General features: G+C 69.3%; 53 protein-coding genes (1 of these 53 only partly in view). 27 read left to right on the top strand and 26 right to left on the bottom strand.

The window, feature by feature from the left end; all coding sequences use genetic code 11:
- Positions 1-29 precede the first annotated feature (29 nt).
- Positions 30-602, top strand: a complete 573-nt coding sequence (gene mobC, locus ACGFZQ_RS43005) for a plasmid mobilization relaxosome protein MobC (RefSeq protein ID WP_393845015.1) — start codon at positions 30-32, stop codon at positions 600-602.
- Positions 599-2,311 (top strand): relaxase/mobilization nuclease domain-containing protein, encoded by a 1,713-nt coding sequence (locus ACGFZQ_RS43000; protein ID WP_393845014.1) that lies wholly within the window; start codon positions 599-601, stop codon positions 2,309-2,311. Before mobC ends, ACGFZQ_RS43000 begins: the two co-directional genes overlap by 4 nt.
- Before the next feature lie 102 nt (positions 2,312-2,413).
- Here ACGFZQ_RS43000 and ACGFZQ_RS42995 read toward each other — a convergent pair whose 3' ends face one another.
- The 4 genes from ACGFZQ_RS42995 to ACGFZQ_RS42980 form a co-directional block, all read right to left on the bottom strand.
- Entirely contained in the window at positions 2,414-2,992 is a 579-nt protein-coding gene (locus ACGFZQ_RS42995) for an HAD domain-containing protein (RefSeq protein ID WP_393845013.1), read from the bottom strand.
- A gap of 30 nt (positions 2,993-3,022) precedes the next feature.
- Positions 3,023-3,715 carry a class I SAM-dependent methyltransferase gene (locus tag ACGFZQ_RS42990; protein WP_393845012.1) on the bottom strand — a complete coding sequence of 231 codons (693 nt, stop codon included), beginning with the start codon at positions 3,713-3,715 and terminating at the stop codon, positions 3,023-3,025.
- Positions 3,716-4,627, bottom strand: coding sequence for an aminoglycoside phosphotransferase family protein (locus ACGFZQ_RS42985; protein WP_393845011.1), 912 nt, complete (start codon positions 4,625-4,627; stop codon positions 3,716-3,718).
- 75 nt (positions 4,628-4,702) lie between these two features.
- Positions 4,703-5,452, bottom strand: coding sequence for a hypothetical protein (locus ACGFZQ_RS42980; protein WP_393845010.1), 750 nt, complete (start codon positions 5,450-5,452; stop codon positions 4,703-4,705).
- Positions 5,453-5,676: 224 nt separating this feature from the next.
- Here ACGFZQ_RS42980 and ACGFZQ_RS42975 point away from each other — a divergent pair, with 224 nt between their 5' ends.
- From ACGFZQ_RS42975 to ACGFZQ_RS42950, 6 genes are all read left to right on the top strand, one after another.
- A complete protein-coding gene (locus ACGFZQ_RS42975; RefSeq protein WP_393845009.1) occupies positions 5,677-7,032 on the top strand; it encodes a tetratricopeptide repeat protein in 1,356 nt (451 codons plus the stop codon).
- 35 nt (positions 7,033-7,067) lie between these two features.
- Positions 7,068-7,568, top strand: coding sequence for an NUDIX domain-containing protein (locus tag ACGFZQ_RS42970; RefSeq protein WP_393845008.1), 501 nt, complete (start codon positions 7,068-7,070; stop codon positions 7,566-7,568).
- Positions 7,569-7,999: 431 nt separating this feature from the next.
- Positions 8,000-9,343 carry a hypothetical protein gene (locus ACGFZQ_RS42965; protein WP_393845007.1) on the top strand — a complete coding sequence of 448 codons (1,344 nt, stop codon included), beginning with the start codon at positions 8,000-8,002 and terminating at the stop codon, positions 9,341-9,343.
- A gap of 1 nt (position 9,344) precedes the next feature.
- On the top strand, positions 9,345-11,888 hold the full coding sequence (locus ACGFZQ_RS42960) for an ATP-binding protein (protein WP_393845006.1): 2,544 nt from the start codon (positions 9,345-9,347) through the stop codon (positions 11,886-11,888).
- Between the two features lie 184 nt (positions 11,889-12,072).
- Positions 12,073-13,818 carry a hypothetical protein gene (locus ACGFZQ_RS42955; protein WP_393845005.1) on the top strand — a complete coding sequence of 582 codons (1,746 nt, stop codon included), beginning with the start codon at positions 12,073-12,075 and terminating at the stop codon, positions 13,816-13,818.
- Between the two features lie 657 nt (positions 13,819-14,475).
- Positions 14,476-15,228, top strand: a complete 753-nt coding sequence (locus tag ACGFZQ_RS42950) for a hypothetical protein (protein ID WP_393845004.1) — start codon at positions 14,476-14,478, stop codon at positions 15,226-15,228.
- A 599-nt stretch (positions 15,229-15,827) separates the two neighbouring features.
- On the opposite strand, the gene ACGFZQ_RS42945 is transcribed toward ACGFZQ_RS42950, so the two are convergent.
- The 4 genes from ACGFZQ_RS42945 to ACGFZQ_RS42930 all read right to left on the bottom strand — a co-directional run bounded on the left by ACGFZQ_RS42945 (position 15,828) and on the right by ACGFZQ_RS42930 (position 19,017).
- A complete protein-coding gene (locus ACGFZQ_RS42945) occupies positions 15,828-16,202 on the bottom strand; it encodes a VOC family protein (protein WP_393845003.1) in 375 nt (124 codons plus the stop codon).
- 430 nt (positions 16,203-16,632) lie between these two features.
- The gene (locus ACGFZQ_RS42940) at positions 16,633-16,956 is read right to left on the bottom strand and encodes a VOC family protein (RefSeq protein WP_393845002.1); all 324 of its coding nucleotides are present in this window, start codon (positions 16,954-16,956) and stop codon (positions 16,633-16,635) included.
- A 171-nt stretch (positions 16,957-17,127) separates the two neighbouring features.
- Positions 17,128-18,087: a D-2-hydroxyacid dehydrogenase family protein gene (locus ACGFZQ_RS42935; RefSeq protein WP_393845001.1), complete on the bottom strand. Its 960-nt coding sequence runs from the start codon at positions 18,085-18,087 to the stop codon at positions 17,128-17,130.
- A 129-nt stretch (positions 18,088-18,216) separates the two neighbouring features.
- Positions 18,217-19,017 carry a hypothetical protein gene (locus ACGFZQ_RS42930; RefSeq protein ID WP_393845000.1) on the bottom strand — a complete coding sequence of 267 codons (801 nt, stop codon included), beginning with the start codon at positions 19,015-19,017 and terminating at the stop codon, positions 18,217-18,219.
- A 468-nt stretch (positions 19,018-19,485) separates the two neighbouring features.
- On the opposite strand from ACGFZQ_RS42930, the gene ACGFZQ_RS42925 reads away from it, so the two are divergent.
- Entirely contained in the window at positions 19,486-20,379 is an 894-nt protein-coding gene (locus tag ACGFZQ_RS42925) for a glycosyltransferase family 2 protein (RefSeq protein WP_393844999.1), read from the top strand.
- 412 nt (positions 20,380-20,791) lie between these two features.
- Complete coding sequence (locus tag ACGFZQ_RS42920; protein WP_393844998.1) at positions 20,792-24,007, top strand: BTAD domain-containing putative transcriptional regulator; 3,216 nt, start codon at positions 20,792-20,794, stop codon at positions 24,005-24,007.
- Here the strand turns inward: ACGFZQ_RS42920 and ACGFZQ_RS42915 are convergent, their stop codons facing one another.
- Positions 24,008-25,696 carry a bifunctional 3'-5' exonuclease/DNA polymerase gene (locus tag ACGFZQ_RS42915; RefSeq protein ID WP_393844997.1) on the bottom strand — a complete coding sequence of 563 codons (1,689 nt, stop codon included), beginning with the start codon at positions 25,694-25,696 and terminating at the stop codon, positions 24,008-24,010.
- 67 nt (positions 25,697-25,763) lie between these two features.
- The gene (locus ACGFZQ_RS42910) at positions 25,764-26,534 is read right to left on the bottom strand and encodes a Clp protease N-terminal domain-containing protein (RefSeq protein WP_393844996.1); all 771 of its coding nucleotides are present in this window, start codon (positions 26,532-26,534) and stop codon (positions 25,764-25,766) included.
- Positions 26,535-26,660: 126 nt separating this feature from the next.
- On the opposite strand from ACGFZQ_RS42910, the gene ACGFZQ_RS42905 reads away from it, so the two are divergent.
- Positions 26,661-27,791 (top strand): DUF2786 domain-containing protein, encoded by a 1,131-nt coding sequence (locus ACGFZQ_RS42905; RefSeq protein WP_393844995.1) that lies wholly within the window; start codon positions 26,661-26,663, stop codon positions 27,789-27,791.
- Between the two features lie 67 nt (positions 27,792-27,858).
- Here the strand turns inward: ACGFZQ_RS42905 and ACGFZQ_RS42900 are convergent, their stop codons facing one another.
- From ACGFZQ_RS42900 to rpmB, 4 genes are all read right to left on the bottom strand, one after another.
- Positions 27,859-28,374: a DUF4232 domain-containing protein gene (locus ACGFZQ_RS42900; protein WP_393844994.1), complete on the bottom strand. Its 516-nt coding sequence runs from the start codon at positions 28,372-28,374 to the stop codon at positions 27,859-27,861.
- Positions 28,375-28,546: 172 nt separating this feature from the next.
- Positions 28,547-29,191 carry a hypothetical protein gene (locus ACGFZQ_RS42895; RefSeq protein WP_393844993.1) on the bottom strand — a complete coding sequence of 215 codons (645 nt, stop codon included), beginning with the start codon at positions 29,189-29,191 and terminating at the stop codon, positions 28,547-28,549.
- A gap of 69 nt (positions 29,192-29,260) precedes the next feature.
- Entirely contained in the window at positions 29,261-29,566 is a 306-nt protein-coding gene (rpsN, locus tag ACGFZQ_RS42890) for a 30S ribosomal protein S14 (protein ID WP_393844992.1), read from the bottom strand.
- Between the two features lie 18 nt (positions 29,567-29,584).
- Positions 29,585-29,821, bottom strand: a complete 237-nt coding sequence (rpmB, locus tag ACGFZQ_RS42885) for a 50S ribosomal protein L28 (protein WP_382533999.1) — start codon at positions 29,819-29,821, stop codon at positions 29,585-29,587.
- A gap of 64 nt (positions 29,822-29,885) precedes the next feature.
- Here rpmB and rpmG point away from each other — a divergent pair, with 64 nt between their 5' ends.
- The 5 genes from rpmG to ACGFZQ_RS42860 all read left to right on the top strand — a co-directional run bounded on the left by rpmG (position 29,886) and on the right by ACGFZQ_RS42860 (position 32,453).
- Positions 29,886-30,050, top strand: coding sequence for a 50S ribosomal protein L33 (gene rpmG / locus ACGFZQ_RS42880; RefSeq protein ID WP_393844991.1), 165 nt, complete (start codon positions 29,886-29,888; stop codon positions 30,048-30,050).
- A 9-nt stretch (positions 30,051-30,059) separates the two neighbouring features.
- Complete coding sequence (locus ACGFZQ_RS42875; RefSeq protein WP_351747185.1) at positions 30,060-30,311, top strand: type B 50S ribosomal protein L31; 252 nt, start codon at positions 30,060-30,062, stop codon at positions 30,309-30,311.
- Positions 30,311-31,522 carry a CobW family GTP-binding protein gene (locus ACGFZQ_RS42870; RefSeq protein ID WP_393844990.1) on the top strand — a complete coding sequence of 404 codons (1,212 nt, stop codon included), beginning with the start codon at positions 30,311-30,313 and terminating at the stop codon, positions 31,520-31,522. The genes ACGFZQ_RS42875 and ACGFZQ_RS42870 overlap by 1 nt, the downstream gene beginning before the upstream one ends.
- Positions 31,523-31,608: 86 nt before the next feature.
- Positions 31,609-32,130, top strand: coding sequence for an SRPBCC domain-containing protein (locus ACGFZQ_RS42865; RefSeq protein ID WP_393844989.1), 522 nt, complete (start codon positions 31,609-31,611; stop codon positions 32,128-32,130).
- Positions 32,131-32,183: 53 nt separating this feature from the next.
- The gene (locus ACGFZQ_RS42860; RefSeq protein ID WP_351712088.1) at positions 32,184-32,453 is read left to right on the top strand and encodes a DUF397 domain-containing protein; all 270 of its coding nucleotides are present in this window, start codon (positions 32,184-32,186) and stop codon (positions 32,451-32,453) included.
- 90 nt (positions 32,454-32,543) lie between these two features.
- On the opposite strand, the gene ACGFZQ_RS42855 is transcribed toward ACGFZQ_RS42860, so the two are convergent.
- Complete coding sequence (locus ACGFZQ_RS42855; RefSeq protein WP_393844988.1) at positions 32,544-33,044, bottom strand: ATP-binding protein; 501 nt, start codon at positions 33,042-33,044, stop codon at positions 32,544-32,546.
- A 333-nt stretch (positions 33,045-33,377) separates the two neighbouring features.
- On the opposite strand from ACGFZQ_RS42855, the gene ACGFZQ_RS42850 reads away from it, so the two are divergent.
- The 3 genes from ACGFZQ_RS42850 (at position 33,378) to ACGFZQ_RS42840 (ending at position 36,478) form a co-directional block, all read left to right on the top strand.
- Complete coding sequence (locus ACGFZQ_RS42850; protein ID WP_351747270.1) at positions 33,378-34,202, top strand: helix-turn-helix transcriptional regulator; 825 nt, start codon at positions 33,378-33,380, stop codon at positions 34,200-34,202.
- Between the two features lie 166 nt (positions 34,203-34,368).
- Positions 34,369-35,829, top strand: coding sequence for an aldehyde dehydrogenase family protein (locus tag ACGFZQ_RS42845; RefSeq protein WP_351747178.1), 1,461 nt, complete (start codon positions 34,369-34,371; stop codon positions 35,827-35,829).
- Positions 35,830-35,938: 109 nt separating this feature from the next.
- The gene (locus ACGFZQ_RS42840) at positions 35,939-36,478 is read left to right on the top strand and encodes a DinB family protein (protein ID WP_393844987.1); all 540 of its coding nucleotides are present in this window, start codon (positions 35,939-35,941) and stop codon (positions 36,476-36,478) included.
- A gap of 3 nt (positions 36,479-36,481) precedes the next feature.
- On the opposite strand, the gene ACGFZQ_RS42835 is transcribed toward ACGFZQ_RS42840, so the two are convergent.
- Positions 36,482-37,891, bottom strand: a complete 1,410-nt coding sequence (locus tag ACGFZQ_RS42835) for a glutamate decarboxylase (RefSeq protein WP_393844986.1) — start codon at positions 37,889-37,891, stop codon at positions 36,482-36,484.
- A 47-nt stretch (positions 37,892-37,938) separates the two neighbouring features.
- The gene (locus ACGFZQ_RS42830) at positions 37,939-39,225 is read right to left on the bottom strand and encodes an ion channel protein (protein WP_393844985.1); all 1,287 of its coding nucleotides are present in this window, start codon (positions 39,223-39,225) and stop codon (positions 37,939-37,941) included.
- A 129-nt stretch (positions 39,226-39,354) separates the two neighbouring features.
- On the opposite strand from ACGFZQ_RS42830, the gene ACGFZQ_RS42825 reads away from it, so the two are divergent.
- On the top strand, positions 39,355-40,116 hold the full coding sequence (locus ACGFZQ_RS42825; RefSeq protein ID WP_393844984.1) for a MerR family transcriptional regulator: 762 nt from the start codon (positions 39,355-39,357) through the stop codon (positions 40,114-40,116).
- Between the two features lie 42 nt (positions 40,117-40,158).
- On the opposite strand, the gene ACGFZQ_RS42820 is transcribed toward ACGFZQ_RS42825, so the two are convergent.
- Positions 40,159-40,527, bottom strand: a complete 369-nt coding sequence (locus ACGFZQ_RS42820) for a YbjQ family protein (protein ID WP_351747169.1) — start codon at positions 40,525-40,527, stop codon at positions 40,159-40,161.
- Between the two features lie 141 nt (positions 40,528-40,668).
- Between ACGFZQ_RS42820 and ACGFZQ_RS42815 the strand changes: the two genes are divergently transcribed.
- Positions 40,669-41,556, top strand: a complete 888-nt coding sequence (locus ACGFZQ_RS42815; RefSeq protein WP_393845067.1) for a DedA family protein — start codon at positions 40,669-40,671, stop codon at positions 41,554-41,556.
- Positions 41,557-41,678: 122 nt separating this feature from the next.
- Here the strand turns inward: ACGFZQ_RS42815 and ACGFZQ_RS42810 are convergent, their stop codons facing one another.
- Both ACGFZQ_RS42810 and ACGFZQ_RS42805 read right to left on the bottom strand, forming a co-directional pair.
- Positions 41,679-43,334 (bottom strand): threonine/serine exporter ThrE family protein, encoded by a 1,656-nt coding sequence (locus tag ACGFZQ_RS42810; protein ID WP_393844983.1) that lies wholly within the window; start codon positions 43,332-43,334, stop codon positions 41,679-41,681.
- Between the two features lie 151 nt (positions 43,335-43,485).
- Entirely contained in the window at positions 43,486-43,977 is a 492-nt protein-coding gene (locus ACGFZQ_RS42805) for an inorganic diphosphatase (RefSeq protein WP_046730908.1), read from the bottom strand.
- A 124-nt stretch (positions 43,978-44,101) separates the two neighbouring features.
- Between ACGFZQ_RS42805 and dacB the strand changes: the two genes are divergently transcribed.
- The 6 genes from dacB (at position 44,102) to folE (ending at position 51,881) form a co-directional block, all read left to right on the top strand.
- Positions 44,102-45,700: a D-alanyl-D-alanine carboxypeptidase/D-alanyl-D-alanine-endopeptidase gene (dacB, locus tag ACGFZQ_RS42800; protein ID WP_393844982.1), complete on the top strand. Its 1,599-nt coding sequence runs from the start codon at positions 44,102-44,104 to the stop codon at positions 45,698-45,700.
- A gap of 163 nt (positions 45,701-45,863) precedes the next feature.
- Positions 45,864-46,997 (top strand): zinc-dependent metalloprotease, encoded by a 1,134-nt coding sequence (locus tag ACGFZQ_RS42795; protein ID WP_393844981.1) that lies wholly within the window; start codon positions 45,864-45,866, stop codon positions 46,995-46,997.
- Positions 46,998-47,188: 191 nt separating this feature from the next.
- Complete coding sequence (gene tilS, locus ACGFZQ_RS42790) at positions 47,189-48,283, top strand: tRNA lysidine(34) synthetase TilS (RefSeq protein WP_393844980.1); 1,095 nt, start codon at positions 47,189-47,191, stop codon at positions 48,281-48,283.
- 49 nt (positions 48,284-48,332) lie between these two features.
- A complete protein-coding gene (gene hpt / locus ACGFZQ_RS42785) occupies positions 48,333-48,893 on the top strand; it encodes a hypoxanthine phosphoribosyltransferase (protein ID WP_351747268.1) in 561 nt (186 codons plus the stop codon).
- A gap of 207 nt (positions 48,894-49,100) precedes the next feature.
- Positions 49,101-51,140 (top strand): ATP-dependent zinc metalloprotease FtsH, encoded by a 2,040-nt coding sequence (gene ftsH, locus ACGFZQ_RS42780; RefSeq protein WP_382533902.1) that lies wholly within the window; start codon positions 49,101-49,103, stop codon positions 51,138-51,140.
- A 135-nt stretch (positions 51,141-51,275) separates the two neighbouring features.
- A complete protein-coding gene (gene folE / locus ACGFZQ_RS42775; RefSeq protein WP_351712118.1) occupies positions 51,276-51,881 on the top strand; it encodes a GTP cyclohydrolase I FolE in 606 nt (201 codons plus the stop codon).
- Between the two features lie 17 nt (positions 51,882-51,898).
- Here the strand turns inward: folE and ACGFZQ_RS42770 are convergent, their stop codons facing one another.
- The 6 genes from ACGFZQ_RS42770 to ACGFZQ_RS42745 all read right to left on the bottom strand — a co-directional run.
- Positions 51,899-52,387, bottom strand: a complete 489-nt coding sequence (locus ACGFZQ_RS42770; protein ID WP_382533900.1) for a DUF3180 domain-containing protein — start codon at positions 52,385-52,387, stop codon at positions 51,899-51,901.
- A 51-nt stretch (positions 52,388-52,438) separates the two neighbouring features.
- The gene (gene folK / locus ACGFZQ_RS42765; protein ID WP_351712122.1) at positions 52,439-53,050 is read right to left on the bottom strand and encodes a 2-amino-4-hydroxy-6-hydroxymethyldihydropteridine diphosphokinase; all 612 of its coding nucleotides are present in this window, start codon (positions 53,048-53,050) and stop codon (positions 52,439-52,441) included.
- Positions 53,047-53,406: a dihydroneopterin aldolase gene (gene folB / locus ACGFZQ_RS42760; RefSeq protein WP_351748877.1), complete on the bottom strand. Its 360-nt coding sequence runs from the start codon at positions 53,404-53,406 to the stop codon at positions 53,047-53,049. The genes folK and folB overlap by 4 nt, the downstream gene beginning before the upstream one ends.
- 257 nt (positions 53,407-53,663) lie before the next feature.
- Positions 53,664-54,167 carry a nuclear transport factor 2 family protein gene (locus ACGFZQ_RS42755; RefSeq protein WP_382533895.1) on the bottom strand — a complete coding sequence of 168 codons (504 nt, stop codon included), beginning with the start codon at positions 54,165-54,167 and terminating at the stop codon, positions 53,664-53,666.
- Positions 54,164-55,135 carry a dihydropteroate synthase gene (folP, locus tag ACGFZQ_RS42750; protein ID WP_393844979.1) on the bottom strand — a complete coding sequence of 324 codons (972 nt, stop codon included), beginning with the start codon at positions 55,133-55,135 and terminating at the stop codon, positions 54,164-54,166. Before folP ends, ACGFZQ_RS42755 begins: the two co-directional genes overlap by 4 nt.
- 112 nt (positions 55,136-55,247) lie before the next feature.
- Positions 55,248-56,797 carry the 3' portion of a phosphatidylglycerol lysyltransferase domain-containing protein gene (locus ACGFZQ_RS42745; protein WP_393844978.1) on the bottom strand. Its footprint extends 262 nt past the window's final position, so 1,550 of the gene's 1,812 nt are visible here — the last part of the coding sequence; its start codon lies off the right edge, out of view; its stop codon occupies positions 55,248-55,250.

Here is a 56,797-nt window from a genome sequence, read left to right as displayed (position 1 = left end):
GCCGGTCTTCGGGGATCTCCGCCCCGGGGGTGGCGGAGGAGGCCCAGCGCCAGGGGGCGCCAGGCCAGGAGGGCGGGGCCGAGGGCGGCCCCGACCCGGACACGCTCCACGCCGTCCAGCGCGAGATCCTCCGCCCCGTACGTGAAGACGTTCCCGCCGCCAGCGAGCCCACCGTGAAGAGCGCGCAGCCCACGATCCGCCGCTTCACCGGCGAAAAACGCGATGCACGCGTCGGCCCTCTACGGTTCCTCGACGAGGAGCGTGCCCGCCTCCGGGATGTCGCCGCCGAGCACGGTTACAAGGGCGACTCCGGCTTCGCCGCCGACGTCGTCCTCGCCTTCACCACCGGCCGCTTCACCGCGAACCTGCCGCTGTCCGAGGACCGCCGCCGCACCCACCACTTCCGCACACAGGTGCTGCGCCAGCTCAACCGCATCGGCGTCAACGTCAACCAGATCGCCCGCGCCCTCAACAGCGACTACACGCCAACCGACATCCGCCAGCACCTGACCGAGCTCCAACAGCTCCTGGAGCTGATCGCCGAGGCCCTGCGCCAGCCCGCCGAGCCGGCCGAGCCGGAAGCAGAGGAGGTGTCCGCGTGATCGCCGCCATCAAACCGGCCGGGTCCAACACCCGTGGCCTGCTCGCCTACCTCTACGGCCCCGGCCGCCAGGACGAGCACCTCGACCCGCACATCGTCGCGGGCTTCGCGATGCTCAGCATGCCCGACCCGGGTCGCGACGAGAACGCCACCCTCACCGAACTCGCCCGCTACCTCGACGAGCCCGTACGGCTGCGTAACAGCGAGTTCGGATGCAAGGTCACCGACCACGCGTGGCACTGCCCCGTGCGCGCCGCGCCCGAAGACCGCTACCTCTCCGACGCCGAATGGGGCGAGATAGCCCAGCGCATCGTCGAGGCCGCAGGCATCGCTCCGCCAGGCGACGACCTGGCCTGCCGCTGGATCGCCGTACGCCACGCCGATGACCACATCCACGTCCTCGCCACCACCGTCCGCGAAGACGGCCGCCGCCCCAAGCTCCACGACAGCGGCCTCCGCGTCGGCGACGCCTGCCGCGAGATTGAGAAGGACTACGGGCTGCGTCGCCTGAAGAAGGGTGACAGCACCGGCACCCGCCGCCCCACACAGGCCGAGATGCACAAGGCCGAACGCCTCGGTTGGGAACAGCCCAGCCCCGAGTGGCTCCAGGACCGCATCCGTGCCGCCATTCCCCACGTGACCAACGCCGAGGAATTTATCGCCTACCTCGAAGCCGACGGCGTCGAGGTCCAGGTCCGGCGCGGCCCGTCAGGCGACCTCCTCGGCTACGCCGCCGGCCGCCCCGGCGACGTCAACGAGGCCGGCGAGCAGATCTACCACCCCGGAAGCAAGATCGCCCCCGACCTCTCCCTGCCCAAAATCAAGGCCCGCCTCGAATCCAGCCGGCCCGAAGAACACCCCACCGCCCGCCGCAACCACCCCAGCACCCTCTGGCACCGAGCCACCGACGCCCTCGACACCCTCCACACCGACCTGGCTGACGACACCCACGCCCAGGCCCACATCACCGCCCTCGGCGAACTGCTCGAAGCCACCGCCCAGAAGGCACCCGCCGCCCTGCGCGCCGAACTCCAGGCCGCCTCGAAGGCGTTCGCCCGTGCTCAGCGTTCCCAGATCCGGGCGGAAGACCGCGCCGCCCACGCGCTGCGCAGCGCGGCGCGCGACATCGTCCACACCGCTACCGGTCCCGACGGCAGCGCACTGGCCGCCCTGGTCGCAGCCCTCGTCTGGGCAGCCATCGTCGCCGGGCGTTGGCACGAAGCGAAGAACCACGCCCACCAGGCCGACGCCGCCCGCCAAGCCGTCCAGCACCTGCAGACGGCCGCCGACCGTGCCCTCGCCCCGGCGCTCGCCGAACTCACAGCCCGACCACCCAGGGAACAGGCCCGTCGCGTTCTGGCCAGCGACGTGCGAGCAGCCGTGCCCGACCACGCCGAGCGAATCCTCACCGACCCGGCATGGCCGGCGCTCGCCACCGTCCTCGCCGACGCCGAGGCCCGCGGCCATCAACCCCACCAACTCCTCAGGGAAGCCGCTGCTCAGCGTGAGCTGACCACCGCCCGCCAACCCGCCCGCGTGCTGATCACCCGCATCCAGCACACCGGCCGAAACCCGGCACCCAACCGCCGTGCCGAGGCAGCTCGCCGACGCTCGACCATTGCAGGCGCGGTCCCCACCCCGCAGATTCATAACCCTCAGCCCGCAGCGGCGACGACACCTACTGAACAGCAGCACCGACAGCGGCGGTAGACGCCAAGCGCCCGATGCGCCCAGCTGGTACTGCCAAGCCAGGCTGATGCCCTCGCCGTTCGCGGTGGCGAGGGCATCAGCGCGTCTTGCGGCTTGTCTCCACTACGCGGCTTCGGCTTCAAGTGGAACTCCTGGGACATCAGCCTGCGCGACCGGCAGCAGCGCGGCCCACGCCAGGACCTCGACCAGGTGCTCGGCCAGCAGCCCAACGTGGGGATCAGGCTGGACAAGCGCGGTGGCCTGCCCGCGGCCGGTGCGTTCTGCGGCCCATTCGTGGTCGAGGTTGGTGAAGTCGTCGTCGATCCAGATGACGGGCGCGTCGCCGAGCCAGACGTCGACGTGGTCGCGTTTCCAGAGATAGCCGTTGGGGTGGCTGGTCGTGATCTGCGGACGTGGCAGGTCAACATCCGGCATGGGCGGGAGGCTGAGGAGCGGGCCGATGATCGTGCTGGCGTCCTGACGCCAGCTGGTGCACCAGACGGGGGTGACCAGACCGGTCCGGATCACCTGCATGAGCAAGTGGCCGTGCGCAGGGTTGAGCCAGATGGCGACCGGGTCGTCGGCGGTACGACCAGTGGGCACGACGTCGTGGCGGGCGTGGGTGGCCGGGCCAGCCCCCACCGTGTCCGGGAAGGGGATGAGGACGCCGTCGACGTCGAGGAGCAGGTAGGGCGGGCGCATGGGTTTCTCCCAGGGGAGCAGGGGTGGGGGTCAGAGCTTGCGCGCGGTGATCAGCAGGGTGGTGGGCCAGCGGCCGTGGCGGGCGTCGTGGAACTCCTGGGCCGAGGTGAGCCAGAGGCCGGCGCGGTCGAGGTGTTTCTCCCAGCGGGCGGCGTCGAAGTCCCAGCGGGCGATGGGGAGTCGGGTGCGGTCGGGCAGGGTGACGTAGTCGCGGCGGGGCCGGTCGTCGGCAGCGGCGCGCAGGCCGCCGCGTTGAGGGTGAGGGACGGAGAAAGCGAGGGTGCACCCGGGTTTGAGATGGTAGGCGATGGCCGGGAGCAGGAGCTCGGGGGCGACGAGTCCGATGGCTCCGAAGACGGAGTAGAAGGCGTCGAAGTGTTCGTCGGAGGCTTGCAGGTAGTGCAGGGCGTGGCCGGCGACGAAGGTCAGGTTGGTCAGTCGGCCGTAGTGCGAGCGGGCTCGGCGGACCTGGAGGCCGACAAGGTCGACGCCGGTGACCTGCGCGCCGTAGCGCGTGGCGAGGTGGGCGGCGTTGTGGCCCGGGCCGCAGCCGAGTTCCGCCACGCGCTTGCGGCGCAGGTCCGGGCCGAGGATCTCGGCGCCGGGCCCGCTGCCCGGACGTGTGGTCCACTCCATCCGTGCGGGCACGGTGAGCGGCTCGGCTGGGCTGGCCGTGGTGCGTTGGAGGGCGTGGACGTACCAGGGGGAAGCGTGGGCGAGCACCTAGACCTCCAGGAGGTGGAGGACATCGGTGAGGTGGCGGCGTACGGCCTTGATGTAGGCGAGGTCGGTGGCCGGGTCGTTGATCCAGCGGATGGACTGCTCCATGAACCACTCGACGGCCCACATACGGTGCCAGCCCAGCGCCCAGTTCTCGGCAGGCAGCCCGCCGCGTTCTGCGAGAGCGTCAGGGGTGCCGCCTTCGGTGACGTAGGTGTCCAGGAAGACCCGCAGACGCACGGGGTCGGGAGTGTCGAGGGTGCCGTGCCAGCTGGCGAGGTCGAGCAGGCCGGGGCCGGTGAAGGCGCGGGCGAAGTCCAGCAGCCGCCAGCCGTGTCGGCCGATGTGGAGGCTGGTGGGGTGGAACTCGGAGTGCACCCAGCCGAACGGAGCCACCGTCGCATCGGCCGAGCGCTCTCCGGCGGCCTGTGCGATCCGGTCGAGCACATCCTCCACGTCGTCCGCGTCCTGCCACCGCTCGGCCTTGCGGAGTCGACCGAGGTGTTCCAAGGCCCGGCTCGGCAGGGTGCGCAGCCGCTCCTGGTCGAGGACGGGCAGGGCGACAGCCGTGCGGGTTCGGTGCAGGACCACGGCAGCGGCAGCGCCGTCGAGGTCGTCGGCCTCGCGGGCGGCGGGGCCGAGATCCTCCAGCAGCATCCCGAGCCAGCCATCCACGACTGCGGAGGCGTGAACGGCAGGCACCGGGACGCCGAGGGTGCGTGCGAGCCGGAGTGCCTGGTCCTCGCTGTCGAACGGCTTCTTGGCGTACTTGAAGATGGCGGTCGTGCCGTCGGTGAAAGTCAGGCGCTCGACGCCGGACATGGTCCACACGCGCACCTCCTCGCGCTCCGCAGCGGACCGGCCGACGATGGTCAGGAGGTTGTCGAGGAGGTCGGCGTTGAGGGTGGTGTCCATAGGGGGCTCCAGTGCGGTTGGTGGCGTCCGGGGCGGGCGAAGAGCGCCTGCCCGCCCCGGAGCCAGGTTGTGGTGCTAAGCGGCCGGGGTCACGCGGTGGGCGTAGACCTGCTCGATCCAGCCGGCCTTGAAGGCGGCGAGGTCGTCGCGGAAGGTGGCCATCGAGGCACCGTAGGGCGCTACGACACCGCCGGACTGGTCCGGCACGGACTGGCAGCCATGCACGAGCCGTCCGCCGAGGGCGGCGTGGGCCTTGATGGACTCGATACGGCGGTGCTCGTTGAACCAGCCGCCGTGGTAGACCTCGTCGAGCATGCCGCCCATCTCGTCGTCCAGGTCGAAGACGACGGAGGTGGCGGCGGGGAAGAACCAGCACGGGCCGACGTTGGAGATGTGCCCGTCCAGCTCCACCTTGTTGAGCGCCATCAGCGTGGCCGCCTCACGCAGCATCCGCAGGTGCTCGGCGGTGATCTGCGGCAGCCCGAGGCCGGCGAGGTGCTCGTCGCGGAAGATGTACGCGTACGCCTCGTAGGCGGTGGCGAGGACGCGGGCGGCGTCCGAAGTGGACTCGGCGTGGTTCTTGATGAACTCCAGCGCGAGCTGCTCGACCGCGCTCTCGGTCGTCTCCTCCACCCCCAGAAGCTGGGACTTGACCAGCTCCCAGTCGGCGATGAGCCACGTGTTGGACTCGAAGCGGAAGAAGTACTCGGCCGGGTCGATGGTGATGCGTCGGCCTTCGACCTGGATGCCGGGCAGGCGGCTCCAGCGCTCGTCGAACGCCTCGGGCAGTACGACCGTGATGGCCGCGGTGTCGATGGTGGTCACCGTGTCTCCGTCTCTGATCGGCCGGGTTCGGGCACAGGAATGCCCGAACCCGGTGTAGGCGTACGGAACTTCGGGGGCCGCCCGGCCGAAGGGGGAGCCTGGTCGCGGTGTCGGACCGGGGCCGGACGGCTGATGATTAGTGAACCCTCCGTCACGCACAGTGGGTACGGTGAGAGCCAGTTGAAGCGGTATACGCGGTTTACAGGCCCGGACGGGAGGCGAGCGTGGCAGCGCAGAGAGAACCCAACTCCCGCCTGCGCGACACCATCGACGCGACCGGCTGCACGTACGACGCCCTGGCAAGGGACGTCCGGCGCATCGCGGCCGAGAACGGCGAGATCCTCCAGACCAACAAGTCGGCCGTCTCCCACTGGGTCAACGGCGCCCGCCAGCCCACCGGCCGAACGGGGCAGTACCTCGCCGAAGCGTTGTCCCGCCGATCAGGCCGCACCATCACCCAGACCGAGATCGGCCTACGCACGCCAAACGCAGAGGGGTCGGACGAGCAGGATCCCGTCGTGGCCGCTACCGACCTGGGCCGCGCCGACGTCGAGCGGCGCCGCTTCCTCGCTGTGGCTGCCTTCACCACCGCCGGCGTCGCCATGCCCCTCGCTCACGACCACGAAGCCACCGCCCGCATGCTCCGCGCCCGCACCGGCACCTCCGTGGTCGGGACAGAGGACGTGGACGTCGTACGCCACATCACCGCCGCCTTCAGCGCCGCCGACGAACGCCTCGGCGGCGGTCACGGCCTGACCACGGTCACGGCTTACCTGGCAGACACCGCCGCCCCCATGCTTCGGGGCCGCTTCCCGAACGATGCCTTACGGCGGGCTGCCTTCGGCGCGGTCGCAGAACTCGCCTACCTGGCAGGCTGGAAGCACCACGACCTCGGCCAGGAAGGCGCTGCCCAGCGCTACTACCAGGTCGGCTATCAGCTCGCCTGGGAAGCCGACCCGCACGGCCACGCTGCCTGGATGATGCGGGCCCTCGCCCACCAGGCCCTCAGCCTCAAGCAGCCACACCACTGCGTCGACCTCGTCGAAGGCGCACTCACCCGCGGCCTCAGCCACGTCGATGGCCAGACCGAAGCTCTGCTCCACATCACCCACGCCCGCGCATACGCCGCCGTCGGGGAGAAGCCCGCAGCGGCTCGCGCCCTGCTCGCCGCCGAGGACGCCCTATTGCGCGAAGACGGTCCTCAGCCCAGCTACTCCCGCGTCAGCGGCCCAGCGGCCGGCACCGTCGCGAGCCACACGGCTCGCACCCTGACCGACCTCGCGGACCACGTCGGCACCGAGCAACAGCACCGTGATGCCCTGATCCGCTGGGACCCCGAGAAGTACAAGCGTGTCCACGCCCTCACCTACGCCGACCTCGGCGACAGCCTGGCCTCGCAGGCCCGCGCCGACGAGGCCGTAGCCGCCTGGTCCCAGGCCCTGAGCCTGATGGAGGGCATGACCTCCGACCGCACACGCAAAGCGATCACCTCGCTCCGCTCGACCCTCTCCATCTACCAGCGCCGCAAAGTGCCTGGAGCCGCCGAACTCGCCCGCCGCGCACGCGAAGCGCTGGCCTAAGCTGCCACCAACCGGCCGACGAAGGGACACCAGCCGTGGCTCAGCGGACAACCGACGACCAGCCCAAGGCCCTCAAACCCGCTCTCGAATCCATGACCTTGCTGGTCGCCGCCGTCATCGTCCACGACAAGGCCACCAACCGGGTCGTCCTTCTTCAGCGCAGCCAGAACGCCAAGTTCGCCCAAGGCATGTGGGACCTCCCCGTCGGCAAGAGCGAACCCGGCGAGCCCATCACCGATACTGCAGTACGCGAGCTGTACGAGGAGACCGGCCTCACCGTGAAGCCCGAGGCACTCAGGGTCGCGCACGTCATTCACGGCTCCTGGGGCGTCGAAGCCCCCAACGGCTTCCTCACCGTCGTCTTCGCCGCCAACGAATGGACCGGCGAACCCGAAAACCGCGAGCCACGCAAGCATGCCCAGGTCTGCTGGGTGGATGCCGGTGCAATCCCTCATGCCTTCGTGGGCACCACCGCCAGCGCCTTGAAGTGCTATCTCGAGGACGGTGCCCAGGTCTCCCTTGATGGATGGCGCTGATGCCCTACGGACTGCCTGTGCGCCTGCGCTGGCCAGCGTCTTCATGACGATGTCGGAGTCGCTTCCCTGTAGGCATGGTCGGCCGACGTTGGAGCACCGAGTGCGGGAAGCCGACTGGCCAGCTTTCGTTCGCTGGACGCGAGCCTCGAACGGAGAGTCAGGTGGGTAACTCCGCGTTGCCGTATGGTTTCTGACTGCACGATCTGGTTCAATCTAACGAGTTTGCCGCTGGGGAAGGAGCCCGCGCTGTATCGGCAAGGCTGCGCGCCTGCGAACAGCAGTGAGCTCACGGGATGATGGAGGGTCCGGTGCGACGTCCATCGCATGGCTTAGAAGACACCGTAGTTTCCGGCCAGATCCCCAGAATGAGATGTGAGCTTGACGCGGCATCCGCTGCTGGCAGCCTCACATCCTCCGGCGGAGACGAACGCTTGGCCGCGCGCTTGCGCCAGCGGGCCGCCAGCACCCCGGAGTTTTGGTCCTTCGTCGGTCGAGCAAGCCGAGAGAACGGGCACGGGACCTTCGCCTATCCCGCGATGATGGTCCCGCAGTTGCAGGGGGCTCTCCTCGATGATGTCTTGGAAGTCGATGCCACGGTCTCCAGTGTCCTTGACCCATTCATGGGATCCGGAACCGTTCTACTGGAGTCAGCGCGCAGAGGCCTTTCGTTCTTCGGTGCGGATATTAATCCTCTTGCAGTCCTGCTATCTGAGGTTAAATCTCGGCCCCATGACATCCAGAGACTGGAAGAGGTGCGCGCTCGCGTTGCTTCCAAAGCGGCCGCAGACACATCCGAGATTATCGCCGTCGATTTCATCAACAGAGACAAATGGTTCCGCCGGGACGTAGCGATCGCCCTCTCGCGGTTACGGCGGGCCATCTGTGAAGAACCGGAACGAGTCGAACGACAAGTTCTTTGGGTCGCGCTTGCTGAGACGATCAGGTTGGTCAGCAACAGTCGTACTTCGACGGTCAAATTGCATGCATACAGTCCCGCAGACATTGCCAAGCGGGTTCTGGACGCTCATGGCACATTTCTGCGCATACTCGCAGAGCATATTGACCAACTTCGAGATCAGGCCGCAATTCTACATGAGGGTCTCAGTCGCAGCCCTAAGCTCACCATAAGCTGCAAACCCGGTGACGCTCGAACCATGCCTCACAGCGGAGACCCGGTATCAGATGTACTAATGACATCTCCGCCCTATGGGGATAACATTACGACCGTCACCTATGGTCAGCATAGTTACCTGCCGCTGCAATGGATGTCACCTGATGACGTTCCAGGTCTAACCCCTGAACTTCTATTGGCCACGCGTTCCATCGACTCCGCCAGCCTCGGGGGTAAACTTAAGGACCGTCTTCCTGAGGCAGAGGAGCTATGTGCTAGGTCGCCAGCATTCCAGTCCTGTTTCGAAAAAATGCAGGCTCGCGACCGTAATGCGAGAGTTCGTCTGACGGCATTCACTGCAGATCTGGATGAGTCACTCGACAGCATCGTGGCACGGCTTCGCGATCACGCCTGGATGTTCTGGACATTGGGTGAGCGTCGGATCAGCGGTATCACCGTGCCCACTGTCTCCATCGTTCGTGACCTGCTTTGCGACCGAGGAGCTCGTCATATCGAAACCCTGGAACGCAAGATCCCAGCTCATTCCAAGCGAATGGCACTGCGTAACGCCAGCGTGGAGACCATGAATACCGAAAGCGTTCTCGTGATGCGCGGGCCAGCCCGCCGGCAGGAGCGAGACGAAACCGCTTGCATGGAGACTTGAGATGACGCCTAACACTGGCGATTCAAGCGCCGAAACGGTGCACCTCGACGTCCATCCATCTGTTGTGTTCAAGCTTGGTGCTGATCTCATCACCGATGCTCTGCAGGCGTTGGCCGAGCTGATTAAGAACTGCTACGACGCTGATGCGACGTGGGCAAATATCGAAATCACAACTTCATCTGAGTTGGCGCATGCTAAGGGTAATGACGCTGCCAGTATTAAGGTTTCCGATAACGGGGTCGGAATGACCAGATCGGACATCGAACGCGGCTGGCTGACCATCAGCAACTCTATGAAGCGCGAGATGAAAGCGCGGGGTCTGCAGACCCAAAAGCAACGCACGCCGTTGGGGGATAAGGGTCTCGGAAGGCTGGGTGCACAACGACTCGGGGACGTGCTCACCATCATCACTCGACCTAAAGGCGAGGCGGTGGAGCACGAGCTCACTATCGATTGGCGGCTCTTTGAGGAACAGAGCAGCCTAAAGGCTGTACCCCTCCAACTTGTTACGCGATCGACCGCCCGTAACCATGGTACGGAACTCGTTATTACCGAGCTGCAGGAACCCGAGCAATGGCGTAGCACATTGGCACCCGGGGGTGGTTCCTCTCAACTCCAAAAAGAGCTCACCGTCCTGCTCTCTCCCTACGGTAGCAGCCGGGGAATGCAGATCGCATTCGAGATTGACGTTCAGTCGGTTGACCTATATTCGCTAGCGACGCAGGTGCGAAACGCTGCAGAGCTCCGTTACAACTTGGAGTACCAAGACGGGCGGCTACTTATTGACGCCTCCGTGATGCTTGCATACTTCGAGCCCAGCGAGACTGGCAAAGAGGAGGATCGAGCTGCCTACAGGACACTGCTTCACGAAGATGGAGGGGCAGCCTTCCTCGACTGGCTCCAGATCCACAAGGCGGCACAACTAGCGCAGTTCTCCTGCCACCAGGCAGATGCGCCAGCATTCCTCTCTGCGCACCGTGAGGTTGTGCTGGCCGAGGTGCCTAATGTGGAGATGGTGTACTCAACCTCGGACGATACTGGCGACGGCGTGCCTGAGCCAGCTGACCCCGGACCTTTCAGAGGTGAGGTCGACTATGTCACCCTGGGACAAGACCGATCAGGATCCTTCGACTCGCGAAGTGAGTTTCGTAACTTCCTGAAGAGCCTCGCTGGAGTCCGGGTCTACAGGGATGGCTTCGGCATCAGGATGACCGAAGACTGGATCGGTCTACGCAAGGGCCAGACGAGTGGAAAGTCGTTCTATGGGCTACGCCCTGAGAACACTCTTGGTTATATCGACATCTCAGCCAGTGGCAATGCACAGCTTGTTGAGACGACCGATCGTGAAGGCTTCGCTGCCACGCCGCACTATCGAAACTTCTACGAGCTGTTGCAGTGGTGGGTGCGGTTTACGAGCCAATTCCAATCCACCATCAGACGGGCCTACAACGAGTATCGCGCGGAACATAGAGCTGCCGAAGCAGATATCGATGTGGGGGCAACCACTGAGGTTCTACTCCAGCAAATCGATGAACGCCGCACCCGCACGATTCGGACCGCGCGCCAACAGCTGTCCACCCTCCGCGAAGAGAACGCTGCCATCGCCAAGAGGCATCAGCGTGTTCGTGAGGAGATTGACGGCGACCAGGCGACTATTTTCTCTGCCGCAACCAGCCCAATCGTCATAGGTGACCTGGCCGATCTCCAGGAAGCGGACCGACGGACTAGCGAGACTGTTGCTTCGGTCGAGAGCCTCGTCGAGTCTCTGGGGTCAGAGAGTGTCATCACTGACATTCTGCGGGCTCAGGATGACCAGCTTAGGGAACAGCTGGCATTGACTTGGGAGACAGTTTCTCTGGGACTGACGGCAGAGGCCCTGTCGCACGAGATCGCGCACATAGCGGACGGACTGAAAACACGTACAGCCCAGTTGCGCCGCTATGTAGCCCAACAGCAGATCGCGGACCGACGTGTTGCCTCATACTTGCACCATGTGGAGTCCGCCGTTAGCGGACTCAACCGCCAGCTCGCGCACCTCAACCCCTCGCTACGTTATATGCGTGAGCGGCGTGAGCAATTTGCGGTCGGGGTCTTCTGCGAGGAGATCGCCGAATATCACAAACAGCGCTGGAATGACGGACCGATCAGAGTGGTCGTCGAGTCTCCGCGTGACTTCGTTGTGGAGATCAACCGCGGCAAGTTCACTCAGATCCTCGATAATCTATTGCTGAACAGCGAATACTGGTTGTTGCAAGCGCACCGTGCGGGTGCCGTTGATGAACCCTGCATCACGATTCACGTGCTAGCGCCGTACGTGGTGGTGTACGACAACGGCCGTGGCATCGATCGAGCTGTTGAAGCGAGTCTTTTCGAGCCGTTCGTGTCAACAAAAAAGAGAACTGAAGGCCGCGGAATCGGTCTCTACGTAGTAACGCAGCTTCTCGGCTCTGAGGGTGCCTCTGTCACGTTGGTGCCCGAGCGAAACGTCAGCGGAAACCTATACAAGTTCGAGCTCGACCTGGGGGGGATACGTGTTAAAGCATGAGGCGACAGGCGCGGAGGGAGATGTGCCGGCCACCAGCACTGGCCCTGCAGTCGTTCCGGCACAGCTTTCACGCGTCGTAGTTGACGTGGCCTCAGCCAGGAATGCCTCTCAAGAGCTATTGAAACACTCAGGTATTGTTCGAGTCATATGCGTCGACGATTGTTACGCCGTCGAGTCTCGATCTGTGGATGAGATTACAGCGGCCCTAAAGGCTGACCTTCTCACTGCAGAGGACAAGGCAAAGATTGCGGGTGTGTCTGAGGTACTCTCTCCACTTGCAGAGGTAGATTTACCCACCACCCTTGCCGTCTCTCTGCTTGAGGATAACTGGGACGCAATAGGGGAAGCCCTGCAGCTGAAGATCATAGATGTGGTCGATGCGCAATTGGGGTCCCCTCTGCCTGACGAGGGTCCTGAGCAGGATCCTGACGCAGCCTCTACATTGCGCGAACTTCTGGCGAGACCCAGTGAGTATCTGACTCTCACTCTGCAGCAGTGGCGAGAGCGTCGATCAGACCTCCTGGCAGACGGGAAGAGCACACTGGTGCTTTTCGACCGGGATTTCAGCCGTGAGGGTGCAGCTACAGATGCAGGTGAGGGTGAAGTAGAAAGGCTTCTGGCCCAGGCCCCCAGTAACTGGAGAATCGGCCTGCTCACCCACACGGTCTCTAATTCCGATGCTGAGGTGACGACCTGGCGAAATCTTAGTGACAAGTTCCAGGCGAGCTCGTCACGGTTTCTTGTGATCGGGAAAGCGCGACTTTCACAGGCGCCGAAGGAGTTCCCGCGCATGCTCAAGCTGACTCTCCTTGCTCCTGCACTTGAGCAAATGCAACATCACGTCCATGAGGCGGTCCAAGAGGTGTGGACCCAAGCTCATGAGCATGCGCGTGGGATCGACCCTTACACTCTTGAGGCCGCGCTTACCGGTGATCGAATCAGGGATGGTGCTTGGGGGCCTGAGACCCTGCTTCGAGTCACGAGCGCCTTTACTCAGGACAGTGTCCGCGCCAAACTCCGAGCTAACCTCCAAGTTCATGAGTCCAGCACATTGATCACGTCGCTAAGCAGGGTCAAGCTGCCTGAGATTCCAGATCGCGATCGCGTCCGGCAAGAGCTCGCACAGATCGAGCGCCTGGAGTACTACGACTCTCCTGAGCATCTGAATGAGCTGTTCTTCCCCATTGAAGCTGGCGACATCTTTGCGCTTGAGCAGTTCGAAACGACGCCGGGTGAATTCGAGAAGGCCGACTCGGTGGATTCCGCAACTGAGGCGGGTCAGGCGCCAACGCCTGCTAGGTCTGATCCAACCCAGTATCTAATTCTCCTGGCGCAGCCGTGTGATCTGGCGATTCGCGCGAAAGGGCAGCGATCGAACGATTTGGCCTACGTGCGTGTAGCACCGCTAAAGCCTCCGACTGATCGCGTTATTTCGCAGCCGGGCGGAAGTTCGGCGACAGCGTTCGATCTTCCCTTCTTCGATAAAGATACCGGAGCGGGGGTTGAGGTAAGGCTCAGCCAGCAGCGGATTGTCCCCCTGGTAGCGCTCGATATGTGTGCGTTCAATTCTGATGGATGCGCCCGTATGGGGGTGGGTCAACATGTTTCGCACCACGTGCTCCCCAACTGGCAAAAGCGCTTCACCATTCTTCAGAAAGTGGTTCGCAAGGCTGTGCAGCAGTACTCGGGAATGCAGCCACATAGTATTCCTGAGGGTGGAGCCGAGGCGTTGACCCGAGCCCTAACAGGAACAGGAGCCTGGCCGGATCTGTCATCGCTAATATCAGTTCGCGAGAACACGATCCACTACGGAATTAGGCGGGTGACCCGCCTGAGAGAGCCCTATCGGTCTGCCTTGCTTTCACGCATGGCCCAGCGTGAAGCGAGAGATGCTTTCGATCCTAGCCTGCTGGACAAGCAGCATAATTAGGGTGCTCAACCCGGGCGAGTGCCGCCGTCCGGCCATATGACATCCACGGAGATGCCAGCCGTTTGTGCTTCGAGGACCGTGTCAGCGGTGCTGCTGCTCTTACCAGTGGAGGTTGGGCGACGAGTTCGCTGTGCCCGTGTTGTCTGCCTCGTAGCTTGCGGGTCTTTCACTTCGTGGAGGCGGACGAGGACTTCCTCGGCGGCCTCGATGAGGGTTGCGAGGTCGGGCTTCGCAGAGTGCCGTCGGTAGTCCTGTGACGGCATGACGATCTCCAGTCGCCCGCCGGCGACCAGGACGGCTTCGGCGAAGTGGGCCCATGCGCCGAGGCGATGCGGGAGACGTCGATGAGCTGGCCGTCGCCGGCGCACTGCATACCCCTTTCAGGACAGCAGCAGGTCGGGGGCCCTATCGCGGGCCTCGCGCGGGCCGTCAGACCGGGTTGTTGTTGCCCAGGTGCGCGCGTACAGCCGCCAGAGCACCACTGGCACCCTCCAATGCACGGCCGAACGCGCGGTCGGAAGCAGTCGGCAGTGAGCGCAATCGTTCTGATCTGGCTCGATTCGCCACCGAAAAGCACAAGCTGGGTTCGGCTGGTAGTGACTGTCGCAGGATGGGGCGGTCTCGTATGACGGAGTCGTTCATGTGCGGAGGGCAGCCATGGCCAAACTGACCGAGGAACAGCGCCAACAGCGTGCCGCCGCACGAGCCCGGCAAAAGGCCCTCGCGGCTGAGGAGGAAGACCGGCAGGAAATCGAGCGACGAGAGACGTGGGCCCGGGAAGGAACGTGTCTGACCTGGGAGGAGTTCGAAGCCAGGGAACCCTGTCGGGGCTGTGGCAAGCCCATGTACGACAGGTTGGGTAGCTGGTATCCGCTCATGAAGCTGTCCGAGGAAGAGCGGCGGGAGTACGAGGCTGCGGAAGCGCGCTTCAAGGAGGAGCATCCGAACTGCAGGAGCTCTCGGTGGAGCATCAGCGAGTCTCGTGTCTCTCACTGTTCACGGTGCTGCCCGCCGCCACCGCTCGGGCCCCAGATGGTCAGGAAACTCGCCGGATTCTTTGCCGCTCTGCCTTCGGAAGAGGAGCGTAAGAAGAACCTCGACGCCTGGGACCTGACCCTTACGTGCGACCACGTGGCCGAGCACATTCAGCACCGTGACCACGGCTACGTCTCTGCACGAGTCGTCGACTGCCCCGAGTGCGGTGAACGCCGCGGGGTTGTGCAAAGCGTCCGCGTGGGCCCGGCCTACACCAGCGAGGCCATCCAGGCCGGTCGCGTAGCACTGGACCAAGAGCGCCTGGCCAGCGAGTTATCAGCTGCCCAGGAGAAGCTCCGGCGTGAAGAGCGCAAAGCCGAGGCGACACGGCGCCGCATCAAGGAGATGCAGAAGCAGCTCAAGCTCGACTCCTGACGTTACGCGAAGAGTCGGACTGCGTGAGCGATGCGTGAGCGGACGGGGACGCACCCGTTGGACATGGCGTCACGCCCGCAAGGTCGACAAGCCCTTGACCAGGCAGAACCGGACCGAGCGTGATTACACGACATGATCCGTCACGATCTTGCAAGCCCTCGTAATGCGTAGGTCTCGGGTTCGAATCCCGAAGGCGGCTCCAGTGGAAACCCCAGGTCTGGCTTCTGACCTGGGGTTTCTTGTTTCAGATGGACTTGGAATCCGGGCTAATCGGGCGCCTGTGGTCTACGCATCGCAATGCGTAGGTCTGGGGTCGACCGCCACGTCGCATGGAACCGGGGTTGTCTCCTCGAGGGGATGCGGCGCGGAGAGATGAAGATGGGAACGTGGGTGATCACCCTGCGGTGATCTGCCTGCCTGTCCAACTGCCCGCCTGCCGTTGCCGGGCAGGAGCGGTTCGATCTTCTGCCACCGTGTCCGTGAACTCGTGGGTCGCCGCACCAGGGAGACCTCCTGCCCGGCGACCCACGAGTTCACCGAGCCCACCAAGAGCCGTCAGAAACGATCGAGTGGCGGACCTGGTTGCTCGGACTTGGCGACTACGCGGGCCGCCACGTGACCAGATCGAACTCGTTGCCCTCCGGGTCGGCGAGCGTGGTCCAGCGGACCTCCGGGAGATTGACCTCGTTGACCGGTTTGGCGCCCAGGCCGGTCAACCGCTCGATCTCCTCGTCGTAGTGCTCGGTGACCAGGATGGGACGGAACCTGTTGTTGGCTGGGTTGACCTCGGAGGTGGTGTGGAAAATCATCCGGGGGCCGCTCTCGTGGCCGGCGGCGTCGACCGCTGTGTCCCCGGCGACCTTGCCCGGGCTGACCGGGCGGCCGAGAGCGTTGCCCCAGAAGCCCGCCAGGGCGTCGGAATCGGTGCAGTCGATGTTCAGAGCTGCGAAACTCACACTGACGGGGTGGGTCATGATTTCTTCCTTCCGATGGGTTCACTCATGGACGACCGCGTTCGGTGTACGGCTCTGGCGCGTCGGCGAGGACAGGGTCGTGACCCGTCCTCGCGAACAGGTTCTGGTCGGTCCGCCGGGCGGCGGGAACACCTCGGGAGGCAGTTCCCTGGTCGGGAACCCCTGTGAGTGGCCGGTGGTTTCCCGCGGAACGTAGGCGCGGGCGGGGTGTAAGTGGGCTGCTTGATCCGGCGATACAGCACGGCGTTCTGTTTCGCTCGCTGTATCCGGGTTCACCAACGGAGATCAAGACGGGCCGGATTCAGGCCACCATCTCTTCCGAGCGCCTGTGCAACTAGTCATCTGGACACCCAGCAGACCGCCGGCCGCCGAAGCGGGTCATTTCTCAACCCGGCCGGACCGATCGTCCTTCCGGGTCGGTCGTACGTTGTTACGCGGTCTCGGAGATCACGTCGAATTCGTTGCCTTCTGGATCGAGGAGGGTGGTCCAGCGCATGCCGCCCGGCTTGAGATCCGCTTTCCAGGTCGCACCGAGGCCGACCAGCCGCTCGACTTCCACCTCAAGGTCCGCGGTGATCAGGTCGGGGTGCATCCGGTTCTTCGCCGACTTTCCCTCAGGGACCTGAACGAAGCACCAGCGCGGCTCGGACCGGCCGGAGTGGTGCAACCCGATGGAGGCGAACTCCTTGCTCGCGCCCGGATCCAGCTCCTGACTGAGCGCCTGGGCCCAGGACCCCCGCCGGCTGCACGCCACACGGACGGCTGCCTCGGGTACCTCGCCGGCAACCCCCGTGAGGCTCCGGCAGGGCCGTGCAGCGCGGGTCCCTGGGTCATCTCCATCTCGGCGAGTGGGCCGCTGCCTCGGAGGGCGTCTCCGGAGCCTGGTCTCAGATGCCGGTTCCGGGGCGGGGCTCACGGCGGCACGTCAGCCGAGGACCCGGATCGGGGTGCCGTCGAGGTAGGCCTGGATGTCCTCCACGGCCTGGCCGTAGTAGCGCTCGTAGTTGGCGCGGGAGACGTAGCCGAGATGCGGGGTGGCGAGCAGTCGCGGCGCGGTGCGCATCGGGTGGTCGCCGGGCAGGGGCTCCACGTCGAAGACGTCGACGCCGGCTCCGGCGATACGGCCCTCGTTCAGCGCGGCGAGCAGGGCGTCCTGGTCGACGATCGCGGCCCGCGAGGTGTTGATCAGATAGGCGGTGGGCTTGAGGAGGGCCAGTTCGGGGGCGCCGATCAGGCCCCGGGTCCGGTCGCCCAGTGCGAGGTGGACGGAGGCGAAGTCGCTGGTCGCCAGCAACTCCTCCTTGGTGGCGGCGCGTTCGACGCCGACCTCGTCCGCGCGTTCCTGGCTGAGGTTCTGGCTCCAGGCGGTGACCTTCATGCCGAAGGCCAGCCCGACCTGGGCCACCCGGCTGCCGATCTTGCCCAGCCCGAGCAGGCCGAGCGTGCGGCCGTCCAGGTCGGCGCCGACGGTGGACTGCCAGGGGCCGCCGTCGCGCAGGGCGTTGTTCTCCTGGACGATGCCGCGGGCGAGGCCCAGCAGCAGGGCCCAGGTGAGCTCGAGCGGCGGTGCCGAGGAGCTCTGGGTGCCGCACACCGTGACGCCGCCCGCCTTTGCGGCCGTGTAGTCGATCACCGAGTTGCGCATACCGGAGGCGATCAGCAGTTTCAGGCGGGACAGCCGGTTCAGCAGCGAGGCCGGGAAGGGCACCCGCTCGCGCAAGGTGACCACGAAGTCGAAGTCGGCGAGGGCCGCGGCGAGTTCGTCCTCGGTGGCGAAGTGCCCGGTGAAGGAGACGACCTCCACCCGGTCGCCCAGCGCCGACCAGTCGGCGTACGCGCGCGCCACGTTCTGGAAGTCGTCGAGTACGGCGCAGCGGAATCGCATGTCGGTTCTCCCAGATGTGCTCGCTGTCGGGGCACGAGCGCGCGCCCGGTCCGGGGGCGCCCGGCAGCACGATCCTGCCCTGGCCGGTCACGGCACCGCGGAACGGGTCGTCCTTCAGGCCGGGACGGGTCAGAGGTCGGTCGGGGCGGAGTCCCTGAGTTCTGGGAGGCGTTGGGCCAGGCGGTCGCCGAGGGCCGCGTGGCGGAACTGGTAGGTGCGGCCCAGTTGGATGAGGACGTCCCGGGTGTGGAGGGCGTCGAGGTAGGTTCCGATGCGCCAGGGGAGGTGGCCGTGCAGGGCGTGCCAGGCGTGGCAGACCGTCACCGGGATGGAGGCGGTGTAGCAGGAGGCCAGGATCCAGCCGATGGCCAGCCCGAAGAGGACGCCGTGGTGGAGGTGGAGGACCAGGACGGTCCTGCCGTCGCGGTTCAGGAGCCGGTCGCCGAAGCCGTAGACCACCGCGGCGGCGCCGGCCGTCTCCAGGAGGGTGGCGCCGACAACGCAGCCCACCAGGACGCGGCGATCGTTGCTGAGTGAACCGCGGGCCGTCGCGGAGTCGCCGTCCGGGCGGTGCTGGTTGTACCAGAGCAGCAGCCCGGCGAGGATCCCGGTCGGCACACCGAGGCAGAGTCCGAAGACCACGATCAGCGCGGTGCCGTGGCTCCAGCCGAACTGGAGGGTGAGGAACAGCCCGGCCAGACTTCCGATGCCCACCGCCGGGACGATGCCCCGGACCAGGCAGAGCCAGAGCTGTTCGAGCTGTGGACGGTTGGTCAGGGCGACCCGGCTGGCCTCGGGAGCGGCGGCCGGTTCGGACAGCCACCGGCAGGTGAGGGTGCCGAGGCCGGTGCCGATCAGCATCGAACCGTACGCCTGGAACCAGCCGCCGCCCTTGGGCAGCTGCCAGCCGGCCAGCAGCAGCGCCGCCACCACGACGGTCCCGGCGACCGGTACGGCGAGCAGCGCGCCGACGCCCGGCCCGCCGGAGACGACGGCCCGCGTAACCGACGCAGAGCTCTTCGCACGGTCCGTCCCCCCGTTCGTGTCCTGTCGTTCCTGTCCTGTGCCGACGTGCCGTCATGTCCCTTGCCGACATGGAGCCAAGTCCAGTGATGTCGTGCCTTGCGCGACGTCGTCATGTTCCGTCGTCATGTCCCATTCCCGGTGGGGGGCGCGAATCCCCCGGTTCCGGCAGGCGAATCGAACAAGGAGCTCTGGAACGGGTGGCCGTGGAGGGGAACTTATGGTCGGCGAAAATAGTCGATCAAATCATTGTCAAAGCCGACACAAAGTGGGCCCATGCCCGGAGCTTTGGGGTATCTGAGGCAACATCCTGGTGAACGGTGAGTCTCCCTCGGTCAGGCGCGGGCACCGCCGTCTGCCGGATGGGGTGAGGGCATGGTGCAGCCGAGGCTAGCGGTTGCCGTGGTGACCATGGGGAACCGGCCCGACGAAGTCGACGCCCTGCTCAGGTCCGTCGCCAAGCAGGACCTCGCCCCCGACCGCATCGTGATCGTCGGCAACGGCTGCCGGCTCCCCGAGTTCGCCCGCCGCCTCGACCTGCCCGGCGAGGTCACCACCGTCGACGTCGAGGACAACCTCGGCTGCCCCGGCGGCCGCAACATCGCCCTCGCACGGCTGCGGGCGTACGGCGACGTGGACGTCGTCGTGGAACTGGACGACGACGGGGTGCTCGTCGACGTCGAGGTGCTCCGGCAGGTCCGGGATCTGTTCGCCGCCGACCCCCGCCTCGGCATCGTCGGCTTCCGCATCGCGGACGAACAGGGCGAGACCCAGCGCCGGCACGTGCCACGCGTCGGCAACGCCGACCCGATGCGCGGGGGTTACGTCACCGGGTTCCTCGGCGGGGGGCACGCCCTGCGCATGGCCATGCTCACGGAGACCGGCGACTGGCCCGCCGAATTCTTCTTCGCACACGAGGAGACCGACCTGGCCTGGCGGGCCGCCGACGCCGGCTGGAAGATCCTCTACGCGCCCGAGCTGCTCCTCCGGCATCCCCGGACCTCGCCGGCCCGGCATGCCGTCTACTTCCGGGTGACCGCCCGCAACCGGGTCTGGCTGACCCGCCGTCGGCTGCCCCTGCCGCTGATCCCGGTCCATCTGGCCGTGTGGACGCTGATCACCCTCCTGCGTACCCGTTCGGCGGGCGGGCTGCGCGCCTGGTTCGGGGGCTTCGTGGAGGGGCTGCGCGAACCTGCCGGCGAACGCCGGCCCATGCGCTGGCGCACGGTCTGGCGGCTCACCCGGCTCGGCCGCCCGCCCGTCATCTGAGCCCGGCGACCGTACTGGAGACGGGACGAGAGTCCCGGTCGTTCACCTCCGCCGACCGGGACCCTCTCGCGTCCCCGGATCCAGGCCTGCGGCGACACTCCCCCGAGTTGCGCGGTATACACGCGCGCCGTCGGGCCCGGTCCGATGCGAAGATCACATCAGGGCGCGCCAACGGATCGCTAACATATGGCCAGCGGTTCTCCCGGAGGTCACCGACCGGCTGGCGTGAAGACGTCGTAGGACTCCGGGAACAGGCCAAAAACCCTGTGATTTCCGGCCTCGACGGCACGGAGAAGGTGGCGGGAATTCGTTCTCGACGGGATCGGATTCCGCCAGGAGCCGGGTACCGGCGGGCACCCCCGCCGTGCAGCGCGGTCGGCCATGACCGTGCGGGAAGGTGATGGGCGGAGTGATGCGGCGGTACGAGCTGCGGTTCGGACTGCTGGGACCTCCGGTGCTGTATCTCCCCGGCGGCGAAGTCCGGCCCATCGGCAGCCCCAAGGTGCGCGCACTGCTGGCCGCGCTGCTCCTGGAGGCCGGGCGGGTCGTCTCCGTCGAGTCGGTCAAGGACGCGCTGTGGGACGGGGCGCCCCCGGTGTCCGCGCACGCCTCGCTGCACAACCACGTCACCCGACTGCGCCGGCTCCTCGACGACCCGGAGCGGCTGCGCGCCGTACCGCCCGGGTATCTGCTGCGCGTCGACGACGGTGAGCTGGACGTCGACGTGTTCGACACGTGGGTGGCGTGGGCGCGCGCGGCGCACGGGCGCCGGGAGTGGGCGCCGGTGCTGCGCGCCTGCGCCGACGCGCTCGCGCTCTGGCGCGGCAGCCCGCTCTGCGGCCTCCCCGCCGACTTCGGCGGCTACGCCTTCGTGCAGCGCCTGGAGGAGGCCCGGCTGCTCCTGCTGGAGTGGCGTTACGACGCGGAGCTCGCCCTCGGCGGCCCGCGACTGGGCGGTGTCGTACCCGAGTTGGCGGCGCTGGTCGCGGAGCACCCGCTCCGTGAGGCCTACCACCGCCAGCTGATGCTCGCCCTCCACCGCACCGGCCGCCAGGCCGAGGCCCTCGCCGTCCACCGCGACCTGCGCAACCGCCTGATCGAGGAACTCGGCGTCGAGCCGGGGGCGCCGGTACGCGAGGCCCATGTGGAGGTGCTGCGGGGGAGCGGCGGGGTGGGGGAGACCGGCGGCGGGTCGTACGAGGGCGTGCGGGGCGACGGTGTGCCCTACCGGGGTGGGCCGGCCGCGCGGGTCTCGGGCGAGGGTGTGCGGGACGCGGGCATGTCACGCGAGGGGGTGCGTGAAGGTGGTGAGACGGGTGTGGGGGCGTCGTGGCCGGTCGCGCAGTTCCCCGCGCCTCTGACGGGCGCGTCGGCGGACCGCCGGTCGGCGGACGAGGGCGCTGACGCCGGTGCGGGGTACGGCCCGGATGAGGAGCGGCCCGCCGGTCCCGGTTCTGCGCGCGGCGCCTTCCCGGCGCCCCGGCCCGCTCAACTTCCCCCGCCCCCGGCCTACTTCACCGGACGCGCCGCCGTCCGGGAAGAGCTGGGCGGTGCCCTCACCGCCGCGCCCGCCCCGGCCGTCGCCGTCGTCAGCGGTATGGCCGGGGTCGGCAAGAGCGCACTCGCGCTGCATGTCGCCCATCAGCTGCGGGAACGTTTCCCTGACGGCCAGCTCTACGTCAACCTGCACGGCGCGGCCCCTGGCGTGCCCCCGCTCGCCCCCGCCCAGGCGCTCGCCGCGCTGCTGCGGGACCTCGGCGCCGACCCCCGGCACATCGCCGAACACCCGGACGCGGCCGCCGCGTTGCTGCGCTCCCTGCTCGCGCCGACCCGCACCCTGCTGCTGTTCGACGACGCCGCGAACGCCGCCCAGGTGCGGCCGCTGCTCCCCGGCGGCCCCGGCTGCGCGGTGATCGTCACCAGCCGTTCGCCGCTCACCGCGCTCGACGGCGCCCGCCGTTTCCCGCTCGGACCGCTGACCGGCGAGGACAGCGCGGCCCTGCTGCGCACGGTCAGCGGGCGGGACGAGATCGACGCCGGTCACCCGCTCGTCGGCCTCACCGGCCGGCTGCCGCTCGCCCTGCGGGTGGTCGCCGCCCGGCTGGCCGCCCGCCGTGCCCTCACCCCCGAGGTGCTGGCCGGTCAACTCGCCGCCACCGAGGGCAGGTTGCAGCACCTCGAATACGACGACCTGAGCGTGAGGCGCTCCCTCGCCGTCGCCCATGACGCCCTCGCCGCCTCCGACCGGGCACCCGACCGCGACGCCGCCCTCGCCCTGCGCCACATCGGCGCCCTCGACCTGCCCACCTACGGCGCACCCCTGATCGCCCGCCTCACCGGCACCGACGCCCGCCGTGCCGAGGCCGCCCTGGACCGGCTGGTCGACGTGGCCCTCCTGGAGGAGACCGCCTACGGCCGCTACACCCCGCACGACCTGGTACGGGACTTCGCACGGGAGCTGGCCGAGGGGACCGGCCGGACCGACCGCACCGAAGCCGCACTCACCGCCCTGCGCTGGTTCGCCGCCGTCGCCGAACTCGCCCTCGTCGCCATCCTCGAACCCGGCCTCGAACAGGGCGACCGGCTCCGCCCCACCACCGCCCAGCCCGCCGAACACCAGCCGTACACCGCTGCCTTGCCCCCCTTCGAATGTGCCGAGCATGCCTTCGCCTGGGGCGACCTGGAGCTGGAGAACATCGTCGCTCTGGTGGAGCGGTACGCCGACACCGCCGACCCGCGGATCAGCGCCCACCTCTCCACGCTCGTCCGGCTGCTCTTCCCCTATGTCCTGCGCAGCGGCCGGGTAGCCGAGATGGAGGTGCTCGGCACGGCAGGTCTGGCCGCCGCCCGGCGCCTGGGCGACGAGCCCGCCGAGGCCTACGCCCTGGGCGACCTCGCCGGGCTGCACTTCCTGACCGGCCGCCAGCGGGAGGCCCTCGCCCTGACCGACCAGGCCCTCGCCGTCTGGCGGCGGCTGGACGTGGTGTCCTGGATCCGGCGCTGCCTGAACAACCGGGGGCTGCTCCTTGAGGGGCTCGGACGGTACGACGAGTCGGGCGAGGCGCTGCGGCAGAGCCTGGAGTACTCCCGGCAGCTGAACGACCCCTACGGCGAGGCCGTCACCCACAGCCACCTCGGCAACCTCTACGAGCACACCGACCCCCGCGCCGCCATCGAGCAGCACCGGCGCTCACTGGCGATCGGGGACGCCATCGGCGCCGTCATCGTGCAGCACTCGGCGCACTGCAACATCGGCTACGCCCATCTCGCCCTCGGCGAACCGGCGGCCGCCGCCAGGCACTTCGAGGAGAGCCTGCGCATCCTCGGCCGCCACGGCGACTGGCACGGCGAGTCCCAGACCCGGCTCGGCCTGGTCCGCGCGCTGCGCGAGCTCGGCCGCACCGACCGCGCCCACCACGAGTGCGCCGAACTCCTGCACCGCGCCGACGCCCGCGCCGACCGCTACAGCGGCGGTCTCGCCCGCCACCAGCTCGGTCTGCTCCTGCGCGAGCAGGGGCGTACGGACGAGGCGTACGACGTCTGGCGCGCGGCCCTGGCCGCCCTGGACGGCACGGACGAGCCCACCGTCCTCGTGGAGCTGCGCGAGCTGCTGGCGCCCGGCGACTGATCACTTCGCGTCGGCATAGCACTCCACCACCGCCGTCGTGAACGGGAAGCGGACCGGCGTCTCCCCGAACGTCAGCCGTCCCGCCAGGTCGGCCGCCTCCCGGATCGCCGCCACGACCGCCCCGGTCTCCTCCTCGGGACAGTGCACGATCACCTCGTCGTGCTGGAAGAAGACCAGCTCGGCCGCCAGGTCCGCACAGGTCCGGCGCAGCGCCGCGAGCATCAGCAGAGCCCAGTCGGCGGCGCTGCCCTGGACGACGAAGTTGCGGGCGAAGCGGCCTCTGGCACGGGAGTTGGTGGACGCGTAGCCCGGTACCCAGCCGTCGGCCGCGGGCTCCTCCGCTTCCTGCTGGGGCATGCCCGCCTCCTCCGTGCCGTCGCCCGCACCGGCCGCCGGCGGACAGGTCCGGCCCAGCCAGGTCCGCACCAGCCGGCCCTCCTCGCCGGCCCGCGCCGCGTCGTCGACGTAGGCCACCGCCCGGGGGAAACGGCGTCTGAGAGCGGCCAGGTTCTTCAGGCCGTCGCCGGAGGTCTGGCCGTAGACCGCGCCCAGGACGGCGAGCTTGGCCTGTCCGCGGTCGCCGGAGAAGGCGCGGTCGGACACGGACTGATAGAGGTCGGTCTCCCGCCCCGCGACCTCCATCAGCCCGGGGTCGCGGGAGATCGCCGCGAGCACCCGCGGCTCCATCTGGTCGGCGTCGGCGACCACCAGCCGCCAGCCGGGGTCGGCGACCGCGGCCCGCCGGATCACCTTGGGGATCTGCAGCGCGCCCCCGCCGTTGGTCACCCAGCGCCCGGTGACCGTGCCGCCCGCCTGGAACTCGGGCCGGAACCGGCCGTCGCGCACCCAGTCCTGCAGCCAGGACCAGCCGTGCGCCACCCAGATCCGGTACAGCTTCTTGTATTCGAGGAGCGGTTTCACCGCCGGGTGGTCGATGCCGGAGAGCTCCCAGCGGCGGGTGGACTTCACCTTGATCCCGGCCTGGGCGAAGGCCTTGATCACATCGGCGGGCAGATCCGGGCGCACCCGCCTGCCGAACGCGGCCGACACCTCGTCCGCCAGCTCGGCCAGCCGGCGGGGCTCACCACCGCCCGCGTACCGCTCGCCGAGCAGTTCGCGCAGCACCCCGCGGTGGACCTCGGCGCTCCAGGGCAGGCCCGCGCGGTTCATCTCGGCGGCGATCAGCATCCCCGCCGACTCCGCGGCCGTCAGCAGCCGCATCCGGTCCGGGTGTTCGGCCCGGTCGTGGCGGCGCTGCTGCTCGGCGTAGACCGCGAGGAGTTCGTCGAGCGTCAGGCGGGCGGTGCCCTGCGGCTCGAACAGCGGGGACTGCGCGCCCGGTTCGGCCGAGCGCTGTGGTGGATCGGGCGGTACGGGGCCGCCACGGAGGCGGGCCAGGGCGGCGGCGGCCGAGTGCGGCTCACCGGACCGTCCCTCGTGGCCCAGCAGGAGGGTTTCGGCGTCCTCGATGTCGTAGCACCGCTCTACTCGCACCCCCGTGGCGAGCAGACGCGGGTAGACCTCGGGGGTCGACCGCCACACCCAGCGCGTGACCTCCGGGCGGCCCCTGACCGCCCCGGCGAGATCGGACTCCCGCCGCACCGGCCCGGCGGGCAGCCCGTCCGGACCGAGGGGGGCGACATCCACGCCACCGTCCTCGGCCGGAGCGAGGGCCCACCGGTCGGTCATGCTGCGAGTGTGCCACCCGGCACTGACAATGGCTCTGACCTGCGGGTTCAGCGTCTCGATAGGCTTCTCAGCCCGCCTCGCCCTCCTCCGGCTCGCCCGCCGTCTCCGCCGCCGCGTTCTTCTGTTCCAGCAGCAGTCCCAGTGCCTTGGCGATGTACGCCTCGGTGGCCGGCTTGGTGATGCCGAGGCCACTGAGGACGCCCTCGCCGTTCTCGTGTTCCAGGAGGGCCAGCAGCAGGTGTTCGGTCCCGATGTAGTTGTGGCCGAGGCGCAGGGCCTCGCGGAAGGTGAGTTCCAGGGCCTTCTTGGCCTCCGGGCCGTAGGGGATGAGATCGGGGACGTTCTCGGCGGCCGGCGGGAGCGCGGCCGTCGCCGTCTGGCGCACGGTGTCCAGCAGGACGCCCTGCGCGACGATCGCCTTCGCCGCGATGCCGTCCGGCTCGGAGAGGAGACCGAGGACCAGGTGCTCGGGGCGGCCCTCGGGGTTGCGTGCCGCGATCGCCTCGTTGTGGGCCGCCATGACCACGTTCTTCGCGCGTGGGGTGTAGCGGCTGAAGCCCTGGCTGGGGTCGAGGTCGGCCGACTCCTTGGGCACGAAGCGCTTCTGGGCCGCCTGCCGGGTCACGCCCATGCTCTTGCCGATCTCGGTCCAGGACGCGCCCGAGCGCCGGGCCTGGTCGACGAAGTGGCCGATCAGATGGTCGGCCACGTCGCCCAGGTGATCGGCGGCGATCACCGCGTCCTGGAGCTGGTCGAGGGGTTCGGGGTGAACCGTCTTGATCGCCGCGATGAGGTCGTCGAGGCGTACGGATGCCGTGATGTTCGGGTTGGTCGCCATGCGTCAACCGTAAGTTGACACCCTGAGGATGTCAACCTTCGGTTGACGCTGCGGGCTGTCGGACAGTTGTCCACAGGGTGTGGACGGCCGTCCGGTGCTGTCGGTGGCGCGTGGCACGATCGACGTGTGACCAGCAGCCAGCCCACCACCGTCGACCGAGCCTTCCAGAGCGCCCTGTACGACGGCACCGACTCCGGCCTCGACACGGGCGCGTCCCTCCTCGCGGCCGATTTTGGCGCGGACGCGGAACTCGCGCGCCGGGGCCGGGAGTTCGTCGCCGCGGCCTGGCGGCGCGGCTGGCAGCCCGCCGACGTCGTACGACTGGTGCGGCGCGAGTTGGACGACCCGCACGTCCGGCTGGCGGCCGGGCTGATCCGGGCGCAGGCACCGGACGACCGGCGGCGTGACCCCCGCTGGCAGGCGCAGCTGGACGCGCTGCCGGACGGCCACGCACGCGCGGGTGACCGTTTCTCGTACGCCACCGCCGTCCTGGAGCTGTACCGGCTGCTGCTGCGGCTGCCCGCCCTGGAGCCCCTCGACGAGTCCGGGCCCCGCGCGGCCCCGCACCGGCCGGAGTCCCGCATGCTCACCCGGATCCGCGCGCTGCTCGCCAAGGCCGAGGCGACCGGCTTCCCGGAGGAGGCGGAGGCGCTCAGCGCCAAGGCGCAGGAGCTGATGGCCCGGCACAGCGTCGACGAGGCGCTGCTCGCGGCGGGGGCGCCCGCGCCGGACGCGCCGGGAGCCTGCCGGATCGGGGTCGAGCCGCCGTACGAGCAGGCCAAGGCGGTGCTGCTGGACGCGGTCGCCACGGCCAACCACTGCCGGGCGGTGTGGAACGAGCCGCTGGCCTTCTCCACGGTCGTCGGCTTCGAGGCGGACCTGGAGGCGGTCGAACTGCTCTACACCTCGCTGCTGGTGCAGGCCACGCACGCGATGACGAAGGCGGAGGCGGCGCAGCGGGCGGGCGGCCGGAAGCGGACGAAGACCTTCCGGCAGTCCTTCCTGGCGGCGTACGCCCACCGGGTCGGTGACCGGCTGGCGGCCGCCGCGCGGGCGGCCGTCACCGGGACCGAGGCGCCCCAGGACCTGTTGCCGGTCCTGGCCACCAGGGAGATGGCCGTCACGGACCACATGGAGCGGATGTTCCCGGAGACCACCACGACCCGCCTGCGCGGGGTGACCGACGAGGCGGGCTGGACGGAGGGCACGAGAGCGGCGGACCGGGCCCAGGTCCACTCACGCTCCCCACTGCCCTAGGCCCAGCGCGCGATCCGGCCCGGCCCGGCTCGGTCCGGTCCAACCCGGTCCGGCCGCCCGCCCGGAATCAGTCCCCTGCCTGCTGGAACGTCCCCACCGTCGCGTCCGGCTTGTCCGCGGAGCCCTTGCCGGCCACCGGCCCGTACTTCCAGGGGAAGCTCTCCGTCGCGTCGCTCCCCGGCAGGGACACCGTCACCGACGTGGCCGCGAGGCTCGCCTTGTCGCCGTCCTTGCCGCGCACGTAGCTGATCGAGAACGTCGCGGAGTCGCCCTTGGCGAGCTTGAGCTTCTCGGGCTTCGCGCCCGACAGGGCGGCCACCGTCGCCGACGTGCCGCCCGCCTTCAGCGTGACGCCGGGAAAGCCGTCCAGCGTGCACGGCGCGCTCTGGTTCGTGAGGGACACCGGCACCTCGCCGGTGTCCCCCGCGGCCGGCGCGACGCTCGCGGAGCCGACCTGGACGGAGACCTTGCCGACCTCGCAGGCCGTGCTGTTCTTGCCACTGGCGCCGGCGTTGCCGTCGTCGCAGGCGGTCAGGGCGAGGGCGGCGGCGAGGGCTGTGACGGTGAGCGGAATGGCGCGCATGAGCAGATCCCCATCGAGGTCGTGGCGGTGTCCCAGCATCATCACGCCCCTGCCGGGGTGCCGCGCGCCCGCCCCCGCCCTCGACCGCCTCGCGCCGTACTTCCACCGGTCGGCGTGGGCCGCTGAAAGTACGCCTCAGCCGTCGGATACGCCCCGATTGCCCCTGTAATCCCTACTGTCCAAGGCTTGCCGTCGGCAGCCCCGACGGCAGCTTGCCGCCCTCCGCCTTGGTGTAGGTCTCCTCGCCGGATTTTCCGGACCAGGTGACCTTCATGCCGCTCTTGCTGACCGAGTCGACCATTCCGGTGACCCGGTCCTTGCCGCCGCCCGTACAGGTGAGGTGGATCATCCGCATTCCGGCCTCCTCGCCGGCGGTTCCGCTGCACACGGACCCGCCGGTCTCGAAGAGCCCGGCCTGCTTGCCGGTGATCACAAGGGCGACGATCTTGCCACCGCTCGTGGTGATCCAACTGCCCTGCAGCGCGTCGGACGAGGCCGTGGCGCCGTCCGATCCGGACGTGGCGGTCGCCGCCGCGGACGTGCCCGACGAGGTGGCCGAGGAGTCGCCGGAGCCGCCCGAGTCGCCGCCGCTGCTGCACGCGGCCAGCGCAAGCGCGCCCACCAGCGCCGCCGCGGCGGCGGCCACGATCCGCGCGGTCGGCCGCACGGCCGATGCGGCCGTCGAGGCCGATGCCCCGCGCGCCGCGGCCGAGGCCCCGGCGGAAGCCGCCTCCGTGTGGGCCGCAGCAGCAGTCGCGGCCGAAGCCGCGGCCGTCTCCGTGTGCGTCGTAGCCGTACTCGCCATAGCCGTGGTCACCGCAACGCTCCCAAGCTCTAGGGGGTCGGCCGCCCGTTCGCCCGAACGACAGCGGCAAGCTACCAGCAGTCACCAGGAGGATTTGCGGACGCCGGGTAGGTATCCGCTGTGAGCCTGCTCCCGCAGATTCACGCGGGACAGACCGAAAGCACGGAAGTAGCCGCGCGGGCGGCCGTCCACCTGGTCGCGGTTGCGTACGCGCGTGGCGCTCGCGTCACGCGGCTGCCTGCGCAGCTCGCGCTGGGCGGCGAGCCGCTCGGCCGCGGTGCCGGCCGGCCGGCGGAGGATCTCCTTCAGTTCGGCCCGGCGGGCGGCGTGGCGGGCGACGATCTCCTGCCGCCGCACGTTCTTCGCGATCTTGCTCTTCTTCGCCATATCGGTGCCCCGCCCCCGTCAGACCTTCACGCCCCGCGCGCGGATGCGCGCCACGGCCGCCGCCACGCCGATCGTGTCGACCGTCTTCACGGCACGGGCGCTCAGCCGGAGCCGTACGTGCCGGTTCTCGTCCGGCAGCCAGTAGCGCCTGGTCTGGATGTTGGGGTCGAAGCGGCGGGAGGTCCGCCGGTGGGAGCGCGAGATCCGGTTGCCGAAGCCGGGCCGGGCGCCGGTCAGCATGCAGTGCGCGGACATGGTGACGTACCTCTCGTCCGGGAAGTTAGTGCTAATGGGATTCATTTTCAGTAATGTAGCAGCCATGGCACGCAACGAACTCCGTCCGGTCATCAGGCTCCGGTCCGCCGCAGGGACCGGCTACACCTACGTGACCCGCAAGAACCGCCGGAACGACCCGGACCGTATGACCCTGCGCAAGTTCGACCCGGCGGCCGGCCGGCACGTCGACTTCCGAGAGGAGCGCTGAACCACCGCCATGCGCAAGGGAATCCACCCCGCCTACGGCCCGGTCGTGTTCCGTGACCGCGCCGCCAACCACGCCTTCCTCACCAGCTCGACGATGACGAGCGAGAAGACGATCGAGTGGGAGGACGGCCGGACCTACCCGGTGGTCGACGTCGAGATCTCGAACGTCAGCCACCCCTTCTACACCGGCACCGCCCGTGTCCTGGACACCGCCGGGCGCGTGGAGCGCTTCGAGCGGCGGTACGGAAGGCGGCAGGGCTGATGCTCCCCGCCTCCCCGCTCCCCGTCGTGATCGTCGGCGGGCTGCACGCCGACGCCCGCAGGCAGGCGGTCGCCCGGCTGCTCGCCGACGTCCCCGGCGCGGTCGTCCTCCACCACGACCTCTCGACGGCCGCCGAGGGCATGGTCGTACGCACCGTCCGGGACGCCACCGGCCCGCTGTCCACCGCCGAGACGCCCCTGGTCGACGACTGCGCCTGCTGTGCCCTGCGCGAGGACCTGGTGCCCGAACTGCGCCGGCTCGCCGCCGACGGCGTCAACCGGCTCGCGATCGTCGAGCTGTGGGACTCCGTCGAGCCCAAGGCGATGGCCGAGGTGATCGTCGCGGGCGGGCTCACGGTCACCGGTGTGATCACCGCCGTCGACCCGGCGCTGCTGCTGCCGTACCTCGGCAACGGAGACGACCTCGCCGACACCGGCCTGGCCGCGGCCGCCACCGACCGGCGCACGGTCGCCGACACCTTCGCCCGGCAGCTGGAGTACGCCCCCGTCCTCGCCGTCGTCGACTCCCCGGAGGCCGACGACGAGGACCGCGAACTGCTCGCGCAGCTCCACCCCACGGCCCGGCGAGTCCCCCTCCCGGGCGGCCCCCCGGCAGCCCGCCGAGTCCTCCTGCCGGGCGGCCACCCGGGGGACTCGGCGGGCCCCCGGCCGGACACCCCGCTGGCCCGGGCCGCCCTCGCCGGCTTCGACGTCGAGGCGGCCGCCGCCGCCCAGCACCCGGCCTGCGCCCTGCTGCCCGCCGAGGCCGACGGCCACGGTGTCACCACCGTGGTCTGGCACCGCAGGCGCCCCTTCCACCCCGAGCGGCTGTACGCGGCCCTGGAGGACCTGACCTGTGCGGCCGCCCGCAGCCGGGGCCGGTTCTGGCTCGCCGAGAAGCCCGACGTGCTGCTGCACTGGGACGCGGCGGGCGGCGCTCTCTGCGTGGAGAGCGCCGGGCCCTGGCTCGCCGCCCTCCCGGACGCGGCCTGGGAGCTGGTCCCGCCGGTGCGCCGGGCCGCCGCCGCGCTGGACTGGCATCCGGAGCACGGCGACTGCTGCCAGCACCTCGTCTTCACGTCCCCCGGCCTCGACCGTGACGGGCTCGAACGGCTGCTGGAGTCCTGCCTGCTGACCGACGCCGAGTACGCCGGCGGGCGCGCCGCCTGGAAGCGGCTGCCGCCCGCCTTCGACACCCTCCTGGAGGCCTGACCCCGCCCTGCCCCGCACGACCGCCCGCCGGCCGGCGAAGAACCGGCCCAACCCGCCGGCCCGGGCGGGCGTGATCTACCATTCGCGTGGACCGGTTCCTTCCGCATCCGCCCGCGAAGGTCTGGCGCGCCCTGGCGGAGCCCGATCTGCTCGTGCAGCGGCAGATGCAGGGGGCCGTGAACTTCCGTCTCGAGGTCGGTCACCGGTACCGGATGAGGTCGGTCCACCGTCCCGGTACCCGCTTATCCGGCCTCGTCGACGAGCGGTTTCCCGCCTGCGACCCGGAGTGGATGCCGTCCGTCCAGTGGTCCGATCCCGATCCGGCCAATCTCGCTCACTGGACCATCACATGGACGTTGGAACACCAGGGCCGCGGTACGCGTCTCTTCCTAGTACATGAGGGGTTCGATCCGGACGACCCGGCGCAGATGGTGGCGCGCAAGATCATGGACGAGGCCGGCGGTCGCATGTCTGTGCAGCTCTGGGGCAGACGCTGGAACAGCTTGGGTAAAGCGGGCGTCAAAGCTGTAACCGGAGGAACACCCCGCGTGCACGTGCATCTGCTCATGCATCTGCACGTGAACAGGGTTATGATCCGGGACAGTTGACCGCAGCATCAATGGCCACATCAGCCAGTTAGTGCACCACCGGGGAGCGACCTGTGGACCTCGACGTTGACGGCGTGTACGGGGGGTTTGACGTGTACAACGGCATGGCTGCGACGCAGCTGGACGGAGTGGCCTGGCAGAAGAGCAGGCACAGCAACTCGCAGGGTTCCTGCGTCGAGTTCGCGCGGTTGCCGGGCGGTGACGTGGCGGTCCGCAACTCGCGCTTCCCGGACGGCCCCGCGCTCGTCTACACCCGCGCGGAGATCGAGGCGATGCTTCTCGGCGTCAAGGACGGCGAGTTCGATCACCTGATAGTGAGCTGAGGCCGGGCGTATCAGGAGAAACCCGGCGCATTCATCGCAGAGTGCACGGTAACGCGCGTAGAAACCCGGCGTCCGAAGACGCCGGGTTTCCTATTCGGTGGGCTGCAGCCGGAACAGGGCCCATACGACCTTGCCGCTGAGCGTGCCCGCCAGCGGGTGCCAGCCCCAGCTGTCGCTGAAGGAGTCGACCAGGAACAGCCCGCGGCCGGACTCCGCCGAGGAGTCGTCGGAGTCCCCGGGGACGGGGGTGCCGTGGCTCGGGTCGCGCACCGCGCACACCAGCCGCTCGGTCCACCGCATCAGGTGCAGCCGCACGGCCGGCGCCTGCGGCGCGACGGGGTGCTCGGACTCACCGGGCACCGCATGCCGCAGGGCGTTGGTGACGAGTTCCGAGACGACCAGGCAGACGTCGTCGAAGCGCTCGCCGACGTCCCACTGGTCGAGTGTTCTCCGGGTGAACAGCCGGGCCTCACGCACCGCTTCGTAGCGGGCCGGCAGGGCGCAGGAGGCGGCGTTGGACACGGCCGCGGGATCAAGCGGCGGAAGGCCCTGCCGTAATGGCTTGAGCATGGTCGATCCATTCGTCCCCATGCGAGGCACTCCCGGGAATTCGCGGTCGTTGCGATGCAGCGGTGGCGCGGGACCATGGTTTCGGATGCGCACAGCAGATGCAAGGGCAGATGCACGTGCACGCGACCGAATTGGACCCTCCCGTACCGCTTGTTGGCCATTTTTTCCGCCAACTTGCAGCCGATGGCTCACTACCTGCTTGCAACTTCCTGTGCTTAAACTTTGTCCGCTTTCCGTTTCCGTAACCGGACGAGTACTGCTCGGAGTGTTTTAGTGGCAGACTGCGGGCCCTGAAGACGGTTGGGGAGGCTGGCGAACGTGAGCGCGGGAGAGCCCGGATCGGTGGTGCGGCGAATGCTGCTCGGCTCGCAACTCAGGCGGCTGCGTGAGGCCCGGGGCATCACCCGCGAGGCCGCGGGGTACTCGATCCGTGCCTCCGAATCGAAGATCAGCCGTATGGAGCTGGGCCGGGTGAGCTTCAAGACAAGGGACGTGGAAGACCTGCTGACGCTGTACGGCATCACCGACGAGGCCGAGCGCGAACAGCTCGTGTCCCTCGCCCGGGAGGCCAACGTGGCGGGCTGGTGGCACAGCTACTCGGACGTCCTGCCGAGCTGGTTCCCCACCTATGTCGGCCTGGAGGGCGCGGCACATCTGATCCGCGCGTACGAGGTGCAGTTCGTGCACGGCCTCCTCCAGACCGAGGAGTACGCGCGCGCCGTGGTGCGGCGCGGCATGAAGGGGGCCAGCGAGGAGGATGTCGAGCGCCGGGTCACCCTGCGCATGGAGCGGCAGAAGTACCTGGTGGCCGAAAACGCCCCCGACTTCCATATCGTCCTCGACGAGGCCGCCCTGCGCCGGCCCTACGGCAGCCGCGAGGTGATGCGGGGTCAGCTCCAGCATCTCGTCGAGATCTCCGAGCGGTCCAACGTACGGCTCCAGATCATGCCGTTCAGCTTCGGCGGCCACTCCGGCGAGGGCGGCTCCTTCACGATCCTGAGCTTCCCGGAGTCCGACCTGTCCGACGTGGTCTACCTGGAGCAGCTCACCAGCGCCCTCTACCTCGACAAGCGCGAGGACGTCGCCCAGTACGAGCAGGCGCTCAAGGAGCTCCAGCAGGACAGCCCCGGACCGGACGAGAGCCGGGACCTGCTGCGCGGGCTGCTCCAGCTGTCGTAGATATATCGACGTACCGGGGGATTACCCTCGACCCCGCCGGGAGATCGCGAACTGATGTCCCAACTCCCCTGTCACGCAAGTACGATGACGCGTGATCAGACCGTGATGTGGATGTGGATCGGGTGTCTGCATCGACTGCCGACGCAGCAGGGGATCGAGGGATCACATGTCGTCCTATTTCACCGACCTGGCCCAGCAGTACATCGACGGTGAGTGGCGCCCTGGGACCGGCTCCTGGGACATCATCGACTTCAACCCGTACGACGGGGAGAAGCTCGCGTCGATCACGATAGCCGCGGTCGAGGAGATAGATCAGGCCTACCAGGCCGCCGCGCGCGCCCAGAAGCAGTGGGCCGCCACCAATCCCTACGCCCGCCGTGCCGTCTTCGAGAAGGCCCTGCGCCTCATCGAGGAGCGCGAGGCGGAGATATCCGAGGCGATCATCGCCGAGCTCGGCGGCACCCGGCTGAAGGCCGCCTTCGAGCTGCACCTCGCCAAGGAGTTCCTGCGCGAGTCGATCCAGTGGGCGCTGCGCCCCGAGGGCAGGATCATGCCCTCCCCGGTGGACGGCAAGGAGAACCGCGTCTACCGCGTGCCGGTCGGTGTCGTGGGCGTGATCAGCCCCTTCAACTTCCCCTTCCTGCTGTCGATCAAGTCGGTCGCCCCGGCGCTCGCGCTCGGCAACGCCGTGGTCCTCAAGCCGCACCAGAACACCCCGATCGTCGGCGGCACCCTGGTCGCGAAGCTCTTCGAGGACGCGGGCCTGCCGGGCGGCCTGCTCAACGTCGTCGTCACCGACATCGCGGAGATCGGCGACGCCTTCATCGAGCACCCGATCCCCAAGGTCATCTCCTTCACCGGCTCCGACAAGGTCGGCCGGCACGTGGCCACCGTCTGCGCCTCGCTCTTCAAGCGCTCGGTGCTCGAACTGGGCGGCAACAGCGCGATCGTGGTCCTCGACGACGCCGACATCGACTACGCGGTCGACGCGGCGGTCTTCAGCCGGTACGTCCACCAGGGCCAGGTCTGCATGGCCGCCAACCGCGTGCTCGTCGACCGCTCGATCGCCGACGAGTTCACCGAGAAGTTCGTCGCCAAGGTGAAGACGCTCAAGGCCGGCGACCCGAGCGACCCGGCGACCGTCATCGGCCCGCTGATCAACTCCCAGCAGGCGGAGTCGATCTCGGCCACGGTCGAGCAGGCCATCGCCGAGGGCGCGACGGCCCTGCTGCACGGCACGACCACCGACAACCTGGTCGAGCCCTCGGTCCTCACCGACGTCCCGGCCGACTCCGACCTGCTCCGGCAGGAGGTCTTCGGCCCGGTCGCCTTCCTCATCCCGTTCGACGGCGAGGAGGAGGCCGTACGCCTCGTCAACGACACCCCGTACGGCCTCAGCGGCGCGGTCCACACCGGTGACATCGAGCGGGGCGTGTCCTTCGCCAAGCAGATCGACACCGGCATGTTCCACGTCAACGACGGCACGGTCCACGACGAGCCCGTCGTCCCCTTCGGCGGCGAGAAGCACTCCGGCCTCGGCCGCCTCAACGGCGAGACCACTGTGGACTCCTTCACCACCCTGAAGTGGATCTCGGTCCAGCACGGCCGGAGCGGCTTCCCGTTCTAGCCCCCCGACGAGTTCAGCCGTGACGGGCCCTTTAGGACGCGATCTGTCCTAAAGGGCCCGTAGCTTCGTCGGTGTCAGGGCAACACGATCCGAGGAAAGGCTGCCGGTCATGGTCACTCACGTTTCCGCCGAAGCACAGGGCGACGAGCGCGGAGCACTGCTCGCCTTCATCGAGGAGCAGCGCGGCGGCATCCGCCGGGCGCTGCTCGGCCTGACCGACGAGCAGGCGGCGAGCAGGCCGAGCGCGAGCGAGCTGACCCTGGCGGGCCTGCTCAAGCACGTCGCCGAGGTCGAGCAGAGCTGGATCGCCCGCGCCAAGCAGGAGCCGCCGGCGATCGAGCGTGACCAGTCGAACTGGCACGAGACCTTCCAGCTGGTCGGCGACGAGACGGTGGCCTCGCAGCTCGCCTACTGGGAGGAGGTCGCCGCCGAGACGGAGAAGTTCATCCGCTCCGTCCCCAGCCTCGACGACACCTTCCCGCTCCCGCCCCAGCCCTGGTTCCCGCCGGAGGGCCGGGTCTCCATGCGCTGGGTCTGCCTCCACCTGATCCGCGAACTCGCCCGGCACGCGGGTCACGCCGACATCGTCCGCGAGTCCCTGGACGGGAAGACGGCGTTCGAACTCGTGGCCCTGGAGCAGGCCTCCTAGCCGCTAGTGGTGGAAGCTGGTGGCCGCGCCCTTGTCCCTGGTCAACGGATGCGGCTGCCGGCGAAGTTCGGGCAGCAGCCGGGTCAGGTCCTCCAGGAACAGCTCGGCCAGGTCCTTGGAGAAGCCGTTGCGGCACACCACCCGCAGCACGGACAGGTCCTCCCGGTTCGCCGGGAAGGTGTACGCCGGCACCAGCCAGCCGCTCTCGCGCAGCCGCCGGGAGACGTCGAAGACGTCGTACGACGTCACGTGGTCGGCGGTGGTGAAGGCGAACACGGGCAGTTCGTCGCCCCGGGTGAGGAGCCGGAAGTCGCCGAGCGCCTCGACACGTGTAGCGAGCCCCGTCGCCACGTCCCGCGAGGCCTGCTGCACCGCGCGGTAGCCGTCCCGGCCGAGGCGCAGGAACGTGTAGTACTGCGCGACCACCTGGGCGCCGGGGCGGGAGAAGTTGAGGGCGAAGGTGGGCATGTCGCCGCCCAGGTAGTTGACCCGGAAGACCAGCTCCTCGGGCAGCGCCTCCTTGTCGCGCCACAGCGCCCAGCCGACGCCCGGGTAGACCAGGCCGTACTTGTGCCCCGAGGTGTTGATCGACGCCACCCGCGGGAGACGGAAGTCCCACACCAGGTCCTCGTCCAGGAAGGGCGCGATCATCGCGCCGGACGCGCCGTCGACATGGACCGGGACGTCGAGGCCGGTGCGCTCCTGGAGGGCGTCCAGGGCGGCGCAGAGGTCGGCGACCGGCTCGTAGGACCCGTCGAAGGTGGAGCCGAGGATGGCGACCACCCCGATGGTGTTCTCGTCGCACAGCTCGGCGGCGGCCTGCGGGTCCAGGTGGTAGCGGTCGCCGTCCATGGGCACGAACCGCGGTTCCACCTCCCAGAAGTTGCAGAACTTCTCCCAGCAGACCTGGACGTTGATGCCCATGATCAGGTTGGGCCGGGCGGTGCCCGGGTAGCGGTCGGTGTTGCGCTGCGCCCAGCGGCGCTTCATCGCCAGCCCGGCCAGCATGCAGGCCTCGCTGGAGCCCGTCGTCGAACATCCGATGGTGCCGGCCGGATCCGGCGCGTTCCACAGGTCGGCGAGCATCGCCACGCAGCGCTGCTCCAACTCGGCGGTGCGCGGGTACTCGTCCTTGTCGATCATGTTCTTGTCGTCGCACTCCGCCATCAGGATCCCGGCCTGCGGTTCCATCCAGGTGGTGACGAACGTGGCCAGATTCAGCCGGGCGTTGCCGTCCAGCATCAGCTCGTCGTGGACCAGCTGGTAGGCGGTCGAGGGCGGCAGCGGGCCGTCCGGCAGCCGGTGGGTGGGCGGGGCCTCGGCCATGCCGGCGACCGGGTTCGCCTCACCGAAGAACGGGTTGACGGACATGGAGCGCTCGCGGTGCTTCCCGGATCCTTTGTGGAGCGGCATGACAGGTGCCTCCTAGAGCTGTTTCACAAGTTTCGGCTTCAGAAAGTTCACCGCAGGGCCGTGCCGTCCGCCCGCAGTTGCATCTTCGGCCGTCCGGTCACCAGCAGCCAGGCGGGGAGCGACGCGATGCACAGCAGGGCGAGGATCGTCGGTGAGGCCACCAGCACGGAGGCCGTGAACAGGCTCACCCAGCCCTGTCTGGTGATCGCCAACAGCATGCCCAGCACACCTGCCGCCACGCCCACCGAGGGCTGGACGGCGGGCACCAGGGCGTGGGCGCACAGCCCGAGGGCCGCGCCGATGAAAACCGACGGAAAGATCCGGCCACCGCGGAAACCGCAGGCGGCGGCCACCAAAAGCGCGGCCAGTTTGACGACCGTCATCACCGCGAACTGCCCGGCCGACCAGCTCGTCGGGTCCTTCGCCAGCTCCGCGACCTCGTCCAGCCCCTTGAAGAGCGTCAGATGGCCGCCCAGCGCGCCCAGGAGGCCCAGAACCACACCGCCGGCCGGAAGAGCCACCATGGGGTGCCCGAGGCGCCGGAAGGCCCCGTGGACGTATGGGAAGGCGTAGACGGCGAGCATGCCGAGCAGCGCGGCCACGGGGGCGATCACCAGGGCCGCCAGCAGATCGGCCCAGCGCAGCCGGCCGACCGCGGGCAGCCCGAGGTCCAGGGCAGGACGGGCCACCAGGGCCGTCGTCATCGCTCCCGCGCCCGCGGCCATCAGCGGCCCGAAGAGGTTGTCCCACAGCGCCCCCTTCAGCGGCTTGCCGGCCAGTGCCTCGGAGATCACCAGGGCCGCCGCCACCGGCGTACCGAACAGCGCGCCGAGGGTGGCCGCGTCGGCCAGCGCGGGCCACAGCGAGCCCGGCAGCCGGGGCATCGCGAGGCGTCCCAGCCACAGCGCCAGCCCCACGTTCACGGCGATGATCGGGTTCTCGGGGCCGAGACTCGGCCCGCCCGCCAGCATCAGCACGGTCGCCAGCAGCAGCCCCGGCAGGACGACGGGAGGCAGCGCCACCGCCTCCAGGCCCAGGGTGGCCGGATCGGGCCCCGCGTGCCCGGGCACCTTCCACACCACCAGCCCGACCGCGACACCGGTCGCGGTCAGCATCACCAGCATCCACAGCACCGAGTACCGCCCGATGCCGAGCGCGTCCGGCAGGTTGTTCCAGAGCACGTGCTGCAACCGCTCCGCCAGCGAGCTCACCACCAGGTACAGCAGGCTGCTGCCGACCCCGACGACCAGGGCGGGCAGGATCAGCGGCAGCAGGGCACGCGCGGGGGCCGAGGGCGGGGTGGGGAGCGCCTGCCGCGCGGTGTCCTGGGCCACGGCCCCACCATAAGCGGGCAAAACAGGCACAACCTCCTGGAGGAAACGGCCGCCGGGAGGCCCCGAACCCGACGGACTTGCACCTCACGTGACGTGAGGACCCAAGGTGGAGCACGGAAAGGAGCGGAAGTGAGCTACTCCGTAGGACAGGTCGCCCGATTCGCCGGCGTCACCGTGCGCACCCTGCACCACTACGACGAGATCTCCCTGCTGGTCCCGGGCGAGCGCAGCCTCGCCGGACACCGGCGGTACGGCGACGCCGACCTCGACCGGCTGCAGCGGATCCTGTTCTACCGGGAGCTCGGCTTCCCGCTCGAGGAGGTCGCGGCCCTGCTCGACGACCCGGAAGCGGACCCGCGCGCGCAGCTGCGCCGCCGGCACGAACTGCTGACCGCCCGGATCGAGAAGCTGCGGAAGATGGCCGAGGCCGTGGAGCACGCCATGGAGGCACGCAGGATGGGCATCAACCTCACGCCCGAGGAACGCTTCGAGGTCTTCGGCGACAAGGACCCCGAGCAGTACGCCGAGGAGGCCGAGCAGCGCTGGGGCGGCACCGACGCCTACGCCGAGTCGCAGCGCCGGGCCGCCCGCTACACCAAGGCCGACTGGCAGCGCATGAAGGCCGAGGTCGACGACTGGGGCGAGCGTTACGCCGCCCTGGTGAACCAGGCCGAGCCGCCGACCGGCGCGCGGGCCATGGACATGGCCGAGGAACACCGGCGGCACATCTCGGCCTGGTTCTACGACTGCCCGTACGAGATGCACCGCTGTCTCGCCGGGATGTACGTGTCCGACGAGCGCTTCAAGGCGTTCTACGACTCGATGGCCCCGGGCCTGGCCGAACACCTGAAGGGGGCGATCGAGGCGAACGCGGTACGGCACACGACGTGACCCGGCGTCCGTCCAGGCCTGGGCGAGCCGGGCCCGGTCGGGCTAGTCGAGCTTGTCGACGACGACGGCCGTGCCGTACGCGCACACCTCGGTCCCCGCGTCCGCCGCCTCGGTCACGTCGAACCGGAAGGCCAGCACGGCGTTGGCGCCACGCGCGCGTGCCTGTTCCACCAGCCGCTCCATCGCCTGCGTGCGGGTCTGGACGAGCGTCTTCGTCAGCCCCTTCAGCTCACCGCCGATCATCGACTTCAGACCCGCGCCGATCTGACTGCCCAGGTGCCGGGAGCGCACGGTCAGCCCGAAGACCTCGCCGATGACCTCCCGCACCCGGTACCCCGGAACGTCGTTCGTGGTGACCACCAGCACATCGGGCTGGGGCCCCTGACCGCCGCCGTATTCTTCGATACCCATGTCCACAGCTATTCCCCAGGGCGGGCACAGTGCATCCTGGATCCACCGGTGGAACCTGGGGTGGACACATTGCGTTGATAGCTTTGTGCGGCCGCACAAGGAACCCGTAGTGCCTTCACCCCACAGGAGCCCGGAACCGTGATGACGCTCGCCCTCGGCCCGAGCTGGCTGGATCCGAACCAACTTCTCGACTCGTTCGGTATCTGGGGTCTGCTCCTGGTGGTCTTCGCCGAGTCCGGCCTTCTGATCGGCTTCTTCCTGCCGGGTGACTCCCTGCTGTTCACCTGCGGCCTGCTGATCGCCTCGAACCAGCTGGACTTCCCCCTGTGGGGCGCCATCGCCCTGATCTGCGTCGCCGCGATCCTCGGCGACCAGGCGGGCTACATGTTCGGCAAGAAGGTCGGCCCGTCGCTCTTCAACCGGCCGAACTCCCGCCTCTTCAAGCAGGAGAACATCGCCAAGGCGCACGAGTTCTTCGAGAAGCACGGCCCGAAGTCCCTGATCCTGGCCCGCTTCGTGCCGGTGATCCGCACGTTCACGCCGATCATCGCCGGCGTCAGCGGCATGGCCTACCGCTCGTTCCTGGTGTTCAACGTCATCGGCGGTGTCCTCTGGGGCGCCGGTGTCACCCTGCTCGGCTCCTGGCTCGGCAAGATCGACGTCGTCAAGAACAACATCGAGGCGATCCTGATCCTGATCGTCCTCGTCTCGGTGGTCCCGATCATCATCGAGTTCCTGCGGGCCCGCTCGAAGAGCAGGAAGGCGACGCCGACGGAGCAGCCGCTCCCGCAGCACCCCGCCCCGCCGATGATGGACGACGCGACGACCCAGCTCCGCAGGATCGACCCGACGTACGGCCAGCAGCAGCCGCCCCAGCAGCAGCCTCCGCAGCAGCAGTACGGCCAGCCGCAGCCGCAGCCGCAGTACGGCCAGCCGCAGCAGCCGTACCAGCAGCAGCCGTACTACGGCGAGAACGGCTACGGCCAGCAGCAGTACCCGTACAGCGAGGACCACTACCGAGCACCGTAAGTGGCAACGCCCTGCTTTTTGGGGGTGCGGGGAACTGCGCGATCAACCCTCACGACCTGCGGTCGCGCACGGACCGATGCGCCCCCCGAGGCGCTCAGGCTGCGGCGCGCAGACTGACGCGCTCAGAACCCCCGCGTCCGCTTCGCGGCCCGCCGCTTGCCCGCCGAGCCCACCCGCAGCCCCAACCGCGAGATCTCCGACCCCAGATTGACCCCGATGGCGATGGCCATGGCGAGCGACGCCGCCTTGGCCAGCGACACCAGCCCCTTGTCGACCTCGTTCTGGGCCATCGACAGCAGCCCGAAGTAGGTCGCCGACCCCGGCAGCAACGGCCCGATCGCCGCGGTCGTGTACGGCAGCGCGGAGGCGAACCGGTACCGCGACAGCAGCTGCCCGAACAGCCCCACCAGCCCGGCCGCCGCGGCCGTGGAGGCGACCGGCGAGATCTCCCCGGCGTAGTGCATCGCGCCGTAGACGCACCACGCCACACCGCCGTTAAGGGTCACAGCCAGCACGGTGGATCGTTCCTGCTGGAGCAGTACCGCGAAGGTCAGCGACAGCACCATCGACGCGGCGATCTGCAGCAGCGGCCGCTCGGAGCCGATCAGCGTCGCGTCGGGGTTGAGCCGGCCGCCCAGCTTCACGCCGAAGTACAGGATCGTCAGCACGCCGATGACGATGCCGACGAAGAAGTACATGACCTCCAGCAGGCGCGCGGAGGCGGTGATGTAGAAGCCGGTGAGCCCGTCCTGGACGCCCGCGACGAGGGCCCGCCCGGGCAGCAGCGCGAACAGTCCACCGGTGACGACGGCGGACGCCGCGACATCGACGTGGGCGAGCGCGAACGCCACCCCGATCGCGGCCGGCGGCATCGCGGCGATCATGAACTGGTAGAACTCCGGCAGTCCGCGCCCCGCGCACAGCCACGCCAGCCGGTCGCCGAGCATCGCGCCGATCGCGGCCGCCACGAACACCAGGTAGTCACCGCCGACGAGCACCGAGGCGGCCCCGGCGAGCAGCCCGCTCGCGCCGGTCAGCGCCCAGCCGGGGTACGGGTGCCGGTTGCGGCGGATCTCCGCGAGCCGCCGGTAGGCCTCCTCCAGAGAGACATGGGTCTCGGGGTCGGTGAGGTCGTCCACGAGCCGGAAGACGGCGGCCAGACGCGTGTAGTCGGTCCCGCGCCGCCGTACCGTCCGGGATGCCGTCACCGGGTCCTCGACGAGGGAGGGCTGGTAGGAGATCGCCAGCAGCGTGAAGGTGACGCCAGGCTCACACCGGTCGAGGCCGTACGACCGGCAGACCGCGAACATCGCGGCCTCCACGTCCTCCGCGCCCTCGCCGCCCGCCAGCAGCAACTCCCCGATACGCAGCGTCAGGTCGAGCACGCGCGGAACGGCAGGACCGCCCTCCTCGGCCTTCTGCACCGGCTCCGGCGCCGGCCGCTCGGTCACCGGCATGCGCAGCATCGTGCGCATCCGGTCCTGCCAGGGCGCGTCCTTGACGAGACTGACCGCGGGGAACCCGGAGGCGGGCGTGAAGGCGGGCGGGGCGTCCAAGGCGCTGTAGGTCCTTGGCATGCTGAACGCCGAGCCCTCGGGCTCGCCGGTCACCGGCTGTGGCGTCGCCAGCCCCTCCGGCACCACGAACTCGGACGTGGTCTCGGGCTCGACGCCGGCCTCGGGGACCGCGATGCCCGCCGGAAGGGCGAACTCGGACGTGATCTCCGGGTCGTACCGCGCCTCGTCCGACCGGGGCTTGCGGTCCTCCTCCTCCGTCACCGTCGTAACGCTCCCTGAACGACTACTTCACGTACGCCTCAGTATGCGCGTGACCACACAGCGGCCACCGAAAACCGGCCCGCGCGGGCCGGCTGACACGAAAAACGGGCCGCACGCGTGCGTGCGGCCCGTTTCCCGTGCGCGGACTGGATCAGTGACCGCCCTGCTCCTTGAAGCGCTTGTACGACCGCTCGATCTCCACCTCGGCGTCGGTGCGGCCCACCCAGTTGGCGCCCTCGACGGACTTGCCGGGCTCCAGGTCCTTGTAGACCTCGAAGAAGTGCTGGATCTCCAGGCGGTCGAACTCCGACACGTGGTGGATGTCGCGCAGGTGCTCCACGCGCGGGTCGGTGGCCGGGACGCACAGCAGCTTGTCGTCGCCGCCGGCCTCGTCCGTCATCCGGAACATGCCGATCGCGCGGCACTTGATGAGGCAGCCCGGGAACGTCGGCTCGTCAAGAATGACCAGCGCGTCCAGCGGGTCGCCGTCCTCGCCGAGGGTGTTCTCGACGAAGCCGTAGTCGGTCGGGTAGGCGGTCGAGGTGAAGAGACGACGGTCCAGGCGGATCCGACCGGTCTCGTGGTCCACCTCGTACTTGTTCCGCGAACCCTTCGGGATCTCGATCGTGACGTCGAACTCCACCGGTGGCTCCTCCATGATCAACACATAGTTCTGGTGGTTAAGTGTCCCTCACGCAGGTGTGTGATCGCGAAAGGGGCTGGTGGTCGTGCCAGAGCTGAGGCCTTGGCAGTCCGCGAAACCGCGTGTGCGGAAGATCGCGGGTGCCGTGCGTCCGCGTCTGACACGCGTGGTGACCGCCGCGAAACCGCAGGTCAAGCGGTTGACGCGGGCAGTGGGACCGCAGTTGGCACGCATCAGGCGCGTGACCGGACCCCGGCCCGCCACCCTGGTCCGCCCCCCTCGTCCTCGGACCTTCAGGACCTGGCAGTACACCGCGGGCGCCGCCACGGCCGGGCTCGCGCTGGCCGCCGGTGCGGTGACCGCGGCGGGCCCCTGGGACGCCGACGGTCAGCGTACGGCCGAGCGGAACCGCGCCGCCGCCCTGGAACACACGGGTGGCGCAGATCACGGTTCCGGCATCGCCGCGGGAGAACCCACCCCCGCGCCCAGCGCCGGATCCGTCCTGACGGGCCTGGGCGCCGCCATGAACACCGTGAAGTCGGCGCCGAGCGGGGAGCCCGCCGGAATCGCCGGAACGGCCGTCACGGACCTCCTGGGGCCCCTTCTGGACGCCTCGGCGCTCGGCGACACCCGCACCGCCGTGGTCGTCGACGTGGCCACCGGTGCGCGCCTCTACGGCGCCGGCGCCGACACCGCCCTCACCCCCGCCTCCACCACCAAGATCGCCACCGCCGTCGCCGCCCTCTCCGCGCTCGGCCCCGACCACCGCATCACCACGCGCGTGGCCCTCGAACCCGGCACCAGGGAGGTCGTCCTGGTCGGCGGCGGCGACCCCACCCTGACCGCCCGCAAAAATGCCGACGGCTGGGCCAGCCTGCGCACCCTCGCCACCGAGACGGCCAGATCGCTGACCGCGCGGGGCATCAAACAGATCACGCTCTCGTACGACACCACGCTCTACAGCGGCCCCGACCTGCACCCCATCGGCGTCAACGACAACCTCGCGCGCGTGAGCCCCCTCATGGCCGACGAGGCCCGCACCGACGGCTCCGTCGAGGGGCCGGTGGCCCGGGTGAGCGACCCGGCGGCCGACGCGGCGCAGAAGTTCGCCGGCTTCCTGACGGAGGCCGGCATCAAGACCTCGGCGCCCGGCACCTCCAAGGCGAGCAGCCGGGCCGACACCCTCGCCGCCGTCTCCTCGCCGCCGCTCTCCGCGATCGTCGAGCGCATGCTGACCAACAGCGACAACGACATCGCCGAGGCCCTGGCCCGCCAGACCGCGCTCGCGAGCGGCAAGGTGGCCAGCTTCGACGGGGGAGCCGCCGCGATCGACGCCCAACTCGCCAAGCTGGGCCTGCCGATGACCGGCGCCTCCTTCCACGACGGCAGCGGCCTGAACCGTGACGACCGGCTGACGGCGAACCTGCTCACCGCCCTGCTCGTCAAGGCCGCCGACGCGGACCGGCCGGGCCTGCGCCCGGTCCTCACCGGCCTCCCGGTGGCCGGCTTCACGGGCACCCTGAGCAGCCGTTACACGGACGGCGCGGCCGGCGTCGTACGCGCGAAGACCGGCACTCTGACCGGCGTCAACACCCTGGCGGGCACCGTCGTCGACAAGGACGGCCGCCTGCTGGCGTTCGCCTTCCTCGCGGCAGACACGACGAGTCCGGCGGAGGCCCAGGCGGCACTGGACCGGACGGCGACGGCGCTGGCGGGCCTGTGAACCGCCGCGCCCGGCCGCTGCGGACGGACGCCCGCATCGGCCGGCGGGACGCCCGCATCGGCCGGCGCAAGCACCACCAACCCCGCCCACCGCACAAAACAGCCGCACCTCCACCAATCTCCACGGCCTGCCCCAAGGGGGAGCGCTAACGTACGGTTGACGCATGACGAGCATCGGTGGCGCTGCTTCTTCTGGGATGGTCGACTGGAATCTCGCGGTGGCGACCGCGACCCGGCTCGTGCGGCCGGGCCCCGAGGTGAGCCGCGACGAGGCCCGGGCCATCGTCGCGGAGCTGCGGCGGCACGCGAAGGCCTCGGAGGAACACGTCCGGGGCTTCACTCGTATGGGGAACGACGACATTCACGACACCCCCGTCCTGGTGGTGGACCGCCCGGGCTGGGTGAAGGCGAACGTCGCCGGGTTCCGTGAACTCCTCAAGCCGCTGCTGGACAAGATGCAGGAGCGGCGGGCCGGCAGCCCGGGCGGCGCGGTCCTGGGCGCGGTCGGCGGCAAGGTCACCGGCGTGGAACTCGGCATGCTGCTGTCGTTCCTGTCGTCCCGGGTGCTCGGCCAGTACGAGACCTTCGCCCCCGCCTCCCGCGACCTCCCAGCGGACGAGCACGGTGGCGGGAGGCTGCTGCTCGTCGCTCCGAACATCGTCCACGTGGAGCGCGAACTCGACGTACAGCCCCATGACTTCCGCCTGTGGGTGTGCCTGCACGAGGAGACGCACCGCACCCAGTTCTCGGCGGTGCCCTGGCTGCGCGCCCATCTGGAGGGCGAGATCCAGGCGTTCCTGTCGGAGACCGACGTCGACCCGATGACCGTCCTCGAACGCGTCCGGGACGCCGCCCAGTCGCTCGCCGGGAGCCGCCCCGAGGCCGAGGAGGACGACGGCGGTCGGTCGTTCGTCGAACTCGTGCAGACCCCGGCCCAGCGCGAGATCCTCGGCCGGCTCACCGCCGTCATGTCCCTCCTGGAGGGCCACGCCGACTTCGTCATGGACGGGGTCGGACCGGCGGTCGTACCGACCGTCGCCGAGATCCGTGAGAAGTTCCAGCAGCGGCGTGCCAAGGGCGCCTCCCGGCTGGACATGACCCTGCGCAAGCTGCTCGGCCTGGACGCCAAACTCCGCCAGTACCGGGACGGCGAGCGGTTCGTGCGGGCCGTCGTCGAACAGGTCGGCATGGACGGCTTCAACCGGGTGTGGACCTCCCCGAACACCCTGCCGACCAAGGTGGAGATCGCCAAACCGGCGGACTGGGTCGCGCGGGTGCATCGCAAGGCCGAGTCGTGAACCGACGCAGGTGTGGTGAATCGGATTCCGCCTACGGCAGGCGAACGCCCCTTCAATCACCCGTCCGAGGGACCGTGAGCGATGGGTAGGCGTGCGATGCTCGGGGTACGGCCCGTTTCTGTCACCATCGACACACTCTGAGTGACCGATCTCGGGTTCACCCCCCGAAAACTTCATGAAGGGAACCGGACATGGGTCCCCATCCTGCGGTCGCGGCGATACGCCTGGCGGTCCGCCGCGTCCTCCACGACATCCTCACCGACACCAGCCGATGCAGCCGTACCACCGGTGAACGCGCCGGTGGGCGCATCGTCGCGCGCCTCACGCGCCCCGTCGGAGACATCCCGGAACAGTCACCGAACGAGCGGCCCCCCTCCCCGCTCGTCCTCGTGGCCTGCTCCGGTGGCGCCGACTCGATGGCGCTCGCCTCCGCCCTCGCCTTCGAGGCCCCCAAGCTCGGCGTCCGCGCGGGCGGCATCACCGTCGACCACGGCCTGCAGCCCGGCTCCGACCTGCGGGCCGAGGAAGTCGTCCTACGGCTGCGCGAACTCGGCCTGGAGCCGGCCGAGTCGATCACCGTGACCGTCGGCCGTGACGGCGGGCCCGAGGCAGCCGCCCGGGACGCCCGCTACGCCGCCCTGGACGCCGCCGCCGAGCGGCACGGCGCCACCGCGGTCCTGCTCGGCCACACCAGAGACGACCAGGCCGAAACCGTCCTGCTCGGCCTCGCCCGCGGCTCGGGCATCCGCTCCCTGTCCGGAATGGCCGCGGTCTCGGGGGCCGACGGCCGTTACCGCCGCCCGTTCCTCCAGCTGGACCGGCAGACCGCCCGCAAGGCCTGCCTGGTCCAGTCCCTGCCGGTCTGGGACGACCCGCACAACGCGGACCCGGCCTACACCCGCTCCCGGCTCCGCCACGAGGGCCTGCCCGCGCTGGAGAAAGCCCTGGGCAAGGGCGTCGTCGAGGCCCTCGCCCGTACCGCCCAGCTCTCCCGCGACGACGCCGACGCCCTGGACACCTGGGCCAGCCAGGCCGAGGCCTCGGTCCGGGACGCCGCGGGTCTGCTGGAGTGCGCCAAGCTCTACGCCCTGCCGCCCGCCGTCCGCCGCCGGATCCTGCGCCGCGCGGCCATCGAGGCGGGCGCACCGGCCGGTTCGCTCTTCGCCCGGCACATCGAGGAAGTCGACCGGCTGATCACCGGCTGGCGCGGTCAGGGAGCCATCAATCTCCCCGGCAAGGTCGTGGCCCAGCGCCAGGGTGGCAGACTGGTGATCCGGCAAGGCTGATTCCGTACCCCCCGGGGTCCGGGCTCCGCCGGTGGGACGACCGAAAGTGATGCGGGTGGACGCGAAAGACATGGGTGCCGATCTCCAGCGGGTACTCATCACCAAGGAAGAGATCGACGCGAAGCTGGCCGAGCTGGCCGCGAAGATCGACGCGGAGTACGCGGGCAAGGACCTGCTCATCGTCGGCGTCCTCAAGGGCGCCGTGATGGTCATGGCGGACCTCGCCCGGGCGCTGTCCACCCCTGTCACCATGGACTGGATGGCCGTGTCGTCCTACGGCGCGGGCACCCAGTCCTCCGGTGTGGTGCGGATCCTCAAGGACCTCGACACCGACATCAAGGGCCGGCACGTCCTGATCGTCGAGGACATCATCGACTCCGGACTGACCCTGTCCTGGCTGATCAACAACCTCGGCTCCCGCGAGCCCGAGACCCTGAAGATCTGCACCCTGCTGCGCAAGCCGGACGCGGCCAAGGTGGCCATCGACGTCGAGTGGGTCGGGTTCGACATTCCCAACGAGTTCGTCGTCGGCTACGGCCTCGACTACGCCGAGAAGTACCGCAATCTTCCGTTCGTCGGTACGCTCGCGCCTCACGTCTACGGCGGCTGAACCCCGGCTGAGACGCCGAGGGGTCCACTTGCGTAAGACGATCGGGAACCCCAGCGGGTTTCGCGCCGTTGGAGCATGCAGAGACGGGTTTACCAGTCGTCCGAGTCGCTCCGTGCGGCTTCGGGCACTCATGCTGGGGTACCGTCAGAAGAACTGTCTTATCAAACTCACTATGGCAGGAGGGACGGGGCGACACGCTCCGTATGGATGGACGTGAAGCGATACTTCCGTGGGCCGGTCATGTGGATCGTGCTGGCCGTCCTTGCCGTGGTCGTGTTGATGCAGGTTGTCGGCTCGTCCGGCGGCTACAAGACGGTAGACACCGGCCAAGTCGTGGCGGCGATCAACAACAACAAGGTGGAATCGGCGAAGCTGACCACCGGTGACGAGCAGACCATCAAGGTCACGCTCAAGAACGGCGAGAAGGTCGACGGCAGCTCGAAGATCCAGGCGAGCTACATCGGCGACCAGGGCGTGACCATCGCCAACACCCTGCAGACCAAATTCCAGGACAAGCAAATCCCCGACGGTTACACCGTCGCGCCGACCAAGCAGAACGCTTTTGTCGGTGTCCTGCTCTCCCTGCTCCCCTTCGTCCTCATCGTGGTCGTCTTCCTGTTCCTGATGAATCAGATGCAGGGCGGCGGCTCCCGGGTCATGAACTTCGGCAAGTCCAAGGCGAAGCTCATCACCAAGGACACCCCGAAGACGACGTTCGCGGACGTCGCGGGCTGTGACGAGGCCGTCGAGGAGCTCCACGAGATCAAGGAGTTCCTCCAGGAGCCGGCCAAGTTCCAGGCGGTCGGCGCCAAGATCCCCAAGGGCGTGCTCCTCTACGGCCGTCCCGGCACCGGCAAGACGCTGCTCGCGCGTGCCGTCGCCGGCGAGGCGGGGGTGCCCTTCTACTCGATCTCCGGTTCCGACTTCGTCGAGATGTTCGTCGGTGTCGGTGCCTCCCGGGTCCGCGACCTCTTCGAGCAGGCCAAGGCGAACGCCCCGGCGATCGTCTTCGTCGACGAGATCGACGCGGTCGGCCGCCATCGCGGCGCCGGCCTCGGCGGCGGTCACGACGAGCGCGAGCAGACCCTGAACCAGCTGCTCGTCGAGATGGACGGCTTCGACGTCAAGGGCGGTGTGATTCTCATCGCCGCGACGAACCGGCCCGACATCCTCGACCCGGCGCTGCTGCGCCCGGGCCGTTTCGACCGCCAGATCGCGGTCGACCCGCCGGACCTGCTGGGCCGTCTGGAGATCCTCAAGGTCCACCAGAAGGGCAAGCCGGTCGCGCCCGACGTCGACCTCGCGGCGGTCGCCCGCCGCACGCCGGGCTTCACCGGCGCGGACCTGTCGAACGTGCTGAACGAGGCGGCGCTGCTCACGGCCCGCAGCGACCGCAAGCTCATCGACAACCAGATGCTCGACGAGGCGATCGACCGCGTGGTCGCGGGCCCGCAGAAGCGGACCCGGATCATGTCGGACAAGGAGAAGAAGATCACCGCGTACCACGAGGGCGGCCACGCCCTGGTCGCGGCGGCCTGCCCGAACTCCGACCCGGTCCACAAGGTCACGATCTTGTCCCGCGGCCGTGCCCTCGGCTACACGATGGTCCTGCCGGACGAGGACAAGTACTCGACCACGCGCAACGAGATGCTCGACCAGCTCGCCTACATGATGGGCGGCCGCGCGGCCGAGGAACTGGTCTTCCACGACCCGACCACCGGTGCGGCGAACGACATCGAGAAGGCCACGGCCACCGCCCGCGCGATGGTCACGCAGTACGGCATGACCGAGCGTCTCGGCGCGATCAAGTTCGGCGGCGACAACACCGAGCCCTTCCTCGGCCGTGAGATGTCCCACCAGCGCGACTACTCGGAAGAGGTCGCCGCCCTGGTGGACGAGGAAGTGAAGAAGCTCATCGAGAACGCGCACAACGAAGCCTGGGAGATCCTGGTCGAGAACCGCGACGTCCTCGACAACCTGGTGCTCCAGCTCCTGGAGAAGGAGACCCTGGGCAAGGAGGAGATCGCCGAGATCTTCGCGGCACTCCACAAGCGGCCCGCGCGGCCCGCGTGGACCGGCTCCTCCCGCCGTACGCCGTCCACCCGTCCGCCGGTGCTCTCCCCGAGGGAGCTCGCACTGACCAACGGGGCGAACGGCGCGACGCCGGCGATCAGCACCGCGAAGTCCACGGCGGCCGAGTCCGCCCCGGCGGTCGAGAAGGCCCCGGAGGACCGTCCCGAGAGCTGACTCACACCGGTCTCGCCCGGCTCGGAATGGATGCCGCGCCCCTCAGGATCTAGCCTGGGGGGCGCGGCTTTTCGGTATGCCCGCAGATGAGGCGCGTGACCCACAGGCGCCCGCCCTAAGGAACGAGGCACCCAGATGACCGACCCCGTGACCCTGGACGGCGAGGGCACCATCGGTGAATTCGACGAGAAACGCGCCGAGAACGCCGTACGCGAACTCCTGATCGCGGTAGGCGAGGACCCCGACCGTGAAGGGCTACGGGAGACTCCGGCGCGGGTGGCGCGGGCGTACCGAGAGTTGCTGGCCGGGAACTACCAGCAGCCCGAAGAGGTCCTGACGACGACCTTCGATCTTGGTCACGACGAGATGGTCCTGGTCAAGGACATCGAGATCGTCAGCCTGTGCGAGCACCACATGCTGCCGTTCCACGGCGTCGCCCATGTCGGCTACATCCCGGCGGAGACCGGCAAGATCACGGGCTTGTCCAAGCTCGCGCGTCTGGTCGAGGTGTTCGCCCGTCGTCTGCAGGTGCAGGAACGTCTCACTACCCAGGTCGCCGACTCCCTGATGCGGATCCTGGAGGCCCGGGGTGTGATCGTCGTCGTCGAGGCGGAGCACATGTGCATGTCGGTCCGTGGGATCCGCAAACCGGGGGCCAAGACGACGACCTCGGCGGTCCGCGGCCAGCTCAGGGACGCCACGACCCGCGCCGAGGCGATGAGCCTGATACTGGCGCGCTGACCTTCCCCGGGCGGGGCTCAGGCGACCGGCTCGGCCCCGCTGTGGTGGTTGTCGTCGTCCTCCGGGAGCTTGCACACCCGCTCCAGGAACATCGCCGCCGCTATGACACCGATGCCGGCGACCACCGAGAAGGCCGCGTAGAGGGCCTGGTCGCGGCGGGCGGGGAGGTCGAGGAGCTCCAGCAGGAAGACGCCCGTGCCGCCGTACATGCCGGCGACCAGGGCCGCGACCAGGGCGCTGGCCTGGCCGAAGACGACCGAGCGGGCGGCCATCAGCGGGTCGACGCCCTTGGCGCCCGGGCGGCGCTCGCGCTGGGCCCGGAGGCGGGCGCGCAGCGAGAGCGCCGTGGCGAGCAGGACCACGGCGATCAGGGCGAGGACGATCGGGGCGGCCACCGGCACGCTGGGCAGGGTCCCCACCGAGTTCCACAGGCGGGCCCCCGCCCAGGACAGCACCCCGGCCACGACGAACACGCCGGCCAGCACCCTGATCCGCAGCTCTTTCACTGTGTTCCTTCAGCTCCCCCCGCAGCGATGTGGTCGTGTCGACCTTAACGACTACTCGGGCAGTCGGAGTTCCAGGTCCGCACGTGCTTCCACACCGTGCCGGGTGACGACCGCCAGCAAGTCGGCGATCGTGCCGCGGCCGGGCAGCTGTGCCTCGGGGTCGACGTCGTACCAGGGCGCCAGCACGAAGGCGCGCTCGTGGGCCCGCGGGTGCGGGAGGGTCAGCTGCGGATCGTCGGAGACGACGTCCGCGTACGCGACGATGTCGACGTCCAGGGTGCGCGGGCCCCAGTGCTCGTCCCGCACCCGGTTGAACGCCTCCTCCACCGCGTGCGCCCGCTCCAGCAGCGAGGACGGCGGGAGGGTGGTCTTCAGCACCACGATCGCGTTGTAGTACGTCGGCTGGCTGCCGGGCTCGACGCCCCACGGCTCCGTCTCGTACACCGGCGACACGGCCTTGATGCGGACGCCGGGGGTGTCCTCCAGGGCGTCGATGGCGCCCTGCAGGGTCTCCAGGCGGTTGCCGAGATTGGAGCCGAGGGCGACCACGGCGCGTTTGGGGTTGGAGAGGGTGGTGTCGGCGGCGTCGACCTGCTCGACGACGGAGGCGGGCACCGGCTGAACGGTCGGGTCGCTGGGACCCCGCAGAGAGGATGCGGTCATACTCGGCTCCGGGTGATGGTGACGGTGACGTCGTCGAAGGGGACGGTGATGGGCGCGTCCGGCTTGTGGACCTGGACCTCGACCTCTCTTACCCCCTCGTGCTTGAGGCAGACCTGTGCGATCCGCTCGGCGAGCGTCTCGATCAGGTTCACCGGCTCCCCCTCGACCACGGCGACGACCTCTTCGGCCACCACGCCGTAGTGCACGGTCTTCGTCAGGTCGTCGTCGGCCGCCGCAGGCCGGGTGTCCAGGCCAAGGACGACGTCCACGAGGAAGGTCTGGCCCTCCTCGCGCTCCTTGGGGAAGACACCGTGGTGCCCGCGGGCCTTCAGGCCGCGCAGCGCGACACGATCCACGCGAATCACTCCTGCAATCGTCGGTAACGGCGAGGTCGCATCATGTGCGGGCGATCGACCGGCCTCAGACGAATCTACCTGCGGGCACTGACAGAGCCGGGTCACGGGGCGGCGGCCCGCGCCGGGGTCGCCAGGGTTCATCGCGCGTTTTCCCTGGAGAACCCGGCGGCTCACGGGCCGGTAGCCGGACCTACCGGCGAGTTCGTGATTCCAGCCACTTCTTGCGCCATGCGGACCGCGCGGGCCGGCACGGTCGCTCAGGAGGGCGTGTCGTCGTCCTCGTCCTCGTCGGTCTCGGACAGCACCGGGGAGGCGTGGTGGGACCAGAGCTTCCAGCCGTCCGGGGTGCGCCGGAACACGTTCGTGGCGACGACCAGCTGACCTACCAGCGGGCCGAGCTCCTGCCCGCCCGTGGGGGCCGGGCCGCCGCTGAGGATGTTCTCCGTGCAGGTCACCAGGGCGGTGTCGCCGGTGACGGAGACATGCACATCGGTGAGGAAGAACTGGATGTAGTCGGTGTTCGCCATGATCAGCGCGTACGACCGCAGGACCTCGCCGCGGCCGGTCAGCACCGGCCAGCCCGGGTGCACGCAGGAGACCACGCCGGTGTCCGCCGGATCGTGGTACTCCTCGTCGACGCCCAGGTCGGCGGGGGTGAGCCAGAGACCGGACACCGCTTCGAAGTCGGCGCGCTCCAGGGCCTCGTAGAAGGCGGTGTTGGCGGCCTCGACCTGCTCGACGTCCGTGTGGGGGGCGCTCACCGGGCTCCCTCTGCGCGGCGGGGAGGGTTCTGCGAGGAGTGCGCGGGCTGCGAGGCCGGTGAGGCGTGCGCGGGCTGTGAGGCGTGCGCGCCCGGCGTGTCCGGTCCCGTGTGCGCCCTCTCTATTGCGCGTGCCACCCGAACCGCGTCCGCCGTGGCGCGCACCTCGTGCACGCGCACCGCCCACGCGCCCGCGTGCGCCGCGAGCGCGGAGACGGCGGCCGTCGCCGCGTCGCGCTCCCTGGCCGGCGGGGGCGCCCCCTCGGGCCCGGCCAGGACCCGGCCGAGGAACCGCTTGCGGGAGGCGGCGACGAGTACCGGGTGCCCGAGGGCGTGCAGCCGGTCGAGGTGGGCCAGGAGGGTCAGGTCGTGCCCGGAGTCCTTGGAGAAGCCGAGGCCGGGGTCGACGACGATGCGGTCGGGGGAGATGCCGCCGGCCAGGACGGCGTCCACGCGCGCGTGCAGTTCGTCGAGGACTTCGGCGACGACGTCGTCGTACACGCCCCGGACGTTGCCGCCCTCCAGGAAGCCGCGCCAGTGCATGACGACGAAGGGGGCGCCCGACTCGGCGACGACGGGGATCATGTCGGGGTCGGCGAGACCGCCGCTGACGTCGTTGACGAGGGCCGCGCCGGCCGCGAGGGCCTGCTGGGCGACACGGGCGCGCATGGTGTCGACGGAGACGACGACGCCCTCGGCGGCGAGGCCGCGGACGACGGGGATGACACGGCGCAGCTCCTCGTCCTCGTCGACACGGGTGGCGCCGGGGCGGGTGGACTCACCGCCGACGTCGACGAGGTCGGCGCCCTCGGCGACGAGGTCGAGGCCGTGCTTGACGGCGATCGTCGTGTCGAACCAGCGGCCGCCGTCGGAGAAGGAGTCGGGGGTGACGTTCACGACCCCCATGACCGCGCACCGGTCCCATGCCGGAAGCCCTGCCACCTGGCCACGTCCGCTGTGGTTGCTCATACGTTCAGCGTAGGCCCAGGAAACGGCGGCTCCGGCGTGTGGCCTTCGGGTGGGCCCGAGCGGAGCCCGCGGGCTGGAGGGGGAGGGGCGTCCGCTCGGGCCGGTCATGGGGTCATGCCGCTCGTATGCCCTGTTCGGCGACGCCGTGGGCACAGGGGCGGGCGGCCGGGGTGCCGTGGCGCAGGAAGCGCGGCAGCGGGAGGGCGAGGTTGACGAAGCCCTCGGCCTGCATGGCGGCGAGGCCGATCCGCGGGAGGTCGCCGGAGGCCCGGTAGACCACGAAGCGCGGCTCCCAGCGCGGCTGGAACTTGGCGTTGAACTTGTACAGCGACTCGATCTGGAACCAGCGCGACAGGAAGACCAGCAGTCCGCGCCAGGCGCGCAGCACCGGGCCCGCGCCGATCTTCTCGCCCCGCGCGAGCGCCGAACGGAACATCGCGAAGTTGAGCGAGACCCGGGTGATGCCGAGCTTCGGGGCGGCCTGGAGGGCGGCCACGATGAGCAGCTCGTTCATCCCGGGGTCGGCCGCGCGGTCGCGGCGCATCAGGTCGAGGGAGACGCCGTCGGTGCCCCAGGGCACGAAGTGCAGGATCGCCTTGAGGTCGCCGTAGGGACCGGGTGTCCCGTCGGCCTTGTGAGCGGTGGCGATCAGGCAGTCGCCGTCGGCGGGGTCGCCGATGCGGCCCAGGGCCATCGAGAAGCCGCGCTCGGTGTCGGTGCCGCGCCAGTCCTCCGCCGCCCGGCGGATACGGTCCAGCTCGGCCTCGCCGAGGTCACGGATGCGCCGCACCCGGGTTTCGTAGCCGGCCCGCTCGATGCGCTTGACCATCTGGCGCACGTTGCGCATCGCGCGTCCGGCGAGCGAGAAATCCGCTACGTCCACCACCGCCTCGTCGCCCAGTTCGAGGGCGTCCAGGCCGGTCTCCCGGGTCCACACCTCGCCGCCCGTCTCCGAGCAGCCCATCACGGCGGGGGTCCAGGAGTGGGCCTTGGCCTCGTCCATGAAGCGTTCGATGGCACCGGGCCAGGCCTCGACGTCGCCGATCGGGTCGCCGCTGGCGAGCATCACGCCGGAGACCACGCGGTAGGTGACCGCCGCCTTGCCGCTGGGTGAGAAGACCACCGCCTTGTCGCGGCGGAGCGCGAAGTGGCCGAGGGAGTCGCGGGCGCCGTGTTTCTCCAGGAGGGCGCGCAGGCAGGCCTCGTCCTCCGCGGTGAGATGCGCGGCCGGGTGCTCGGGGCGGAAGGCGAGGTAGATGGTGGTGATCGCGGTGATCAGGCCGAGCGCGCCGAGCGAGAAGGCGACCGTCCAGGAGGTCGATCCCTCGTAGTCGACGGGGCCTTCGAAGCCGAACAGGCCGTACAGGACGTGTGTGATGCGGTCGGCCAGGCTCGGGTCGCCGATCGTGCGCTTCGGGTGGGCGCTGACGATGACCAGGCCGAGGGCGAGCGAACCGGCGCTCATGAGTACGAAGTTGGCGAGTGCGCGCCACCGGCTGCGCGGGTCCGGCAGTGCCTTGAACTCGTCGCGGTGGAGCACCAGGGGCACGAACAGCGCCAGCGAGACCAGGGCACCGATGACCGAGTGCCGGTACACGAACTGCGACACCGCGCCGGCCGGCAGGAGCGCGACCGCGGCCCGCCACGCCCGGCGCTTGCGCC

It is taken from the genome of Streptomyces sp. NPDC048254 (assembly GCF_043201895.1).
Classification (GTDB): domain Bacteria; phylum Actinomycetota; class Actinomycetes; order Streptomycetales; family Streptomycetaceae; genus Streptomyces.
The sequence above is the reverse complement of the archived record's forward strand: the minus strand, read 5'-3'. Positions and strand labels throughout refer to the sequence as shown.

What these genes read in the sequence shown, in the direction of transcription:
- ACGFZQ_RS42995 (WP_393845013.1), bottom strand. Translation starts at nt 2,992, where the DNA reads ATGCGCCCGCCCTACCTGCTCCTCGACGTCGACGGCGTCCTCATCCCC.
- ACGFZQ_RS42985 (WP_393845011.1), bottom strand. Translation starts at nt 4,627, where the DNA reads ATGGACACCACCCTCAACGCCGACCTCCTCGACAACCTCCTGACCATC.
- ACGFZQ_RS42960 (WP_393845006.1), top strand. Translation starts at nt 9,345, where the DNA reads ATGACGCCTAACACTGGCGATTCAAGCGCCGAAACGGTGCACCTCGAC.
- ACGFZQ_RS42950 (WP_393845004.1), top strand. Translation starts at nt 14,476, where the DNA reads ATGGCCAAACTGACCGAGGAACAGCGCCAACAGCGTGCCGCCGCACGA.
- ACGFZQ_RS42945 (WP_393845003.1), bottom strand. Translation starts at nt 16,202, where the DNA reads ATGACCCACCCCGTCAGTGTGAGTTTCGCAGCTCTGAACATCGACTGC.
- ACGFZQ_RS42935 (WP_393845001.1), bottom strand. Translation starts at nt 18,087, where the DNA reads ATGCGATTCCGCTGCGCCGTACTCGACGACTTCCAGAACGTGGCGCGC.
- ACGFZQ_RS42925 (WP_393844999.1), top strand. Translation starts at nt 19,486, where the DNA reads ATGGTGCAGCCGAGGCTAGCGGTTGCCGTGGTGACCATGGGGAACCGG.
- ACGFZQ_RS42920 (WP_393844998.1), top strand. Translation starts at nt 20,792, where the DNA reads ATGCGGCGGTACGAGCTGCGGTTCGGACTGCTGGGACCTCCGGTGCTG.
- ACGFZQ_RS42915 (WP_393844997.1), bottom strand. Translation starts at nt 25,696, where the DNA reads ATGACCGACCGGTGGGCCCTCGCTCCGGCCGAGGACGGTGGCGTGGAT.
- ACGFZQ_RS42910 (WP_393844996.1), bottom strand. Translation starts at nt 26,534, where the DNA reads ATGGCGACCAACCCGAACATCACGGCATCCGTACGCCTCGACGACCTC.
- ACGFZQ_RS42900 (WP_393844994.1), bottom strand. Translation starts at nt 28,374, where the DNA reads ATGCGCGCCATTCCGCTCACCGTCACAGCCCTCGCCGCCGCCCTCGCC.
- rpsN (WP_393844992.1), bottom strand. Translation starts at nt 29,566, where the DNA reads ATGGCGAAGAAGAGCAAGATCGCGAAGAACGTGCGGCGGCAGGAGATC.
- rpmB (WP_382533999.1), bottom strand. Translation starts at nt 29,821, where the DNA reads ATGTCCGCGCACTGCATGCTGACCGGCGCCCGGCCCGGCTTCGGCAAC.
- rpmG (WP_393844991.1), top strand. Translation starts at nt 29,886, where the DNA reads ATGGCACGCAACGAACTCCGTCCGGTCATCAGGCTCCGGTCCGCCGCA.
- ACGFZQ_RS42875 (WP_351747185.1), top strand. Translation starts at nt 30,060, where the DNA reads ATGCGCAAGGGAATCCACCCCGCCTACGGCCCGGTCGTGTTCCGTGAC.
- ACGFZQ_RS42870 (WP_393844990.1), top strand. Translation starts at nt 30,311, where the DNA reads ATGCTCCCCGCCTCCCCGCTCCCCGTCGTGATCGTCGGCGGGCTGCAC.
- ACGFZQ_RS42855 (WP_393844988.1), bottom strand. Translation starts at nt 33,044, where the DNA reads ATGGGGACGAATGGATCGACCATGCTCAAGCCATTACGGCAGGGCCTT.
- ACGFZQ_RS42850 (WP_351747270.1), top strand. Translation starts at nt 33,378, where the DNA reads ATGCTGCTCGGCTCGCAACTCAGGCGGCTGCGTGAGGCCCGGGGCATC.
- ACGFZQ_RS42845 (WP_351747178.1), top strand. Translation starts at nt 34,369, where the DNA reads ATGTCGTCCTATTTCACCGACCTGGCCCAGCAGTACATCGACGGTGAG.
- ACGFZQ_RS42840 (WP_393844987.1), top strand. Translation starts at nt 35,939, where the DNA reads ATGGTCACTCACGTTTCCGCCGAAGCACAGGGCGACGAGCGCGGAGCA.
- ACGFZQ_RS42835 (WP_393844986.1), bottom strand. Translation starts at nt 37,891, where the DNA reads ATGCCGCTCCACAAAGGATCCGGGAAGCACCGCGAGCGCTCCATGTCC.
- ACGFZQ_RS42820 (WP_351747169.1), bottom strand. Translation starts at nt 40,527, where the DNA reads ATGGGTATCGAAGAATACGGCGGCGGTCAGGGGCCCCAGCCCGATGTG.
- ACGFZQ_RS42815 (WP_393845067.1), top strand. Translation starts at nt 40,669, where the DNA reads ATGACGCTCGCCCTCGGCCCGAGCTGGCTGGATCCGAACCAACTTCTC.
- ACGFZQ_RS42795 (WP_393844981.1), top strand. Translation starts at nt 45,864, where the DNA reads ATGACGAGCATCGGTGGCGCTGCTTCTTCTGGGATGGTCGACTGGAAT.
- tilS (WP_393844980.1), top strand. Translation starts at nt 47,189, where the DNA reads ATGGGTCCCCATCCTGCGGTCGCGGCGATACGCCTGGCGGTCCGCCGC.
- hpt (WP_351747268.1), top strand. Translation starts at nt 48,333, where the DNA reads ATGCGGGTGGACGCGAAAGACATGGGTGCCGATCTCCAGCGGGTACTC.
- ftsH (WP_382533902.1), top strand. Translation starts at nt 49,101, where the DNA reads ATGGACGTGAAGCGATACTTCCGTGGGCCGGTCATGTGGATCGTGCTG.
- folE (WP_351712118.1), top strand. Translation starts at nt 51,276, where the DNA reads ATGACCGACCCCGTGACCCTGGACGGCGAGGGCACCATCGGTGAATTC.
- folK (WP_351712122.1), bottom strand. Translation starts at nt 53,050, where the DNA reads ATGACCGCATCCTCTCTGCGGGGTCCCAGCGACCCGACCGTTCAGCCG.
- folP (WP_393844979.1), bottom strand. Translation starts at nt 55,135, where the DNA reads ATGAGCAACCACAGCGGACGTGGCCAGGTGGCAGGGCTTCCGGCATGG.